Genomic DNA, 56589 nt, shown 5'->3' with positions numbered 1-56589 from the left:
GACCGGGTCGACGGCGCCCGGCTGGCCCCGCTCCAGGACCGCCTCGACGTCCCCGTCCTCGACGTGGCGCACCCCCGCGGTCCCCGGCTCGGCCGGATCCGCCGCGACGAGCTGCCGGTGCCGCTGCACCTGGCACGCAGCCTCGCCGGCTACCCCCACCTCTCGCTCGCCGAGCGGGCCTCCGTCGGCCGCGCCGCACTCGCCCTGCGCAAGCTCGACCCCGCCGACCCGGCACTCGACGGCATCGACTTCGCCACCTGGCTCGGCCGCCACGGGCAGTCCCCGCGCACCGTCGAGGCCCTCTGGGACCTGGTCGGCATCCCCACCCTCAACGCCCCCGCCCCGCAGGCCTCCATGGGCCTCGCCGCCATGGTCTTCAAGACGGGCCTCCTCTCCGAGCCGGGCGCCGCCGACATCGGCTGGGCCCACGTCCCGCTCGGCGAACTCCACGACACCCGGGCCGCCAAGGAACTCGACGCCCTCGGGGTGCGCACCGCGCTCCGCACCAAGGCCGAGCGGATCTCCCGCACGGACGACGGGCGTTGGGCCGTCGAGGTGCCCGGCGAGACCCTCCTCGCGGACGCCGTCGTCCTCGCCGTACCGCAGCAGGAGACCCACGGCCTGCTGCCCGAGGGCGCCCTCGACGACCCCGACCGGCTCCTCGACATCGCCACCGCCCCCATCCTCAACCTGCACGTGGTCTACGACCGCAGGGTGCTCAAGCGGCCGTTCTTCACCACGCTCGGCTCCCCGGTGCAGTGGGTCTTCGACCGGACGGACTCCTCGGGGCTGACCGGCGGGGGCCAGTACCTGGCCGTCTCCCAGTCCGCTGCCCAGGACGAGATCGACGAACCCGTCGCCGCCCTGCGCGCGAAGTACCTCCCCGAGCTGGAGCGGCTGCTGCCCGCCGCGCGCGGCGCCGGGATCCGCGACTTCTTCGTCACCAGGGAGCGGACGGCCACGTTCGCCCCCACCCCGGGCGTCGGCCGGCTCCGCCCCGGCGCCCGCACCCAGGCACCCGGGCTCTTCCTGGCCGGGGCCTGGACCGCCACCGGCTGGCCCGCGACCATGGAGGGTGCCGTCCGCAGCGGATTCAGCGCCGCGGGTGCCGCGCTCTCCGCCCTCGGCCGCCGCCATGACCATCCGCTGCAGGAGGCGGCATGAGTGTGAGTACCGGAACAAGAGGAGAGACCGTGCCGACTGTGCCGCCGGGTAATCCGGCCGTCGACACCGCGGACGTGTCCGCACTGCTGGAGCGGGGGCGGACCCTGTCCACCCCCGTACTGCGGGCGGCCGTCGACCGCCTCGCGCCGCCCATGGACACCGTGGCCGCCTACCACTTCGGCTGGATCGACGCGCAGGGCAACCCCGCGGAGGGGGACAGCGGCAAGGCCGTCCGCCCCGCGCTCGCCCTGCTGTCCGCAGAGGCCGCGGGCGTCGCCCCCGAGGTTGGGATCCCCGGCGCCGTCGCCGTGGAGCTCGTCCACAACTTCTCGCTGCTGCACGACGACCTCATGGACGGGGACGAGCAGCGCCGCCACCGCGACACCGTCTGGAAGGTGCACGGCCCCGCGCAGGCCATCCTGGTCGGCGACGCCCTGTTCGCCCTGGCCAACGAGATCCTGCTGGAGATCGGCACCGTGGAGGCCGGGCGGGCGACCCGCCGGCTCACCACCGCCAGCCGCAAGCTCATCGACGGCCAGGCCCAGGACATCTCCTACGAGCACCGCGAGCGGGTCACCGTCGAGGAGTGCCTGGAGATGGAGGGCAACAAGACCGGCGCCCTGCTCGCCTGCGCGGTCTCCATCGGCGCCGTCCTCGGCGGCGCCGACGACCGCACGGCCGACAAGCTGGAGGAGTACGGGTACCACCTCGGGCTCGCCTTCCAGGCCGTCGACGACCTGCTCGGCATCTGGGGCGACCCCGAGTCCACCGGCAAGCAGACCTGGAGCGACCTGCGCCAGCGCAAGAAGTCCCTGCCGGTCGTCGCTGCCCTGGCCGCCGGCGGCCCCGCCTCCGAGCGGCTCGGCGAACTGCTCGCCGCGGACGCCAAGTCCAACGACTTCGACAGCTTCTCCGAGGAGGAGTTCGCCACCCGCGCGGCCCTCATCGAGGAGGCCGGAGGACGCGAGTGGACCTCCCAGGAGGCCCGCCGCCAGCACACGATCGCGATCGACGCCCTCCACGAGGTGGACATGCCCGCCCGGGTACGGGCCCAGCTCACCGCGCTGGCCGACTTCGTGGTCGTACGGAAGAGATGATCACCATCACCCTGATATGAGCTCGCGGTCGCCGGCCGGCGCCCTCCGGCGCCGGCCGACGGCAGACCCGTAGAAGCAGAAGTCACCGACTGCGCAAAGGGGAAGCCATGACAGCGACGACCGACGGAAGCGCCGGGGCCGTGGGCCCCCGGGCGACCGCGGCCAGCACGACCGACGAGCTCCGACGCGACGGGACCGGCGCACCGGGACCCGGCGGGTCCGCCCCGCCCGACCCGGCCCGCCTCGACGCGGCCGCCGCGCGGGCCACGGCACGCGCCGCGGAGCACCTCCTCGCCCGGCAGGACGCCGAGGGCTGGTGGAAGGGCGACCTGGAGACCAACGTCACCATGGACGCCGAGGACCTCCTCCTCCGCCAGTTCCTGGGCATCCTCGACCCCGCGACCACCCGCGCCGCGGCCCTCCACATCCGCCGCGAGCAGCGCGAGGACGGCGCCTGGGCCACCTTCTTCGGCGGGCCCGGGGACCTCTCCGCCACCGTCGAGGCCTACGTGGCCCTGCGGCTGGCCGGGGACGCGCCCGACGCCCCGCACATGGCCCGCGCCTCCGCCTGGGTCCGCGAACGCGGCGGCATCGCCTCCGCCCGGGTCTTCACCCGGATCTGGCTCGCGCTCTTCGGCTGGTGGCGCTGGGAGGACCTGCCCGAGCTGCCCCCGGAGCTCCTCTTCCTGCCCACGTGGTTCCCGCTCAACATCTACGACTTCGGCTGCTGGGCCCGGCAGACCATCGTGCCGCTCACCGTGGTCTCGGCGAAGCGTCCGGTCAGACCCGCGCCCTTCCCGCTCGACGAGCTCCACACCGATCCGGCCCGCCCCGCCCCGCCGCGGCCGCTCGCCCCGGCCACCGGCTGGGACGGCCTCTTCCAGCGCCTCGACAAGGCGCTGCACCTCTACCACCGGGTGGCACCCCGCGCCCTGCGCAGGACCGCGATGAACCAGGCCGCGCGCTGGATCATCGAGCGGCAGGAGAACGACGGCTGCTGGGGCGGCATCCAGCCCCCGGCCGTCTACTCGATCATCGCCCTCCACCTCCTCGGCTACGACCTCCGGCACCCCGTCATGCGGGCCGGGCTCGAATCCCTCGACCGCTTCGCCGTCTGGCACGAGGACGGCTCGCGGATGGTCGAGGCCTGCCAGTCGCCGGTCTGGGACACCTGCCTCGCCACCATCGCGCTCGCCGACGCGGGGCTCGCCCCCGACCACCCGGCCCTGGTGAAGGCGGTCGACTGGATGCTCGACGAGGAGATCACCCGGACCGGGGACTGGGCCGTCCGGCGGCCCGGGCTGCCCCCGGGCGGCGGCTGGGCGTTCGAGTTCCACAACGACAACTACCCGGACATCGACGACACCGCGGAGGTCCTGCTCGCCTTCCGCCGCGTCCGGCACCCCGACCCCGCCCGGCTGGAGGCGGCCGTGGCCCGCGGCACGCGGTGGACGCTCGGCATGCAGTCCAAGGGCGGCGCCTGGGGCGCCTTCGACGCCGACAACACCAGCGCCCTCCCCAACAAGCTCCCCTTCTGCGACTTCGGCGAGGTCATCGACCCGCCCTCCGCCGACGTCACCGCCCACGTGGTGGAGATGCTCGCCTTCGAGGGACTGGCCGACGACCCGCGCACCCGCGGGGGCATCGACTGGCTGCTCGCCGCCCAGGAGCCGAACGGAGCCTGGTTCGGCCGCTGGGGCGTCAACCACGTGTACGGCACGGGATCGGTCCTGCCCGCCCTCACCGCGGCCGGGCTGCCCGCCTCCCACCCGGCGATCCGCCGGGCGGTCCACTGGCTCGGTTCCGTCCAGAACGAGGACGGCGGCTGGGGCGAGGACCTCCGCTCGTACCACGACGAGGCCTGGATCGGCCGGGGCGCCTCCACGGCCTCCCAGACCGCCTGGGCGCTGATCGCCCTCCTCGCGGCCGGCGAGCGGGACTCCGAACCCGTCCGGCGGGGCGTCGCCTGGCTGGCCGGCACCCAGCGCGAGGACGGCACCTGGGACGAGCCGTACTTCACCGGCACCGGCTTCCCCTGGGACTTCTCGATCAACTACCACCTCTACCGGCTGGTCTTCCCGCTCACGGCGCTCGGCCGCTACGTGCACGGCGAGCCCTCGCCCGCCAGGGCCCGCTGATGGGCCGCGAGCCGGGCCCCGGCGCCCCACCGCCCCTGCTGATCGCCTGCGCCCTCGGCATCGAGCAGCTCGCCCTGCGCACCGGGGACCGGACCGGCGCCCCCGGGCCCGTCACCGTGCTCCGCACCGGCATGGGGCCCGACCGGGCCCGGCGGGCCGTCTCCCGGGCCCTCGGCGACCACGGATGGCAGGACGCCGCCGTGATCGCCTCCGGCTTCTGCGCCGGCCTCGCCCCCGGGATGCACCCCGGGGACCTGGTCGTCGCCGACGAGGCCCGCGGGCCCGCCGGCACGATCTCCTGCACCGGGACCGAGCTCCTGGTGAAAGCCCTGGTCAGGGCCGTACCGGGGCGGGCCGTGCACACCGGGCCGCTGACCGGTTCCGACCACGTGGTGCGCGGTCCCGAGCGGGCCGCGCTGCGGGCCACCGGCGCGATCGCCGTCGACATGGAGTCCGCGGCGACCCTGGGGACCGCCCGCGGCGGGACCGGGCCGGACGTCCGTCCGGTTGCGGCCGTCCGGGTGGTCGTGGACGCTCCAGAACATGAACTGGTCCGGATCGGCACGGTACGCGGGGGAATATCGGCCTTCCGTGTCCTCCGTGCCGTCCTTCCCGCTTTCTTCGAATGGCACCGTTCTTTGCTGCTCCCCAGGAGGTGAGCGAGTTATGGCCATGCCGCTCCGTCAGTCCATCCGGGTCGGGACCTACCTCTTCGAACAGAAGCTCCGCAAGCGTGACAAGTTCCCGCTGATCGTCGAGCTGGAGCCGCTCTTCGCCTGCAACCTCAAGTGCGAGGGCTGCGGGAAGATCCAGCACCCGGCGGGTGTCCTCAAGCAGCGCATGCCGGTCGCCCAGGCGGTCGGCGCCGTCCTCGAGTCCGGCGCCCCCATGGTGTCCATCGCGGGCGGCGAGCCCCTGATGCACCCCCAGATCCACGAGATCGTGCGCCAGTTGGTGGCCAAGCGGAAGTACGTCTTCCTCTGCACCAACGCGATGCTGCTGCGCAAGAAGCTGGAGAACTTCACCCCGTCGCCGTACTTCGCCTTCGCCGTGCACATCGACGGCCTGCGCGAGCGACACGATGAATCCGTCGCCAAGGAGGGAGTGTTCGACGAGGCGGTGGCCGCCATCAAGGAGGCCAAGCGGCGCGGATTCCGCGTCACCACCAATTCGACCTTCTTCAACACCGACACCCCGCAGACCATCATCGAGGTGCTCAATTTCCTCAACGACGACCTCCAGGTCGACGAGATGATGATCTCGCCCGCCTACGCCTACGAGAAGGCCCCCGACCAGGAGCACTTCCTCGGCGTCGAGCAGACCCGGGAACTGTTCAAGAAGGCCTTCGCCGGCGGCAACAGGCGACGCTGGCGCCTCAACCACTCGCCGCTCTTCCTGGACTTCCTGGAAGGAAAGGCGGATTTCCCGTGCACCGCCTGGGCCATTCCCAACTACTCGCTCTTCGGCTGGCAGCGGCCCTGCTACCTGATGAGCGACGGCTACGTCCCCACGTACCGCGAACTCGTCGAGGACACCGACTGGGACAAGTACGGCCGGGGCAAGGACCCGCGCTGCGCCAACTGCATGGCGCACTGCGGCTACGAGCCCACCGCCGTCCTCGCCACCATGGGTTCCCTGAAGGAGTCCCTGCGCGCGGTCAGGGAGACGGTCTCCGGGAACAACGGGTGAGCGACCGTGACGGGTGAGTTCGACCTGCGGGAGCTGCTCGCCGAGCGCGGCGGCGAGCGCTACGAGCTGCACGCCCGCTACCTCAACCACCAGCTGCCGCGCATGCTCCACACCATCGGCTTCGACAAGGTGTACGAGCGGGCCGAGGGTGCCCACTTCTGGGACGCCGACGGGGTCGACCACCTCGACATGCTCGCCGGCTTCGGCGTGATGGGCCTCGGGCGGCACCACCCCGTCGTCCGCAAGGCCCTCCACGACGTGCTGGACGCCCAGCTCGCCGACCTCACCCGCTTCGACTGCCAGCCGCTGCCCGGCCTCCTCGCCGAGCGGCTGCTCGCCCACAGCCCGCACCTCGACCGCGTCTTCTTCGGCAACAGCGGCACGGAGGCCGTGGAGACCGCCCTGAAGTTCGCCCGGTACGCCACCGGGCGGCCCAGGATCCTCTACTGCGCCCACGCCTTCCACGGGCTCACCACCGGCTCCCTCTCCGTCAACGGGGAGAACGGCTTCCGGGACGGCTTCGCCCCGCTGCTGCCGGACACCGCGATCGGCCTCGGCGACCTCGACGCCCTGGAGCGGGAGCTGCGCCGGGGGGACGTGGCGGCCTTCGTCGTCGAGCCCATCCAGGGCAAGGGCGTCCACGAGTCCCCACCGGGCTTCCTGTACGCCGCCCAGGAGCTGCTGCACCGGCACGGGGCTCTCCTCATCGCCGACGAGGTGCAGACGGGCCTGGGCAGGACCGGCGACTTCTACGCCTACCAGCACGAGGAGGGCGTCGAACCCGACCTGGTCTGCGTCGCCAAGGCGCTCTCCGGCGGCTACGTGCCGGTCGGCGCCACCCTCGGCAAGGACTGGATCTTCAAGAAGGTCTACTCGTCCATGGACCGGGTCCTCGTCCACTCGGCGAGCTTCGGGTCCAACGCGCAGGCGATGGCGGCCGGGCTCGCGGTCCTCTCGGTCATGGAGACCGAGGGGACGGTCGCGCACGCCCGCCGGATCGGGGACCTGCTCTCCGGACGCCTGAAGGAGCTCGTGCCCCGGTACGAGCTGCTCCACGAGATCCGCGGCCGCGGGCTGATGATCGGCATCGAGTTCGGCCGGCCGTCCTCGCTGGGGCTGCGCGGGCGCTGGACCATGCTCCAGGCGGCCCGTAAGGGGCTCTTCGCCCAGATGGTCGTCGTCCCGCTGCTCCAGCGCCACCGGATCCTCACCCAGGTCTCCGGCGACCACCTGGAGGTGATCAAGCTGATCCCGCCGCTGGTCGTCGACGAGGCGGACGTGGACCGGTTCGTCACGGCGTTCACCGCGGTGATGGACGAGGCCCACGGCGGCGGCGGTCTGATGTGGGACTTCGGGAGGACCCTGGTCAAGCAGGCGGTCGCACAGCGCTGAGAGCGCGCTCCGGGCTTTTGCCTCTGAGGCAAGAAACTTGCCTCAGAGGCACGATCCTGGCGGAATGGACCCATGGACCACGTCCCCGGGGAGCCCTCCCCGGACCCCGCCGTCCCGGCCCCCGGCGCGCCGGGCACCGCCGGCCCCGACGTCCTGCCGGACGTCGCCCCGCAGCTGCGGGCCCTGCGCCGTCGCCGGGGCCTCACCCTGGAGGCCGCCGCCCAGCGGGCCGGACTCTCGCCCGCCCACCTCTCGCGGCTGGAGACGGGGAACCGGCAGCCCTCGCTCCCGATGCTGCTCGCCCTCGCCCGCATCTACGGTACGACGGTCTCCGAGCTCCTCGGCGAGACGCCCCCCGGGCGCGACCCCGTCGTCCGCGCCGGACGCTCCGAGCCCGTCGAGGCCGACGGCTGGATCTACCGGCAGGCGGGCGGCGCCGGGCGCGCCCTGCAGTGCCTGCGGGTGCACGTGCCGTACGCCACCCGGGGCGACATCGTGCGCGTCCACCCCGGTGAGGAGTGGATCCACGTCCTGGACGGCCGGGTGCGGCTCGCGCTCGGCGAGGCCGTCCACGTCCTCGATCCCGGGGACAGCGCGCACTTCGACTCGCTGACCCCGCACCGGATCGGGGCGGCCACCCCCGGCGGGGCCGAGCTGCTCTTCGTCCACACCCTCCTGCAGAGTCCCGTCGCCGAGCTGTGTCTCGGCGACGGAACCCCGCACCGGCGCTGATCCCGTACCTCCTCCGAGAGAAAAGGACCGAGATGTCCGAGAAGTCACGACCTGTCACCGGTGAAGAGCGCGGCGAGGGCCGGTTCCCCAAGGGGCTCGTCCTGCGCCTCTTCGCCTATCTGATCGCCGGGCACCTCTTCGCCGGCTTCCTCTATCTGCTGTTCGTGATGGGCGGGCAGAACCAGTAGGTCCCGGTCACGCCTCGGTGAGGAGCCGCAGGCGCAGCAGCTCGCGGGTCTCGGGGGACAGCTTCAGGCCCTCGGCGAGGTAGGCGTCCACCGAGCCCCAGGTCTCCTCGATCGTCTCGAAGGCGCCGCGCAGGTACTCGATCCGCGCGTCGAACAGCGGGCTCAGCAGCTCCATCACCGCGGGCGACATCGCGTCCGGGGCGGTGGAGCTGCGGCGCACCCTGTAGCGGCGGTGCGGGTCGTTCGACTTCACGTAGTCGGCCTCGATCGCCTCCCGCTCGACCCCGACCGCCAGCAGGGTGATCGCGATGGAGAGCCCGGCACGATCCTTGCCGGCCGCGCAGTGCATCAGGGCGGGCAGGCTGTCCTCGGCCAGCGCGTGCAGGATCCGGCTGTGCTCCGCGGTCCGCTCGACCACCATCTTCCGGTATGAGTCGGACATACGGGCCGCCGCCTTGCCGTCGCCGAGGATGGCGTGCAGCTGGGCGATGTCGCCCTCGCGGACCAGCTTCCAGAACTCCTTGCCCTCGGCCGGGTCGTTGAGGGGGATGTTCACGTTCCGCACGCCCGGCAGCTCGACGTCGGGACCCTCGACCTTCCGGTCGGCGAGGTTCCGGAAGTCGAAGACCGTGTGCAGCCCCAGCGAGTCCAGGAAGACGACGTCCTCCTCGGTGGCGTGGGCGAGGTGGCCGCTGCGGAAGAGACGGCCGGGGTGCACGGCACGCCCGTCCGTCGTCGGCAGGCCGCCCACGTCCCGGAAGTTGCGGACCTCGGCCAGCTCGGGCTCGTTCGCCTCGACGGGCGGGACCTGCGGCAGCTGCTGCGTCACGGATGCTCCTGATGGGTCGACGTTCGGATGTCCGAAGCGAGATCGGTTCCAGGGGCAATCATCCAGGTGGGACCGGTATGACGCACCCCCCTGGACGGGAATGGGTGAACTGTCCGAATTGAGCCCTTGTGTATAACGCGCCCTGTTTACAGGCGAGATGGGTTCCAGCGCGTGAGCAGGGTCATAGAAGTGACGGATCGTGGCCGACCGCCCGGAGCAATCACCGTGCTCGAAAAGGAAATCGAGGGTCCGTCATCCACGGAGGGTGACCGGAATTCCCGGTCGATTACGGGAACCGGAAAGCCGGGAGAAATCATCGGCTTGTTCGCGCCGACCCCGCTCGTCTAGCGTCACCGTCAATCCGGTCGGACCGCCGAATCCTGCCACCGTCCGGAATTCCACCCATCCCATGCGTGGCAGGAGCGGGGGACCCAGGAAGTACGCCGGTCCCGCGACGCAGGACGGCTCGGGGTGAAGCCGCGCGAGAGCGCGGCCGGGCATCTCCAGTCCGAACCCGACAGCTCACCTCGCAGGCGCCGGAGAGGAATTCGCCATGCCCGCGAAGGGTAAGCACCGCCGCATCAAGTCCAACCGCCTCACCCGCGGAATCGCCGCCGCCGGTACCGGAGGCGCCGTCGTCGCCCTCCCGCTCCTCGGTGCCACCGGCGCCCACGCCGCCGAGCAGGCCGCCCCCGCCGCCGCTCCCGGCCAGGCCGTCACCGCCGCCGCGCAGACGAAGGCCCCCGCCGCCGCCAAGACCGGCAAGGCCGCGCCGAAGACGTACGCCGTCGTCCGGGGCGACTACCTGTCGAAGATCGCCGCCGACCACGACCTCGCGGGCGGCTGGCAGCAGCTGTACAAGGACAACCGCCAGGTCGTCGGCGAGAACCCCTCGCTCATCCTGCCCGGCATGAAGCTCACCCTCGGCGGCAAGAGCACCGCCAAGGCCACCGCCCCCAAGAGCGCCGCGCCCAAGGCCGCCGAGAGCTCTTCGAAGAACGGCGACACCCCGCGCGCCTCCCGCGGCGGCGAGCGCTCCGCCGCCCCGGCCGCCAGCGCCCCCGCCGCGGAGACCTCGGCCGCGCCGAAGTCCTCGACCTCCTCCTCCGGCTGGGTCGCCCCGGTCAGTGGCGGCATGTCCACCCCGTACCGCGCCTCCGGCTCCATGTGGTCCTCCGGCTACCACACCGGTGTCGACTTCATGGCCTCCACCGGCACCACGGTCATGGCCGTCGGCCCCGGCACCGTCTACTCCGCCGGCGACGGCGGCGCGTACGGCAACCAGGTCGTCATCCAGCACGCCGACGGCACCTTCTCCCAGTACGCGCACCTCTCCTCCATCACCGTCTCCGCCGGCCAGACCGTGAACGGCGGAGACCAGATCGGCCTCTCCGGCGCGACCGGCAACGTCACCGGCCCGCACCTGCACTTCGAGATGCGCACCGGGCCGGAGTACGGCTCGGACATCGACCCGATCTCCACCCTGCGCCAGCACGGCGTGAACATCTGACGCACCGTCGTCCCACGGAGGCCCGGCACGCACGTGCCGGGCCTCCGGCCGCTTACTCCGTCTATTCCGGCTTGGCGAATTCTTTATCGGTGGCATATGTCACCCGGCGTCAACCCCTCCTTACGGTCGCGTAGGTCACATCCGAAAGGGAAGGATGTGCTCCCGTGGCAGACGATTCGAGATCAAGAGACCAGCACGCATTCGGGTCGTACGCGGCGATCGGTGACAGCTTCACCGAGGGCGTCGGCGACCCCGGGCCCCGCGGGACGTACGTCGGCTGGGCGGACCGCTTCGCGGTGCTGCTCGCCGACCAGCTGCCGGAGCACGACGCCTTCCGCTACGCCAACCTGGCGGTACGCGGGCGCCTCCTCGACCAGATCGTGGCGGAACAGGTCCCCCGGGCGAAGGAACTCGCCCCCGACCTGGTGACCTTCTGCGCCGGAGGCAACGACATCATCCGCCCCGGCACCGACCCCGACGAGGTCGCCGAGCGCTTCGAGCGCGCCGTCGCCGGACTCACCTCCGCCGTCGGCACCGTCATGGTGACCACCGGCTTCGACACCCGCGGCGTCACGCTCCTCAAGCACCTGCGCGGCAAGATCGCCACGTACAACGGGCACGTCCGTGCCATCGCCGACCGCTACGGCTGCCCCGTCCTCGACCTCTGGTCCCTGAGGTCGGTCCAGGACCGGCGCGCCTGGGACGCCGACCGGCTGCACCTCTCGCCCGACGGCCACACCCGGGTCGCCCTGCGCGCCGCCCAGGTCCTCGGCCTGCCCGTGCCCGCCGACCCGGACCAGATCTGGCCGCCGGTCCCCCCGCGCGGGCCGCTCGAAGTGCGCCGCGACGACATCCTCTGGGCCAGGGAGTACCTCGTGCCCTGGATCGGACGCCGACTGCGCGGCGAGAGCTCCGGCGACCACGTCGAGGCGAAGCGACCCGACCTCATGCCCCTGTAGCCCAGGGGGCCCGCGGCGGCGGCACGACGGCGGGGATCCGCTCCAGGACCCCGCCCGCGAAGACGTCGTACAGCGGCAGCGTCTCCAGATGGACGTACCCGATGTGGCAGTCGCAGACGGCGAGGGGGCAGGCGCGGGGGCGCAGGGCGGCGCGGTACGAGCCGTCGTACAGGTTCCCCAGCTCGGCCTTGACGAAATGGCAGCGCCGCACGGTCCCCTCGCCGTCCACCGAGACGACCGACTCGCCCGTCCGGCACGGGAGCCCCGCCGAGCGGTGCGGCTGCCTGCTGTACGGGAAGAGCGGATCGATCCGCGTCCACTCCGCGGCCTCCGCGTCCGCGTACGTACGCCCCTCCGCGGCGTTCACCCAGAGGTACACGTGCGCCGGAAGCGCGGCCCGCAGCCGCCGGGCGTCCTCCGCGTGCTCGGGGAGCCCGACCACGCCGACGCTGAAGCGGATGCCCCGCCCGGCCAGTTCCCCGCACTTGGCGAGGAACCGCTCGTACGGCGTCTGCCCCGGGTGGTACGTGCACCAGAGCGCCACGCCCTCCGGGTCCGCCTCCGCCAGCCAGTCCGTCCGGCAGCTCAGGTTCGTCTGGATCGCCACCCGCTCCACGTGCGGCAGCCGGGACAGCTCGACGAGCGCCCGCCGGTACCAGGAGCGCACCAGGCCCTCGCCCCACGGGGTGAAGAGGACGCGCAGCCGGTCCCCGGTCTGCCCGGCCGCCCACCCGGTGAACCGTTCGAGCGCCGCCCGGTCCGCGCGCAGCTGCTCCCGGCTGTCCCGGCGCTTGGCGAAGGGGCAGTACGGACAGTCGAAGTCGCAGGAGGACAGCGGCCCGCGGTAGAGCAGCGTCAGGTCCATCCCCCCGTCCGAGGGGAGCGGCGCCCCGGGGCCGGGGGACGGCTGCCGGAACACCGGCGGTGTCAGGTCCACGGCCACCCCTACTTCGGCTCGTACGCGGCCATCGCGGCCCGCACCGAGGGGGAGAACAGCTCCGGACCGAGACCGTCCGAGTGGGCCAGGCCCTCGGGGGAGAGCCGCAGCAGCCCGGCCGGCGCGTCCCCGTCCAGCCAGCCGAGCGCCTCGAACCGGTCCAGCTCCGCGGGGAAGTCCGCGAAGGGCGAGGAGCCGAACCGCTCCTCGTACCCGGTGACCGGCATGCCCTCGGCCTGGAGCAGGGACTGCAGAAGGTGACGGCGCCGGGCCTCCCCGGCGTCGACCCAGCGGCCGACCTCGGCCCGCGAGAAGTCCGCGGTCTCCGTGTAGGCGTCGATGATCGTGCGGATCTCCCGCATCTCGACGGCGTAGTCGAAGGAGTAGTGGAGCGCCGAGGTGTACGAGCGGGCCCCGCAGCCCAGGCCGATCATGCCGTCGGTCTGGCAGGCGTAGTCGTCGGGGCCGAGCGGCGCGGCGTCCGCCCGGCGGAACATCCGCATGGACACCTGCTCGTAGCCGTGCGCGCGGAGGTGGTCCCGGCCGCACCGGTAGAGCCGCAGCCGCTGCTCGTCCCACTCCCGGTCGGCGGCGGGGGAGATCCGGCCGAGCCCGGTGAGGGGCCGCACGTACAGGGGGTAGAGGTAGAGCTCCTCCGGGCGCCAGGCGAGGGCGGCGTCCAGCGAGGCGCGCCACGTCTCCTCCGTCTGCCCGTCGATCCCGTAGATCAGGTCGATGTTGAGCACCGGAACGCCGGTGTCCCTGATCCGGCCCAGGGCCGACTCGACGTCGGCGCGGCGCTGCGGCCGGACGGCCGCCCGCGCCTCGGCCTCCACGAAGCTCTGCACACCGATGCTGAGCCGGGTGGCGCCCCGCTCGGCGAGCAGGGCGAGGCGGTCGGCGGTCGCCGTGGACGGCGAGGTCTCCACGGACAGCGGCACGGCACGCAGATCCACGCCCATCCGCTTCTCGGCGATGTCGCAGAGCCGCTCCAGCTCGCCGGCGGTGAGGAAGGTGGGGGTGCCCCCGCCGAACGCCGCCGTGGCGAACCGCACCGGGTCCCGGTCCCCGAGCGCCTCGCGGACGGCCGCGGCCTGGCGGTCGAGCGCGTCGAGGTAGCGGGTGGTCAGCTCGTCGGGGGCGCCGATCCGGGTGAAGAGATTGCAGAAGCCGCAGCGGACCTCGCAGAACGGTATGTGCGCATAGAGGGAGAGCGCGTCCTTCGGCTCGTCCCGCCAGAGCGCGGCGAGCGGGGGAGCGGGCGCGGGCAGGGGCCGGTACGCCGTCTTGTGCGGGTAGGCGTAGACGTAGCTCCGGTACGGGCGCGGGGCGGCGGTGTCGCTCATGCCGAGGTCCCCCGCTCCGGCCCGGCGAGTTCGAACTGCGCGTACGGGACGGTCCAGACGACCTCGTGGCCGAGGCGGTGACCGGTGTACCCGTCGTCCCCGTAGGCGGTGCCGTGGTCGGAGGAGACGATCGCGAAGCACGGGCGGCGGCTGCTCATCGCGGCGAAGAGCCGCCCGATGTGCCGGTCGACGTACTCCAGGGCGGCCGCGTGGGTGGCCCGCGAGTCGCCCGCCTCGCGGGTGGCGCCCTGCAGGTGGAACCAGTTCGGCTGGTGCAGCGCGGCCACGTTGACGAAGAGGAACAGACGGCGCTCCCGCGGGAGCCCGGCGACGACCTCCTCGGCGCGGGCGACCTGCGCCTCGAAGGAGGTGGGGGAGGCCACGCCGAACGACGGGTCCCAGTGGCTCTCCTGGAAGAGGGCAGGGAGCACCGTGCCGAGCGGCGGCTGCTTGTTGAAGAAGCCGACTCCGCCCACGCAGACCGTCCGGTAGCCCGCGCCCGCGAGGGCGGACACGAAGTCCGGGGTGTCGTGGACCCAGGTGCCGTCGGCGGTCGTCTCGCTGCCCGCGAAGCGTGCGGCGAACAGGCGCGGGTGCGGCCCGGGGGAGGCCGGGGTCGGCAGGAACCCGGCGAAGATCGCCTGATGGGAGGCGTAGGTGAAGCTGCCGGGCGCGTGCCGCCGCTCCCAGGCGCCGCCGGGCAGATGGCGGGCCAGATTCGGGATGCGGCCCTCGGCGGCGAGCTCGGCCGCCACGTCGTACCGCAGGGTGTCGAGGGTGACCAGGAGCAGGTCGTGGCTCCCGACGATCCTGTTCATGTCGGGCTGGTTCACGCGGTGCTCGTTCCTGTGGTGCTGGTGCTGGCGGCGGTGGCGGTGGCATGGGCGGCGGGGGTGGTGCGACGGGCGCGCGGGAACAGGGCGGCGACCTGGGCGCCGTACGTGTCGAGGCCCTCGGCGCCGCTGCCCGGCAGCCCCGTGAGGCCCGGCAGCAGATCGCCGAAGGCGTTGACCTCGCCCACGGCGAAGCGGCGCCAGCCGGCGGTCGGCAGCAGGTCGACGCCCACACAACGGGTGCCGGGGAACGCCAAGGCGGCCCGCTCGCACACGCCGAGCGCGTCCGTCCACCGCGCGCCCGCCGCGGCGATCGAGGCCCGGGCGGCGGAAAGGTCGCCCCGGGCCCCGCCCAGATGGAGATTGGTCATGGGGGAGCGGCTGGTGCGCAGCACGGCGTGGGTCGCCCGGCCGTCGACCACCACCACCCGCAGATCGGCCGCCCGGCCGCCCTGCGCGGCCTTCGGCAGCCAGCGCTCGACGTGCAGCCCGTCGGGGGCGAGGGCGTCCACGATCGCTCCGACCTCGCGCTCGCTCGTGTAGCGCCGCACCTTCAGGGAGTTGAAGAGGAGGCCGCCGGGACCGCGCTCCACCGAGGTGGTGGCGTGGACCCGTCCCGCCCCGTTCGTCTCGACCGCGAGCACCCCCGACGCGGAGGAGCCGTGGGCGAGCTTCACGAAGACCCGGCGCATCCCGGGCTCCGAGGTCAGGGCCCGGACGTCCGCCCAGCCGCGTACGGGAGACGCCGAGGGCCCGGACGTCGGCGATCCGGGCACCGGTACCCCGGCGGTGCGGAGGAGCCCGTGGCTCAGCCGCTTGTCGAACAGACCGGCCAGCTCGGCGGGGTCGTCGACGAGCGCGGCGCCCGCCGCGGCCGCGGACCGGGCGAGCTCCGCGGTGGCCGCGAGGAACCGCGCGTACCAGCGGCCGGTGCCCTCGACCCGGGCCGGATCGTCGACCTCCCGGAGCAGCCGGTCGGCCTCCGGGTCCTCGCCGGGCGAGTCCAGGCGCACGGTCTCGCCCCCGGCGAACCGCGCCGTCCCGCGCAGCACCTCGGGCCAGGACACCACCCGCGCCTCGGGCAGCCCGGCGGACCGCAGCGCGCCCTGGAGGAGCGCGACGCGGCGGCCCGCCGGGACGCCGACGACCACGAGGCGCGGGTGGCCGGTCATTCGGCGACCGCGACGTAGCGCCAGACCCGGCCGTCCTCCTCCTCGTCGCCCTCCTGCGCGTCGTCGAGGTCGACGTCCACGCCGTGCGGGGCGAGCGCGGCGAGCACCCGCTTCTGCACGGCGTCCGACAGGTAGTGGTGGGAGAGGTCGAGGCGGGCGAGGTGGGTCAGCGGCTGGCCGTCCAGGAGCGCCGCCGCGCCCTCGTCCGTCAGCACGCCCATGGACAGGTCGAGGCGCTCGAGCCGGGCGACGACCGGGGCGCCCGCCACGGCCGCGGCGACGGCGTCCTGGATCACGCTGTTGCGCAGGCCGAGCGAGCGGAGGGCGGGGAACGCCGCGCCGGAGAGCAGCGGCGCGAGGTCGTCGGCGGTGCTGTCGCCGCCGTACTCGTCGGTCCCGAGCCAGAGTTCCAGGTTCTCCAGGGCGGGCAGGTCGCTGCCCACGATCCCGCGCACGACCTCGGCCCCCAGGCCGCCGGTCTCCACGACCAGCGTCTCCAGGGCGGTGTGCTCGACCGGCGGGAACGCCAGCTCGGAGCCTCCGCGGACGCCGAACTCCCGCAGGGCCGGGTAGGCGGCGAGCAGCGGGGTCACGTCCGACTGGATGATCCAGGAGATCTCGCAGTCCTCGCCCGTCATGTCGCCGAGGAAGACGGCCTCCAGGGAGGTCAGCCGGTCGTTGGCGGCGATGAGGGCCGTGACGATGTCCGCCGAGGAGTTCTCGTAGGCCTCGTCCCAGCCGCCGACGACGAGCGCCCGCACCCGGCCGGTGTCGACCGTCTTCAGGAACCGCTCGAAGCGCGCGCCCCACTGCTCGTCGTCGCTCTCGCAGTACGTCGGCGAGGAGAGCCGCCAGGCCACCGCGGCGGCGTCGGGCAGCGCGACCCGGCCGTCCGCGTCGGTGTCCGGGAAGGGGAACACGGGCAGCCCGTGGAATTCCTCGAGGTAGTGGCCAACGGTCATGACTGGGGCTCCCGGCGACGGACGGCGTGGTGCGGCTGATGCAGAGAGTTCTACCAAGCGGCACCGACAACACCCTCCGGCGGGTCTCCGTCCCGACGGCGCGGTCCGGAGCCGGAGCGGGGAGCCGCGGGCGGCCGGTGATCGCGGGGCGTTGTCAGACCCGCCCTCTAGCGTCGTTCCCGTGTTCGGCCGCATCGGGCCGGACGGGAGGGGAGAGGCATGTACCGGCAGGGAGACGTACTGATCGCGCCCGTCGCGGAGACGGCCGTACCGGAGCGGGCGAAGGCGGCGGCGGGGGAGCCGAGGGACGGCAGGGGGCGGTTGGTCCTGGCCCTCGGCGAGGTCACCGGGCACGCCCACGCCGTCCCCGGACCCGGCCGGCTCGTCCGGGAGCCCGGGCCCTTCGGCCCCCTGCTGCTCGAACTGCCCGAGGGCGGCCGGGTGGTGCACGAGGAGCACGCCCCGATACCGCTGCCCAAGGGCTGGTACCGGGTGGTGCGCCAGCGGGAGTACGTGCCCGGGGCGTACCGGATCGTCGCGGACTGACCGAGAGAGACCTGGGGGCTTCCACATGAACCACGCCGACATCACCGACACCGGCCCGCACCGCACCACCGCACTGGACCGGTGGCGGTCCGTCGCGGCGGCCACCGGGCCGGCCGACCGCGCCGCCGCGGAGGCCGGGGTCCGGCTCGCCTACCGCACGGCGGGGCTCGCCGAGCCGGCCCGCGTGCTCTGGGCGGACTCGCCGCTCGCGGCCGTCGCGCTCGCGCGGGGCCTGAGCGGCCAGGGCCGCTCGGTCCGGGACGAGGTGCGCACCCGGCCCTGGGCCGAGGAGCGGCGCCGTCTCCACGACGCGCTCGGCCCGGCCGGCTGGGCCGCCCACTGGCAGGCGACCGGGGCCCCGCTGTGGGACCTCACGCGCGGTCTGGCCGACCGGATACGGGCCGGCGTCACGGAGGCGGCGACCGGCACCGGACCGGCGGCGCCCGCCGGTCCCGCCGGCGCGTCCGTCCGTCCGGAGCCTTCCGCGCGGGAGGCGACCGCCGTGCGGCTCGTGCTGCTCGACGCGGTGCTCGGCCAGCACGACGCGGCCTGGCTCGCCGCCTTCGACGGCCACGGCGACCGCCTCGCCGGCCTCGCCGCCGTCGCCGTGAACGCGGGCTGGTGGTGGCCGTTCGAGAACGTCGCCGTGCTCTGCGAGCGGCCCGTCGAGCTGCACCGCGACGAGGCCGGACGGCTCGACCGGGGCGACGGACCCGCGCTGGCCTTCGCCGACGGGTTCGCCCTGTACGCCTGGCGCGGGATGACCGTGCCCGCCGACTTCCTGGCCGGGCTCGCCGGCCTCACGCCCGAGCGGATACGGGCGGAGGAGAACGCCGAACTGCGGCGCGTGATGCTGGAGTACTACGGCTACGACCGCTACCTCGCCGTCTCCGGAGCCCGGCACCAGCACCGCGACGAGACCGGGGTGCTGTGGCGGATCGAGCTCGACGACGACGAGGACGTCGTGATGGTCGAGGTGGTCAACTCCACGCCCGAGCCGGACGGCAGCCACCGCACCTACTGGCTGCGGGTCCCGCCCGCGACCAGGACCGCGCGGGAGGGCGTCGCCTGGACCTTCGGGCTGCACCCCGACGCGTACGAGCCCCTCGTCCAGACCTGAGCGCGGCCCGGCCGCGGGGAACCGGGAGCGGTGGGACGGCGGTGCGCGACGCGACTGGTACGGAGAGGTGAAGGGCGCCCGCGGCCGGGAGTGGCGTGCGGGAGGGCGCGGTGGCGGGTGCTGGGATGTGCCCGCCGGAGCCCCCGGCAGCCAGCCTCGAAGGGACCGCCCGTGACGATCCGTCGGCCAAGCGCCGCCCGTACCGCCCGTCTGCTCGCCGCCACCGCCGTGCTCGGCGGCCTGCTCGCCGGCACCGCGGCGCCCGCCTTGGCCGCGGGGCCCGGGCGGACGGTTCCGCGTACCGCCCGGGTGGAGGCGCCGGCCACCGTCACCGTCTCGGGCCACGGCCGTGCGTCCGCCGCGCCCGACCTGGCGATCCTCTCCATCGGGGTCGAGGCGAGCCGGCCGACCGCCAAGGAGGCGATGGCCGCGCAGCACACGGCGGCCGAGACCCTGCTCGCCGTGCTGGACAGGCAGGGGATCGCCGAGCGGGACATCCGTACGGACAGCCTCTCGCTCTCCCCGGTCTACACGCAGAACGCCCAGGGGGAGAGCAAGGTGACCGGCTATCAGGCCGGGCAGGCCTTCTCGGTGAAGGTCCGCGAGCTGGACCGGACGGGGCAGGTCATCGGCGCCGTCAACGACGCCACGGGGGACTCGGGCCGGATCAACGGCGTCGTCTTCGACGTCGCCGATCCGTCGGCCCTGCGCGCGAAGGCACGCGAGGCGGCCTACCGGGACGCCTACGACAAGGCGGCGCAGCACGCCCGGCTCAGCGGCCACGAGCTGGGCCGGCTGGTCTCGCTCAGCGAGGGCGAGTCCGTGCGCCCGGGCCCCGGCGCCGCCCCCGGCGTCGCCCATGACGAGACGGGCGTGCCGCTGGCTCCCGGCGAGATCGAGGAGCAGGTCACGGTGTCGGCGGTCTACGAACTGGTGTGAACCGGCGGCCCGCGCCGGCGTCCGCCGGGCCGGCCGCACGAGGTCCGCTCGCCGACGCGCCCGGACCTGACGGACGCGGCCGGCCCGGACCTGCCGGACGCCGACGCCCCCGGACCCGCCGGAGGCTGCCGGACCCGCCTGACGCCGACACGGCCGGACCCGCCTGAGGCTGCCGGACCCGCCTGACGCCGCCGCGGCCGGACCCGACGGCCGACGCGCCCCGATCCGCCTGAGGCTGCCGGACCGCCTCACACGCCCGGACCCCCGCCTGGCGCGGCGGGCTCCGGCGCGGGGGCGGTCCTCCGGTCGCGGGGCTCAGGTGCCGGGGGACGCGGGGGGATCGTCATGGGGCGGCTCCTCGGGCTCCTCGGTGCCGGATCCCGCGTCGGGGAGGCCCAGCTCGCGGGTGAGGGCGGCGTCGGCCCAGCGGAGCATGGCACTGCGGGAGAGCGAGCCCGCGTACGCCGTCGTCTGGACGGCGAGGCCGTCGAGGAACGCGGTGAGCCGCCAGGCGGCGGCCGCCGGGTCCGCGCAGCGGAACTCCCCGGTCTCGGCCCCCTCCGCGATCACCCGGGTCAGCGCCGTCTTCCACTCCTTGTCGAGGGAGGCGGCGACCCGGCGGAGCTCGGGGTCGCGCAGGGAGGCCGCCCACCCCTCGATCCACAGCCGCCAGCCCTTGGCCTGGCCGGTCGGCGCGTACCAGCGGACGGCGGCGCGGAGGCGGCGCACGGCGCTGGAGCGGCGCCCGAGCAGTCGCCGCAGATGCGCGAGGTCGGCCTCGGCGGCGTGCGCGAAGGCCGCGGCGACCAGCTTCTCCTTGGAGGAGAAGTGATACAGCACCAGCGCGTTGCTCACTCCGAGTGCCGAGGCCACGTCGGCGATCCGGACGGCCGCGACCCCGCGCGCCTCGATCTGCTCGACGGCGGCCCTCAGCAGCTCCTCCCGCCGCTCGGCCACGCTCAACCGCACTCTTGCCACGTCACGCACCTTACACAGCACGTGACGCGGGCATGATCGACCCGGCGGACGGGGAGGCCGGGGTTCAGTACCAGCCGTAGCGTTCGGCGATCCGCGGCAGTCGCTCCTCCACCAGCGCGTGCGCCGCGGCGCGCGGTCCGGTGCCGGCCGCCTCCGCCCGGTCGAGGACGTCGCCGACGAGCCGCCGCATCGCGCCGCGCACCCGCGCGAACGCCTGGCCGGCGTCGGCCTCGATGTCGCCGAAGAGCGTCCACCACCACCAGGCGTTGGTGCACGAGTTCACGACCACGTCGGGCAGCACCGTGATCCCGCGGGCGGCGAGGGCCTCCTCGGCCTCGGGCAGGACCGGCATGTTCGCCGCCTCGGCGATCCAGCGGGCCGTGATCCGCCCCTGGTTCCCGGCGTCGATCGCGTACGAGACGGCCGCCGGGACCAGCACCTCCGCCTCGGCCGCGAGCCAGGCGTCCCCGGCCTCCTCCCGGTCGCCCGGCCGCAGCGCGACGCGGTCGACGGCGCCGTGGCCGTCCCGGGCGGCCAGCAGCGCCTCGACGTCCAGCCCGGCCGGGTTCACGATCGTGCCGCGGACGTCGGCCACGGCCACCACGCGCAGTCCGGCGCGGGCCAGGAAACGGGCGGTCGCCCCGCCCATCGTGCCGAGCCCCTGCACCGACACCCGGGTCCCGGCGTGGTCCCGGCCGGCCCGGTCGAGGGCGGTGAGGACCGACTCGGCGACCCCGAGACCGCCGACCAGCTCGTCGAGGCCGATGCCGTCGACCTCGATCGCGAAGGCGTCCGCGAGCCGCGCGCGGGCCGCCTCCTCGTCGTCCAGGAGCGGATACACGGCCTGCACGGAGGAGACCAGGCCCACCTCGGCCACGGCCCGGTCCACCAGGTCCTGGGTGAGGCCCAGGTCCTCCCCGGTGGTCCAGAACCGCTCGACGTAGGGCCGCATCGCCCGCAGGTAGCGCACGAGGACGCCGTACGCCTCGGGGGAGCGGGGGTCGCAGTCGATGCCGCCCTTGGCGCCGCCCAGCGGCACGTACCGGCCCTCCGGGTCGTAGTGCAGCGCCTCCTTCATGGTCATCCCCCGGGCGAGCCCGGCGACCTCCCCGGCGGTGCAGCCCTCCCGCATCCGCAGGCCGCCGCTGGCCACCCCGCGCACCAGCCGGTCGATCACCAGATGGCCCCGACGGCCGGTCACGTGGTCGGTCCAGCCGATGGAGAGCAGCGGGTCGGAACTCATCGGACATCTCCTCGTGAGGGGGGTGGGTACGCTCGTACCGACCGGTACGACCAAGCGATACTACTGAACGGCGGTTCAGTACAGTCGCCCGCCCCGACCGTTCGCCGCCCGGTCCGCCCATAATGGAACGACCCCCAGAGATCAGGAGGTCCTGTGACCGGTACCGGTTCCGACCGTTCGCCGCGGGCCCGGCTGCGCGCGCTGCGCCCCGAGTCCTTCGGCGCGGACCCCACGGGCGAGCGCCTCGCCCGTATCCACCGTTCGCCGAACTTCGCGGACGGGATCTTCCAGAACCCCGAGCCCGCCCGCCGGGGCCCCTCGGGCTCCGGCGTCGAGTTCGCCAAGATCTACTTCGACAAGGAAGCCCGCTCGCGCCGCGCCCCCACCGGCACGATCCCGGTCCACCCCACCACGGTCGCCGACCTGGCCGGCCCCCCGGCCACCGGGCTCCGCCTGACCTGGATGGGGCACTCCGGCGTCCTCGCGGAGATCGACGGCCACCGGGTGCTCTTCGACCCGGTCTGGGGCGACCGCTGCTCCCCCTTCCCCTTCGCCGGCCCCAAGCGGCTCCACCCGGTGCCCGCGCCGCTCGCCGCGCTCGGCCCGGTCGACGTCGTCGTGATCTCGCACGACCACTACGACCACCTCGACCTGCCGACGATCAAGGCGCTCGCCGCCACCGACACCGTCTTCGCCGTGCCGCTCGGCGTCGGCGCCCACCTGGAGCGCTGGGGCGTGGCGCCCTCCCGGCTGCGCGAGCTGGACTGGAACGAGTCCACCGGGATCGGCGACCTGCGGCTGACGGCCACCCCGGCCCGGCACTTCTGCGGCCGCGGCCTGCGCAACCGGCAGATGACGCTCTGGGCCTCCTGGGTCGTGGCCGGCCCCGCCCACCGGATCTTCCACAGCGGGGACACCGGGTACTTCTCCGGGTTCAAGGACATCGGCGCGGCCCACGGCCCCTTCGACGCCACCATGATCCAGATCGGTGCGTACTCGGAGTTCTGGACCGACATCCACATGACCCCCGCCGAGGGCATGCGGGCCCACCTCGACCTCCAGGGCGGAGCGCCCGCCGGGGTCATGCTGCCGATCCACTGGGGCACCTTCAACCTCGCCCCGCACCCGTGGGCCGAGCCGGGGGAGGGCACCGTCGAGGCCGCCGCCGGAGCCGCCCAGCGGATCGCCCTGCCGATCCCGGGCGAGCCCTTCGAGCCGGGCTCCGAACGGCTGCCCGACCACCCCTGGTGGCGCTCCGTCGCCCGGATCCCCTCCGGCGGCTGGGCGGCCCCGGCCCCCGCCGACGACGCCGGCACCGTCGCCGCGCCGGACGCGGACGCGGGTCCGTCCGCGGGCGGACCCGGCACGGACACCGGCCGGGGCGCGCCGGAGGCGGCGCGGACCCCCTGAGACCACGAGCGGGCCGGACGGGTCCGCACCCCGCCCGGGATTCCCGCCGGGCGGCATGTCCGCGGAGGGCGGAGGCGTGAGGACGCCTCCGCCCTCGCGCGTTCCCGCCCGTCGCCGTGACCCCCGCCCGCCCCCACGGATCTCGGCCGAATCCTCCCGGCCCGCGGGTGGGCCGGCGGTGGCGAGCCCGCCACCCACGGGTGGTTTTGCCAACTGTGCACCCCGCGTGAACGGTTGACGACTACAGTGTGTGGCCGGTGATTATCGCAGGGTGACGCGCCTGTCCCGTCGCGCACCCCTCGGACCATCTCCGCGCAGTCCCCCCGTCGTCCACCCCCGCAGCTCACCCGCAGTACAGCGATTCCTGGGCACGTACGCACCAAGGACCCCCATGTCTCAACTTCGCGCACCCGCCCCGCGGTCCGAACGACGCGAGAGCGGGCGGCACGGCCGGTCAGGCACCCGCCCCGCCCCCGGCCCCGGCGGCGGAACCTCCCCCCGGACCCCCGCCCCGCAGCCGGTGGAAACGCGGATACGCCCCTCACTCCTTCGTACATCCGTCCTGCCCGCCGTCGCGGTCGCCCTGGGCTGGGCCGCGGCCGTGCTCTTCACCCTCCGCTCCACCGGCGCCACCCCGACCCCCGGGCTCTGGGCCGCGCTCACCGGCGCCGCGGCGATCACCGTGGCCTCTGTGACGGCCGCCGCCCTGGGCGCGGACCGGGTGGCCAGGACGGTCCTCGACCGGTGCCACGCCCTGCGCCGCGCCGGCGCCCGCCACCAGGCCGAACTGCAGACCGTCGTCGACCAGCTGCGCAGGGGCGAGGAGCCGGCGCCCCGGCCGGCCCCCACGACCGGCGCCGCCTCCGGAGACGCGTTCGACCTGCTCTCCCACGAGCTGGCCCGCTCCCACGAGGTCGCCGTGGCCGCCGTCGTCCAGGCCTCCAGGCTCTCCAGCAGCGCCGGCGACGAACAGAAGGTCGAGGTCTTCGTCAACCTCGCCCGACGACTCCAGTCCCTGGTGCACCGCGAGATCCAGCTCCTCGACGAGCTGGAGAACGAGGCCGAGGACCCGAAGCTGCTCAAGGGCCTGTTCCACGTCGACCACCTCGCCACCCGCATCCGCCGGCACGCCGAGAACCTCGCCGTGCTCGGCGGCGCCGTCTCCCGCCGCCAGTGGTCCCACCCCGTCACCCTGTCCGAGGTGCTGCGCTCCTCCATCGCCGAGGTCGAGCAGTACCCGCGAGTGAAGCTCGTCCCCCCGGTCGAGGGCACACTCCGCGGCCACGCCGTGGCCGACGTCATCCACCTCCTCGCCGAACTCGTCGAGAACGCCACCCTGTTCTCCGCGCCCCACACCACCGTGCTGCTGCGCGCCCAGTACGTCACGGCCGGTCTGGCCGTCGAGGTCGAGGACCGCGGTCTCGGCATGCCCCTCACCGAGCAGAACAGGATGAACGCGCTGCTCGCCGCCCCCGACCAGGTCAGCGTCGCCCACCTGCTCCAGGACGGCCGCATCGGACTCTTCGTCGTCGCCGCCCTCGCCCGCCGCCACGGCATCGCCGTACGGCTCCAGTCCAACATCTACGGCGGCGTCCAGGCCGTGCTCGTGCTCCCGCAGGGCCTCCTCGGACCCGACCCCGACGGGCTCCCCCCGCGCGAGGGCCAGGGCGTCACGACCACCGGGCCCGCGGCGGTCCCCCCGCAGGGACGCACGGCGGAGTCCGCCCCCACGGCCGCGGAGCCCGCACCCGCGACGACCGCCCAGACCCGCACGCCGGACCCCACGACCGCCCCGGCCTCCGAGGCCGTCCCCGTGACCGCACCGGCACCGGACCCCCGCCCGGCGCCCGCGGCCCCGGACACCACGGCCTCCGCCGGAGCCGTACCCGACCCCGTGCCCTTCCCGGAGTGGACCGCCGTCCACCACGACCCGGCCACCGCCCGCGCACCGCTCACCCACCCCCGGGCCGACGAGCCGCCCCGCGGCCCGGCGGACCCGGGCCCGACGCCGGACGACCCGGCCGCGGCGGCGCACCCACCGGGCCCGCCCGCCGACCTCCTGGCACCGCTCCCGGCGTTCCCACCGGCCGCCGAGGCGGGCGGACGGCCCCTCCTCCCCAAGCGGCGCGCCCAGGAGCACCTCGTCCCGCAGCTGCGCGACGAGCCCGCCGACCGCGGCACCGAGGAGCACACCCTGCACGACCCCGGCCTGATGGCCGCCTTCCAGCGCGGCATCGGCCTCGCCGAATCCCGACCCGCCCCCCACGAGCCGCCCCCTCCGGGCGACGCGCACAAGGAGTAGACACCATGGCGAGCCACGCGCCCACCGGCCATTCCTCCGACCTCGACTGGCTGCTGGGCGGACTGGTCCAGCGCGTCCCCTACACCCGCAACGCCGTGCTGCTCTCCTCCGACGGCCTCGTGAAGTCCGTCCACGGCCTCGACCCCGACGCCGCCGACCACATGGCGGCCCTCGCCTCAGGCCTGTACTCCCTCGGCCGCAGCGCCGGCGCCCGCTTCGGCGACGGCGGCGAGGTCCGGCAGGTCGTCGTCGAACTCGACTCCACCCTGCTGTTCGTGTCCACGGCCGGCTCCGGCACCTGCCTCGCGGTCCTCGCCGGCCGCGAGGCGGACGCCGCCGTCCTCGGCTACGAGATGGCGATGCTCGTCAAGAGCGTCCGGCCCTACCTGGTCACCCCCGCCCGGCAGGCGGCCGACGCCTCGGGCGGCACCGGCCGGTGAACACGACCTCCCCCGCGGAAGGTCCCTGGCTCGACGACGCGGCCGGCCGGCTCATCCGCCCGTACACCGTCAGCGGCGGCCGGACCGAGCCGACCGCCGCACTGGACCTGCTGTCGCTGGTGATGGCGACCGGCGCGTCACCCCAGGCACACCTGGGTCCGGAGCACGGCCTGGCCCTCGGGCTCTGCTCCGGACCCACCTCGGTGGCCGAGGTCGCCGCGCACCTGCGGCTGCCCGCGGGCGTCACCAAGGTGCTGCTCGCCGACCTCGTGGCCTGCGGGGCGCTCACGGCCCGCGCCCCCCGCTTCCACACCCACCCGACCGACCGATCCCTGCTGGAGGCAGTGCTCCATGGCCTACGACAGCGGCTCTGACCGCCCCCTCCCGACCGACTCCTTCCCCACCGCGCTCAAGATCCTGGTGGCGGGCGGCTTCGGCGTGGGCAAGACCACGTTCGTGGGCGCGGTCAGCGAGATCGCGCCGCTGAGCACCGAGGAACTGCTGACCTCGGTCAGCGTCGGCACCGACAGCCTGGAGGGCGTGGAGTCCAAGACCACGACCACCGTGGCCATGGACTTCGGCCGCATCACGCTCGACGACCGCCACGTCCTGTACCTCTTCGGCAGCCCCGGCCAGGAACGCTTCTGGTTCATGTGGGACCAGCTCTCCGAGGGCGCGCTCGGCGCGGTCGTCCTGGCCGACACCCGCCGGCTCCAGGAGTGCTTCTCCGCCGTGGACTTCTTCGAGCGGCGCGGCATCCGGTTCGTCGTAGCCGTCAACGAGTTCGACGGCGCCTTCCGCTACGAGGCGGACGAGGTGAGGACCGCTCTCGACCTCGCGCCGGAGGTGCCGGTCGTCCTCTGCGACGCCCGCATGGCCAGCTCCGGCATCCAGACCCTGCTCACCCTCGTCCAGTACCTCCTCACCGCGGTCCCGGCCGCTGCGCCCCGCCACGGAGGCACGCCATGACGTACGACCCCACCGGCCACCACCCTCCTCCGCGCCCGCTCCGGGGCACCGGGAAAGGGTTCGTGACCACCAGGGAAAGTGCGGTATTGTTCTCATGCGCGTCCAGCCGGGGGAAACCCCAGGTCAGACGGGCATCGGGACGTGGCGCAGCTTGGTAGCGCACTTGACTGGGGGTCAAGGGGTCGCAGGTTCAAATCCTGTCGTCCCGACTCGAAAGAGTCGCAGATCGTAGGCCGCTTCAGAGCAATCTGAAGCGGCCTACGATGCTTTTCGGCGTCTGCGACGGGCGGCGACTCCCGCAACGGCGCTCGGGCGGCACACCGAACTGGACGGCTGTCCGATGCGCGTCTCCCGGCCGCTACGGCGGTCGGCCCGACGACCGCGCTCTAGGGGAGCACACCGTCGGCCGCCGGCAGGGCCTGCTCGGCCCAGATCGCCTTGCCTTCCGGGGTGTACCGGGTGCCCCAGTGCTCACTGAGCTGGGCCACCAGGAACAGTCCGCGGCCTCCCTCGTCCGTGGTGGTGGCGTACCGCAGGTGCGGGGCGGTACTGCTGCCGTCCCACACCTCGCAGGTCAGGGTGCGATCGTGCAACAGGCGCACGCGAACCGGCGCGGCGGCGTACCGGATGGCGTTGGTGATGAGCTCGCTGAGGATCAGCTCCGTGGTGAACGCCAGTTCCTCCAGGCCCCACTTCTCCAGTTGCCCGGCTGCGAGGCCGCGTATCGCGCCGACCTCGCTCGGATCGAACGGCACGTCCCACTCCGCGACGCGGTCGGGGCCCAGGGTTCGTGTCCGGGCGATCAGCAGCGCGATGTCGTCCGCCGGCTGGACGGGGAGCAGGGCGTCGAGCACCGCGCGGAGGCTGGCCTGCGGGTCCCGGTCGGGGTGGCTCAGGGCCGTGCGCAGCCTCTCCAGGCCCTCGGAGATGTCCCGGCTCCGCTCCTCGACGAGCCCGTCGGTGTACAGGACGAGCTGGCTGCCCTCCGCCAGCCGCAGTTCCATCGTCTCGAACGGCATGCCTCCCAGCCCGAGCGGGGGACCGGCCGGCAGTTCCGAGATCGTCGTCGTGCCGTCCGGGGCGACCACGAGCGGTGGCACGTGTCCTGCCCGTGCCATGGTGCAGTTCCGGGAGACCGGGTCGTATACGGCGTACAGACAGGTCGCGCCGAGGACGCCGCCGTCCGAGGACGTGCCGTCGCCTTCCTGGTCCATGCGCTGGACGAGGTTGTCGAGACGGGCGAGGAGTTCGTCGGGCGGCAGGTCCAGGGAGGAGAAGTTGTGCACGGCCGTGCGCAGCCGCCCCATGGTGGCCGCGGCATGCAGGCCGTGCCCGACGACGTCTCCGACGACGAGCCCGACGCGGCTGCCCGACAGCGGGATCACGTCGAACCAGTCCCCGCCCACTCCGGACTGGGCGGGCTGGTAGAAGTGAGCGGCGTCCACCGCGCTCTGCTCGGGCAGGTCCCGCGGCAGCAGGCTGCGCTGGAGCGTCACGGCGAGATTGTGCTCGCGGGTGTAGCGGCGCGCGTTGTCCATGGTGACGGCGGCTCGGCCGACGAGCTCCTCGGCCAGGGACAGGTCGTCCTCGTCGAACGGCTCCGGCTTCTGGGACCGCCAGAAGTTGACGATCCCGAGCACGACACCTCTGGCCTTCAGCGGCGCCGCGATGAGCGAGTGGATGCCGTAGTCGACGATCTGGGACGTCCGCAGGGGGTCCTGGGCGTGCCAGCCCGGCGCGTCGTGCAGATCGGGTACGAGCTCGGTCGTACCCGTGTCGTAGCCGCGGGCCTGCGGCGTGGACGGCAGGAAGTCGATCAGTGCGCCGAGCGGGTACAACGGGTGGTCGGCCCGGATGCCGCTGACGGCGGTGCGCCGCATGTCGGCGCCCGGGCCGGGCTCGTCGCCCTTCAGCACCGGGTCGGCGAGGTCGACCGTGACGAAGTCCGCGAACTGGGGAACGGCGACGTCCGCCAGCTCCTCGGCGGTGCGGACCACGTCGAGGGTGGTGCCGATGTCACCCCCGGCGTCGTACAGCAGCTTGAGGCGCTTGCGGGCCGTCTCCGCCCGGCTGCTCAGCAGCTGTATCTCGGTGGAGTCGCGGATGGTGACCGCCGAGCCCTTGGGGAGCGTGGGCCGCTGATTGACGACGAGCAGCCGGTCCCCGGCCTCCAGCACCTCGTCGGTGGCCACCCGGCCGGAGAGCAGCAGTTCCGCCATGCGGCGATCCATGCCGACCTCGTCGACAGGGCGTCCTTCGGCGTCGTCCGGCAGGCCGAGCAGCCGTCCGGCCTCGTCGTTCGCCAGGAGTAGTCGTCCTTCGCCGTCCGTGATCAGCACCCCTTCGCGGACGGAGTGGAGCACCGCGTCATGGTGCTCGTACATACGGGTCATCTCCTGCGTGCCGAGCCCGTGGGTCTGGCGGCGCAGTCTCCGGCTGATCAGCGCCGTGCCGACGGTGGCCAGAGCCAGCCCGACGGCGATGGCGAGGAGGATGACCGGAAGCTGACGGTCGGCGATGCCGGTCACGCTGTCCACGGTCAGACCCGCCGAGACCAGGGCGACGACCTCGCCCTCGGGCGAGGTGACCGGGACGATCGCCTGGATCTCCTTGCCCAGTGGCCCCTTCACGCTCTCGGTGTACACCTCGCCGGCGAGGGAGGGCCCGATCGTGCCGACGAACTGCTCGCCGATGCGGTCAGGCTGGGGGTGGCTGTAGCGGATGCCGTTCGTGTCCATCACGACGATGAAGTCCACCCCGGCGTCCTTGCGCGTCTCCTCGGCGAGGGGCTGCAGCTCCGCGGACGGGTCCGGCGAGTCGAGCGCTTCCTGCAGGCCCAGGGAGTTCGCGAAGGTCTGCGCCACGGAGACCGACCTGTTGCGGGCCTCACGGTCGATGTCGTAGCGCGACTGCAGCAGGAGGGCCAGGAGCGCCCCGGCGGCGAGCAGCACCACGATCGCCACCTGAAGGACGAAGACCTGTCCGGCGACGCTTCCGAATCTTCTGCCTAGGTTCGACCGCACGGGTACGCCGGGCACGGGAGACGAGACGGGCTCACAACCCCAGTTGTAGCACCTCCCTCGGGCCAGGGCTCCCGGTGCGCACCGTGAGCATCCGGACCGCGACAGTAGGTTCCGGGGGCGGTGGGGGGTCCGGACGCCCGAGGAGTTCGACATGGCCTTCGCCGCCGTCATGCCCTTCGTGACCCGCGCACGCGTCCGCCGCCTGCTCGACGCCGTCCACGCCCACTTCGCCGAGCAGCACTGACACACCACTCCCTCGCCCCGTCGGGAGCCGTCGCCATGCCGGTAGGGGAGTGCCCGGTGGTGGTCAGGTGTCCGCTGCCGCCCGGCGGATCGCCGTGAGGGTGCGGGTCACGTCCTCTTCGGTGGTCGACCAGTTGCTCACCGAGATCCGCATCACGCGTCTGCCCTGCCAGGTGGAGCCGCTGATCCACGCCGTGCCGTCGTCGAGCAGGCGGGCGAGGATCCGGTCGGTGCGTTCGTCGGTGCCGAACGAGGCGCAGACCTGGGTGAACGCGACCTCGTTGAGGACGGTCGCGCCCTCGATGCCGGCGATACCGGCGGCGAACGCCGAGGCATGGTGGCACAGGCGCTCGACGAGGTCGGACACGCCCGAGCGGCCGAGCGACCTGAGGGCCGCCCAGACCGTGAACGCCCTTCCGCGCCGGGACAGTTCGGGCACCTTGTCGACGGGGTCGCCGTGCTCGTGCTGAATGAGGTAGTCCCCGCGCTGGCCCATCGCCGCCCGCACCGCTGACGCGTCGCGCACGATCGCGAGGCCGCAGTCGTAGGGGACGTTCAACGTCTTGTGGGCGTCCGTCGCCCAGGAGTCCGCGTCCGCGCAGCCCGCCGTCAGGCCTGCCCGGCGCGGTGCGGCGGCCGCCCACAGGCCGAAGGCCCCGTCCACGTGGACCCAGGCGTCCGCCTCGCGCGCCGCGCGGACGCACGGCGCGAAGGGGTCGAAGGCACCGGAGTGGATGTCCCCGGCCTGAAGGACGACGATCGTGGGACTCCGGCCTCCCGCCGCCAGTACCGTCCGCAGGGCCTCGGGCTCCATCCGCCCCTGAGCGTCCGCCGCCACCGACTCGGGCCGCCCGAGACCGAGATGGCGCAGGGCCAGGTCGACGGCCATGTGCCGGGACTCCCCGGCGACGACCCGCACCCGCGGGCCGCCCGCGAGGCCGTCGCGGGCGACGTTCCGGCCGGCGGCCCTCAGCACCGTGTCCCGCGCGGCGGCGAGGCACGTGAAGTTGGCCATCGTCGCGCCCGTCGTGAAGCCGACGGCGCTCTCCGCGGGAAGGCCGAGCAGATCGAGCAGCCAGTCTCCGGCGATCTCCTCCGCCGCCGCGTACGCGGGCGACACGGTACGCATCACGGCGTTCTGGTCCCATGCGCTGACCAGCCAGTCGGCGGCGAGCGCGGCCGGTTCGGTGCCGCCGACCACGAAGCCGAAGAAGCGGCCGGCGGGGAAGGCGGTGAGACCCGGCTCACAGGCCGTGGCCAGCAGGTCGACGACCTCGGCGGGCGGGCTGGGACCGGCGGGCAGTTCGGCGCCGAGCGCGCCCACGATCTCGTCGACCGACGCGCGGGCCGGCACATCGCGGTCCGGCAGGCTCGCCAGCCACCGGACCGCATGCGCGTACGCCTGTCGGAGCGCCGCCTCGCGCGCGTCCATACCTCGGACTATGCGACCGTCGACCCCGCCCCGCAAGCCGACCGCGCGCGGACCCGCACGGGACGGGGCGCCTCCCGGCCGCGATGTCCCCGTGCGGGCTGCTGACCCGCGCCCGGGAGCTGCCCGCCCGTCGGCGGGATCAGCCGTCGCGCCCGTCGAGTTCCCAGACGTGGAGGACGTCGCGTGCCTCCGACGGCGTCGACCAGACCCCGCCCCCCAGGGCCGTCGGCTCACCGGTGACCCGCGAGGGGTACGTGATCGGGACGACGGCGCGCGCGTCCGTCGCGGCGACCAGCCAGTGACGGCCCCGCCCCCACTCCGCGTCGCACTCGACGGTCGAGGCGACCAGCGTCGTCTCGTCGAGGAAGCCGCCGGCCCAGTCCCAGCAGCGCTCCACCTCGTCCTCGTCGGCCTCCTCACCGGCGTCCGGGTGCCGGGGGATCACCTTCTCGGCGTTCCAGTCCAGGGCTTCCACGACCGCGCCCGCTGAGTCCCGTACGGCGAGGGAGTCCTGGTCGTGGGAGACGGTCATGAGCCGGTCGCCGGAGGGACTGAGGCCCAGCAGGCACTGGCCCTCGTCCAGGCGGTCCACCGTCAGTCCGCTCCCGTCCCAGCGGCCCCAGCGCAGCGGGGCGCCGTCCTGGCCCTCGCCGATGCTCAGCCCCATCTGGGCGGGATCGGTCGGGTGGGGGACGTGGATGCTGCCGGCCGCGGCCGCCCCGGCGTCCGCGCGCCCGAGCACACGGCCGCTCCCGGCGTCGACGACGAGCCACTCGTCGACCGTGTCGGGACTCGACTCGCCCCCGGGCAGCGGACCGCGGACGTGCGCCCAGACGAGCCGGCCGTCCGCGGAGAACCCGGCCGAACCGCTGTCGGGGTAGCGGTGGTCCGGCCGCTCGGCGTACGCCTCGTACGAGGCGTGCGACTCCCGGCAGGCGCCGTACCAGCAGCCGTGGCGAACCTCCCAGCGGGTCGCCCCCGACGGATCCACCGCACGCACGGCGTGCACCCCGGCGAACACGGCCAGGCCGGCGTCCGGCGCCACCTCCCAGGTCCCGCGGTGGCGGGGCCACGGTGCGGGGAAGCGGACGGACGCCCCGCGCGGGGCGAAGGAGTCGTCCAGCGGCTGGACCACGATCTCTCCGTCGTCGCGCTGGACGAGCATCCGCCGCCCCGGCGGCCCGGTGATCTCCGGCGGCCCGGCCTCCGCGGCGGGCAGGAGAGCGGGGACGGTGGCACGGAGCCGAGCACGGACGGACAAGCTGATCTCCCAGGGGCAGTCGGACTCGGGGCAGCGTACGACGCGCCTCCGACAGCGGCCGCGGCGCGGTCCGCGGTCGGGCCCCGAGCGCCGCTCGCCCGTCAGGGGGCGGGCGGGCAGGACGCGGCCGGAGCCAGCTGCGTGACCCGGCGCAGGTCCACCGCGAGAGGGCCCTCCGGGGCCTTCAGCTCCAGGACGCCGCCGCGGACCGCGCCCGGAGTGCCGCACACCGACTGCGTGTCCGTACGGATCCGGAGCACCGGGTCCTCGCGGGCCGGCCCGTACCAGGTGGTCCCCACGGCGGCGGCCAGCAGCACGGTGTGCAGCAGGACGAGGAGCCGTCCGGCGCGCAGGTCCCGCAGGGCGTCCAGGGCCTCCTCGTGGTCGAGGGCCACCGGGTCGACGGGCCCGGTCGCGGGCAGGACCCGCGGCACCCCGTGGGCGGCCCGGAGGAGCAGCCAGGCACCGGCGCCGCCCGCGGTCAGCGAAGCGGCCAGCAGGAGCCCCGCGGCGATGCCGGCCGGGCGGGCCAGCTGTCCGACGTCCGACCGCCCGGTGATCAGGGTGAAGCCGGTGAGAGCGAGCAGCAGACCGGCGAGGCCGTTCCGCCAGGCGGTGGCGGCCATCCGGACCCTGCGCAACTCGCCGTTGGGGCCGAGCTGTTCGGCGAGGAACTCGGCCCGCCGGAGGTCCGCCGCCGTGGCCGCGTGTCCCGGCCGCAGCCGTGCCCCCGGGATCGGTGGTGTGCTGCTGCCCGCGCCCGGTGGAGGTCGGCTGCCCGGGCCGCCGGGTGGCGAGGTCATCGGTGTACCTCCTCGATCATCAGGTTCCAATAGGCCCCGCATCCCGTGCGGTTGGCCGGGCGCTGCGGATGCGGCTCCTCGCAGTCGCACACCACAGTGACCAGGCCGGGCCCGGTGGTGTCCCGGCTGCGTACGGTCTCCGCGACGGCGGGCGGCGAGATCCACGCCCCGCACCGGGGGCAGGGCCCGGTGAGGCGTACGACCCCGCCGGGTCCCCGGTCCACGGCGAACGTGCGGGCCGCGGTGTCCGCGTAACCGGCCTCCGTGACGCGGAGGAACGGCAGGGACGGTCCCGCCTGGGGATGCTGTGACGGCATGGTGCTCCTCTCGTCGGCGCCACCGGCCGCGGTGGCGGCTCAGGGGCCGATGTGGACGAAGTGGGCCCAGGGGCGCGGGTCGACGGGCAGGATGTCCCGCCAGCGCAGGACCGCCTCGTGCAGGGCCTCGTGCACCGGCCGGCCGGCCACCAGCCCCGCGTAGACGGCGTGGACGATCTGGCCGGAGACGGCGTCGTCCGCCTGGTACACGGCCGCCACCACGTCGTGCCAGCCGGCCGTCCGCAGCCCGGTCGCGAGGGTCAGGGACTCGTCGGCGACGCGCCCGCCCCCGCGGAACGTGTCGCAGGCGGACAGGAACGCCAGCCGCGCGGGGGTCCGCCTGGCCCGGCTGAGGTCGGCGAGGGAGACCTCCTCCCCGTGCAGGACCAGGCCCGCCGCCGAGGGGTCGTCCACCGTCTGGGCGCCGTGGCAGGCGAAGTGCGCCCAGGAGCAGGCGTCCAGGCCACGCAGGACGGAGTCGCGGTCGGCCCGGACGCCCGACAGGCGCAGGGCCTCCGGGAAGAGGTCCTCCAGCAGGTCCGCCTCCGCCTTCGCGCCCGGCAGGTCGCGCGGGTGGGGAAGGTCGCCGACGTCGACCACGAGCAGCCCGCGCCCGGACGGAGGCAGCACCGAACGGACCCCGGGAGCCGCGCCGTCGTCCCTGACCGAGTCCAGGGAGGGGCTGTACGAGGACACCGCACGGTCCATCACCGTCCGCGGCGCGGCGTGGTGCCGGGTGGTGTGGAGCCCCGCGGCGTGCAGCGGCAGGAACGTCAGGGGCCCGGTGGGGCTCCAGACGATCCGCGGCGCGTCCCGGCCGTCGGGTGCCCGGTCCGGTACGCCGAAGGCGTCGAGGACGGGCCCCGCGACCTTCTCGTACAGCCAGGCGAGGGCGTCGGCGGCCACGTCGGCGGGCAGTTCGCCGCCCGTGGGGGAGCCGAGCGGCTCGGGGGCGGCGGCGCCGGTCTCGGGAGAGTCCACCGCGTCGAGGAACCGCTGCGTGTGTCCGGAGACCTCGTCCAGCGTCGTCGCGAGGGGCAGCGCGGTGACCGCGCCGCCCCGTACCAGCAGGGCGTGACAGCCGTAGACGCTGACGTTGAGCACGGCCAGGTCCGGCCCGTGCTCGGGGACACCCGCGAACGGCGGGACCCGCAGGAACTGCTCCTGCCCCGGCAGCGCGCGCACCCGGGCCACCAGGTCGTCCCAGCGGCGGGCGAGCGCCATGTGGCGGTCCACCTCCGGGCCGCGCATCCGCGTGTCCGGTGCGTCGCCGTCCCGGGGCGCGGGCAGGAAGCGGCCGGACCCGCCGCCGCGCCGCATGGCCTCCCGGGTCTCCTCCAGGTCCCGGACCAGGTCCGGATGCTCCTCCCGCAGGGCCGTCAGATCGGCCCGGAAGTGCAGGACCTGCCGCCACAGCACGCTGCGGCCCCGTTCGAGGAGCGTGAGGGCCTCCCGCGGCCGGTCCGCGCGGGTCGCGCAGGCGGCCGCGTCGGAGGCCAGCCCGGCCAGCCCTTCGAGGACGTTCTCCCGGCTGGACCAGCCCGTCCCGTGCCACGCGAGCTGGGGCAGGAGGGCGACCGCCCCCGTCAACGCGTCGGTCGCCTCGGACCACTCCTCCAAGGAGGCGGCACCCGCCGCCCTCCGCCTGGCGTCCTGGACCCGGGACTCCGGGGTCAGCAGGGGGCTCGTCGCGGTGATCTTCCAGAGCTCCATCGCCTGCCGCAGGTCGGCGAGGTCCCCGTCCCGTTCGGCCCTGTCCCAGAGGAGTTCTGCGTACAGGCGCAGGGCGGCCAGCCGGTCGTACTCCCCGGCCCGTTCGTTCAGGGCGGCGGCCGCGCTCAGGGCCAGGGCGTCCGTCAGGTCCTGCGGGGCGCCGGTCAGTCGGTACCGCTTGCCGAGTGCGTCGCAGAGGCCCACCGCGCGCGCCACGGCGTCGAAGGCGTCGGAGCCGGTCAGCGACACGAGCCGCCGGTGCACGGAGACCGCCGCGTCGAGTTCGGCCAGCCGGGCCCGAGCCGAGTCGGGGGTGCCGGGGGCGTGCCGGGCGGCCGCCCGCATCCGGAAGCGGGCCAGCTGTATCAGGCACTGCACCTCGTCGGTGCTGTAGATGTGGGGGAGCGAGAGCATCCGCTGCGCCGTCGCGGTCGCCGCTTCGAGGTCCGCCGGGTCGCCGAAGGCGTCGTAGCGGGCGAAGTGCGCGTCCGCCAGGAGCTGCAGCAGGTCGGGCAGTTCCGGGTCACCCTCCGCCGGTACGGCGGCGGCACGCAGCAGGACGTCCACGGCCTCCGTGAAGTCCGCCGCCTCGTGGAGGAGGTCGCCGCGCCGGACGAGGGCCGCCCCGAGCGCGCCCGCGGAGTAGACGTCGGTGTGCGCCGAGAGGTGGCCGCCCGACCAGTCGCCCGGGATGACGGCCTGCCGGGCGAGTGCGACCGCTTCGTGCAACGGCTCGTGGCTCCCGGTGTAGTCGTGGGCCATCAGCAGGGCGAGCACCAGGTTCGAGCGGCGCTGCGGCAGCCGGCTGTCTGCCGAATCGGTCGCCACGAGGACCTTCCGGAACTGGTCCACGGCGGCGACGAGAAGGTCTTCATCACCCTGGGCGTGGTACGCGGCCTGGAGGATCCCGCCCAGGTTGGTGAGCGCGATGGCCAGGGCCGGGTGGGACACCGGCAGTTCGGCGAGCGCACGGGTCAGGGCGTCGAACGCGTCCGTCAGATCGCTCTCGGCACCGGTCTGGTGGTACCGGTACCGCAGCGTCTCACCGAGGTTGACCCGGAGTACCGCCCGGGCCGGCCCCGGATCAAGGGGGAGGTCGCTCGCTTCGGGGAAGGTCTCGACGGCCCTGCGCGCGTGCCTGACGGCCCCTTCCAGGAGGCCTCCCTCGCCGGTATGACGGAAGAGGGCGAGCTCGGCCAGCCCACGGAGACTGCACGCCTGCGCGTCGAACAGCTGCTGGTGGCCCGCGTCCAGGGCGGTCGGCGGCCGCGGTTCGTCCAGGACCCGGAGCACCTGCCCCAGGGCCGCGGTGTCTCCGCGCGTGTTGCCCAGCATGTACCACGCCTGTGCGCGGACGTTCAGGATGTACGGCGCCAGCCGGAGCTCACCGGGCGGGGCCTCCGGGATCAGGCCGGCCATCTCGCACGCGACCTCCAGGTCCTGCGGGGACCGGCCGGCCCACTCGAAGCGGAGGACCAGAAGTTCGGCCCCCATGGCGAGCCTCAGCCGGCGCCGCTCGTGCCCGGCCGGCGTGTGGCCCACCAGCGTCACCGCGAGCTCGGTCGCCCGGTCCAGCACGGCGACGTCGCCGAGGGCCTCGGCGCGCTGCCGGATCTGCCAGACCAGCATCTCCTGGGACATGGCCTTGTCCTCACTCCAACGGCTCTCGCCCACCGGCGTCCTCCGTCCCTTCGCGCCGGGGGATCCGGCTCATCGCAGACCGCCGTGGCAGAGCATCTCGACGACCTTGAAGGTGCCGTAGAAGCGCATCATCCGGGCGCGGGCCTGGAGGTCGAAGTGGGTGGTCGCGTGGGTGATGAGGGCCTCCTCCAGACGGGCCCGCTCGTCGGCCGGGCCGGCCTCCGCGTACCGGGCGACCATCGCGTGGGCCGTGTCGTCGTCGGCGCGCAGCCTCGACCAGCGCCGCGTAGGTGGCGTGCTGGACGAACTCCCCTGTCGTCCTGAGCAGTTTCTGCCAGTTCATGTTCTTCTCCTCATCGTGCGGGCGGTGCCTGCGGTGCGGACTGTGCGGGCAGATGTGCGGTCGCCTCCGCGGCGAGTGCGGCCTGGATCTCCGGCAGGGCCTCCTGGAGCAGGGCCAGCGGGCCCGGTTCGGCGACGAGGACCCGGGTCGCCTTGCCGAGGAGGACCGGCACCGCGTCGGTGGTGAGCAGGACGGCCCAGGTCGTGTACGCGCCGCCGTCGCGGTGCAGGGCGACCAGCCACCGCGGGCCCGAGGTGCTGGCCGCACGGCCTCGTGCGCGCGCGTGCTCCCGGGCGCGGTCCCGGTCCACCCAGCGGGCCGCCGCCACGGTCGCGGACCGTACGGCCTGGGGCACGGCACCGAGTTCGGCGAGCATCAGGGCGTGGACGAACCACAGGTTCCGCACGTCCGGATCACGGTCCCCGAGGGTGCGGTCGCCCCGCGCGAGCAGGCCCTGGCTCCGCCGTACGGCTTCGACCCGGTCCCCGCGCAGCCACAGGGAGTGGACCCGCCGGGCGGCGGCGAGGAAGTCGCTGAGCGGGTCGCGCCGGGCCGTCAGGGAGGCCACGGCCACCAGGGCCGCGCCCGCCGCCGTCAGAAGGCCGCCGGGGCCGAGAGACACGTCGAGCGGCACGCCCTCCCAGGTGGCGGGGTCGGGGTCGGAGACCAGGGCCGTCACGGTCCACAGGAGGGCGGCGAGGCCGGCGGCCGCCCCGCTGATCCGCTGGCGGACGCCGCACCAGCCGAGGTACCAGGCGAGCACCGCCGGGAGGGCGAGGAGCAGCAGCAGGAGGGAGACGCGGGCGTCGCCGCCCGCCCAGCCCAGGGTCGTGCCCAGGCCGACGACGCCGACGGTGGGATGGGCGCCCGAGGGGACGAGGTCGGCGTCCGGGCCGGCGGTCCACGGCAGCAGGCAGCCCCCGGCGCCGAGCAGCACACCGGCCAGGGCGAGGGTCGCGACGGCCCTGTCCCCGGGGCGCTTCCAGGCCCGCCGCCGGCGCGGCTTCGGGCTCGTCGGCGGCGGGGCTTCCGTGGTCCCGGCGGCTCCCGCCGCTGCGCTCAACGGGTCGACGGGCCCGGACAGGCGGGAGTCGCTCATGCCGCCCACCGCCCCAGCGGCTCGATCAGGGTGAGGATGCCGAGGAGCACCACGCCGGGCACCGCGAACACGGCCGCGGTGCAGGCCAGGGCCGAGGCCGGCGCCCGCCCGGCCGACCGCAGGTGCCCGGCGAGCCGGAACAGCTGCCAGGGCACGAGAGCCATCAGCAGTGCCGCCACCGCCACGTCGCGCACCGGGGCGCCGCCGACCACGTACAGCGGGGGCAGCGGGAAGTGCTCGACCAGCGAGTACGAGCCGTAGCCCGTGGTCGTTCCCAGGGCCACGCCGATCAGCGCGGCCAGCGCCGCCGCCGACGGCAGCAGGACCGTCAGGGCCGGCCGGACCGGCGCCCCGGCACCGGAGCCGAACAGACGCCGCCGGCCGTTCCGCCGGCGGCTCCAGGTCACCCCGGCCAGCACCACGGCGGCCACCGCGCAGCCGCCCGCCAGCGAGCCGCCGAAGGCGGCCGCCCCGATCCACCGGCTCGGCCGCGAGGCGATCACCAGCTCGGTGCCCGGCCGCTGCCCCGTGCCGATCCGCAGGGCGTACCGGCCGGCCTCGATCCGCTTGCCGTTCTCCACGATCCGGCCCTGCCGCAGCCGCCCCGCCCCGTCCCGGACGGCGTACGCGATGCCGTTCGCGACGTCGTACCGGTAGAGGAGGCGGGGCGGCTTCGCGCCCTTCCTCTCCGGGATCAGCGCGATGCGCGGCCCGACGAGCTCGGGCAGGGCGGACCCGGCCGGTCCGTCCGCGTACAGGGCGTACTCCCCGGTCCTCGGCACGGTCAGCACCTGGCCCGGGACCGCCGGGACACGGTCGGCGCGGTGCAGCTCGTCCTCCCAGGCCCCCATGAAGCGGGTCTCCGCGCCGATCAGGACGACCCCGGCCAGGCACCACAGGGCCATCGCGAGGGCGTATCCGGCGCGGGTCGGGCCCAGGGAGACGGAGGTGCCGCCCAGCAGGCGCTCCTGGAGCCGCGCCGCGAGCCGGCGCACCACCCCGCCCGTGGACGGACGCCCGTCCCCCGATGGGCGGAGATCTGCGGAATCCCCGGTGCGGAGCGCCCAACTTGGTAGTCTTTCAACCAAGTTGAGCGGCGGCAGGCCGATGCTGCCTGTCCCGGCAGCGCCCCTGTCGTGTGCAGTCATGCGTTCGTCCCCACCCCTTCACGTCGGCGCAGCCCCGTCCGTGCGCCGATCCCCCGGTCGGCAAGGAGACCCCAGGCAGTGCTTCCGGTGAAATCCCCGTCGTGCTTCCGATCCGCTTCCGGTCCGCTTCCGATCCCGGGGAGGGCGTCATGAGTGCCGGGGTGGACGTCGACGTGCTGGGCCGGACCCGGCTGCGGGTGGATGGCGCGGAGGTGGCCGTACCGCCGACGGCGCTGGCGGTGCTCGCCCGGCTGCTGCTCGCCGACGGCGAGGCCGTGACCGTCGACGAGCTCTACCGGGACGTGTGGGAGGCCGGCCCCGGGCCGGTCGGCCGGGCCGACCGGGTCAGCGTGCAGAAGCGGATCGTGCAGCTACGCCAGGCCCTGTCCCGGGGCACCGGCGGCGGGGCCCACCGGGCGGTCGTCAGCACGGAACCCGGCCCGGTGTCGGCGTACCGGCTGGACCTGCCGAGGGAACGCGTCGACGCCCACCACTTCCGCGACCTGGTGGCGCTGGCCCAGCGGGCGGACGCGGTGACCGAGGCCTCCCTGCTGGAGAGCGCGCTCGCCCTGTGGCGGGGGAGACCCCTCATGGCCGTGGAGCGGCTGCCGTTCGCCCGGCAGGGCATCGCGGACCTGTGCCGCGTCCGGCTGGAGGCCCGCCGCGCACTCCTCCGCGTCAACCTCGAACTCGGCCGCGTACCCGAGGCGTTGCGCACGGCCGAGGGCCTGGCGGCCGACCTGCCGGGGGACGGGGAGGTCGCCGCCACGGTCGCCGAACTCCGCTCCCGCGCCCGCTCCCGCCACCGCGGCCTGCTGCGCCGGGAGTTCGACGATCCCGCGGTCTCCGTCGTCATCACCCGCGGCGACCTGCTCGCCCAGCGGGACACGCATCTGGTGGTCGGATTCACCGACACCTTCGACACCGCCACCGACCTCGACATCGTCATCAACCAGTCCAGTGTGCAGGGCCAGTTGGTCAGCCGTCTCTACGGCGGGGACCGGGCCAGGCTGGACCGTGACCTGCGCGTCGCGCTGCGGGGCGTGCAGCCGGTCGCCAAGGAGTCGCGCACCGACAAGCGGCGCGGCAAGCTCGTCCGCTACCCGCTCGGCACGGTCGCGGTGCTCCGGCTCCCGGGTGTCCGGGTCTTCGGCGTCGCCTACAGCCGGATGGGCAACGATCTGGTGGCCCGTTCCTCGGTGCCCGAACTCGCCCACGGCCTCGACCGGTTGTGGGAGGCGCTGCGGGACCACGGGCAGCTGATGCCGGTGGCCCTGCCGCTGGTCGGCTCCGGACTGGCCCGGCTGGACGGCACCCGCCACGAGGACCTGCTGCGGATGATCGTCGAGTCCTTCGTGGCGGCCTCCCGCAGGGGCCGCTTCTGCCCCGCCCTGACCATCGTCCTTCCCCAGCCCGTGCTCGACCGCATCGGCATCCCGCAGATCGCCGCCGCACTGGCCGCCCCGTGAGCCCGACGGAAACCGGAGACACCGTGCCGAACGACCAGCATCCCGAGCGGATCCCGCAGCGGGGCCCCCGCCCGACACCGGGCCACCGCCCGCCCGCGGACCCGGACCGGGTCCCGTCCCCGCGCCGGGTCCCGAGCCCCGTGGCCGCCGTCCTGTCCGGCACCCTGGGCTGGCGGCTCTCGCCGGAGGGCTGGGAGGCGGTCGGCCGGGCCCTGGACGACCTCGCGGCAGCCGGCGGCAGTCCCGACACGCCCGCCGGGCAGCGGGCGTTCGCGGCCCTGCTGGCGGCCGGACCGGGCCGCGTCCTGCGGGCCGGTGCCGGCGCCGCCGCCCCCGGGCTCCCGGCGCCGCCCCGGATCCGCGAACGCGTCAACCACCTGGTCCACCAGCTCACCACCCCCGCCCCCGACTCCGCCGCGCCGGGCGCCGAGGCCCGGCCGGCGGCCGGCGGGCGCCCCGAGGGGGGTACGGACGGATGAGCCCCGCACCCGGGGCACGGACCGGAGCAGGAGCCGTCGGGGAACCGCGGCTGATCGTCCACCTGTACGCGCCCTGCGAGGGACCGGACGCCGCGGCGGCCTACGCGGGCCTCCGGGACATCTGGTCGGCGGCCCGCTCGTTGTTCCGGATGGACCGGCCGATCCCCGGGGCCGGCCTGCCGCACGACCTGCCCGCGGAGCCGCCCGGTCCGGCGCCCCGGTCGGCCGGCGGGCCGGCCGAGGAAGCCCTGGCCGCCCAGGAGTGCCCCGGCGAGGGCTTCCAGGCCGTCCTGCGCCGCCACCACGACGTGCTGGTCCTGTCGGCCGCCCTCGCCCCGGGGGCCATGCGCGCCCCGGGCGGAGCATCCGCTGACCCGTCGGGCCGGCCCGCCCCGCCCGACCCCGTCGGACTTCCCTGGGCGCCGGGACCGGCCCGGCTCGATGCCCTCTGGGACGCCGTCAGCGGCGGCCGGACCGGCGCCCTGCTCGGCGGCGCCCGGCTCCACCTCTGCCGGGCCGCACCCGGCCGGGCCCCCGTCCCGCCGGGCGCCGACGCGGTCGCCCTCGACCGGGGCGTGACCCTCTGGGAGCCCGGTCCCGGCGACGACGCGCGGGCCGAACGCCGCCTGTACCTCGCCGCGGACACCGCCGACGACGACCTGCTGAGCGCGTGGACCTGGTCCCGCGGCGACCTCGCCCTGCCGCGGCTGGCCCGCTACCTGCTCCACGCCGCCAAACTCCGCTACGAACTGCGGGTCTTCGCACGCGACACCGGTGACGCGCGACTGCCGGACGTCGAGCCCGGGCCGCCGGACGGCGGGCCCGGAGCCCTCGACCGCCGCGCGGGCCAGCTCGCCCGGCGGCGCGCCGCGGCCGCCGCCCTCGCGCTCTCCCTCAGGGAACTGCACCGCACCGGGGCGATCGCCGCCGCGAACATGGCCGAGACCCTGCGCGACCGGGACCCCGCGGTCCTCGCCGGGGCGGGGCCGTTCGCCGACGACCGGCAGCTGTCCGCATGGTTCCTCGCCCGCGTCGACGACGAGGCCCACTACCTCGAACTGGCCGCGTCCCAGGCGGAACAGGCCCTCGCCCTGCTGCCTCCGCCGGCCGCCCCGCCACCCGAGCCGGCTCCCGCCGCGCCCGGCCCGGCCCGCCCTGCATCCGCCCCACACCCGACCCGATCCGGGCCGTCCCCCTCCCCGTCCGACCCGCACCCGAACCGATCCGGGCCGTCCAGTTCCCCGTCCGACCCGCACCCCGATCCGTCCGACCCGGCCCGCACCGCCTCCGCCCCGCACCCGAGCCGACACCGGTCCGAGCCGTCCGGTGCCGTGCCCGACCCGGCCGACGGGGACGTCACCCGTACGGTCTTCGTGGTCCACGGCCGCGACGACCAGGCGCGGGACGCCGTGTTCACCTTCCTCCGCGCCCTTGACCTGCGGCCGCTGGAGTGGGAGACCCTGGTCGCCGGGACCGGCAGCGCGGCCCCCTACCTCGGTGAGGTCATCGGCCAGGCGGTCCGTCGCGCCCAGGCCACCCTGGTCCTGATGACCCCCGACGACGTGGTGCACCTGCACCCGGGCCTGGGCGGGGACGGCGGGGACGGAACCGGCGCCGGTCTGCAGGCCCGCCCCAACGTGCTCCTCGAACTGGGCATGGCGCTGGCCGCGTACCCGGACCGCACCGTCATCGTGAAGGCCGGGGACCAGCGCGAGGTCACCGACCTGGGCGGCCGCAACTTCATCCGGCTGGACGCCGGTCCGGCCTGCCGCCGGAAGATCGCGGACCGGCTGCGGTCGGCCGGCTGCCGGGTCGACGACAGCGGCCAGGACTGGCTGGCCCCCGGCCTGTTCGCGGCCCTGGACGCCTACGGCCGCACCCTCCCGGTCCCCGACCCGCCGACCACGGTGCGCCGAGCCCCGGTGAGCGGCCGCAGTGCGGGCGGCTGATGACGGCGTACCACCGGTGAAGGAGGGCCGAGGGCCGGTGTCCGCACACGGCGACGCCCCGCGCCGTCCGTGGCGCGGGGCGTCGTACGACCGGCCCGACGGGCCGGGGGAGCGGCCGTCAGCGGTGGCCGCGCAGCTTGCGGAGGAGGCGCTGCGCCTGGCTGCGCCTGCGGGGGTCGGCCGCGGCCCGGCGGACGGACGCCGCCGCGCTACGACCCTGGGGGCTGTGGGCGAATCGCTTGATGCGGGCCAGCAGTGCGGTCATGGGAGACTCCTCGGATCGTCGCGGTACGGCGTCCCTGCGGGCGCCGCCTATCGGAAGAACGCCAGGTAGCGGTCGAAGAGCTTCATCCGGTGCGGCTGCTCGGCCCCGACCCCGTCCCCTGCCGGGGCCGGGCGCTCCTCGGGGGCCGCGGTCACGTACGTCCAGATCCTGTGCACGATGTCCGCCTTCCTTCCGTCGAGGGCGAGAGCTGCGGTCTTCGCGTTCTGTCACTCCGTGTTGCCCGTCGACGACGCTTCACACCTCCGGGACGGCTCCGGTTCGGCCCGGATGCCCACGGGGCCCTGCGTGCGGGCGTTCTGGTGATCCGTCAGGAGGCGCGGGCGTGGTGACGGCGGTCCGGAGGAGCGGAATGATCCACCCGTACCCGGGTACCCGGACGCTGACCAACCCGCATGGGAGGAAGCAGTCATGGGCCTGGGAATATTCATCATCATGATCGGCGTCGGCGCCGTTCTCACCTTCGCGACCGACTGGGAGCTGGAGGCGGTGAACCTCGACCTGGTCGGCCTGATCCTGATGGCGGTCGGCTTCCTCGGAACCGCCGTCTACGTCAGCGTCCTTCGCCGCCGTCGGATGGTCGTCCCGTCCGTCGCGCCGACGGTCGTCGAGGACGACCGCCGCGACCTGCTCTGAGGCGGCGAGGAAGCCGGGTGGGTGAGCGGCGTGCGGAGACGCTCACCCTGAGGTCCCCTGCCCCCGCGGGGCGGCACTTCCGCACGGGCGGCTCCAGGAGGGCCCTGTCCGTGAGACATCTCCGCGTGCCGTCCGAGGCGGTGTCTCCGTGGGGACGCTCGATCCCGGCGAGGGGCTACTTCACCTCGATCTCGACGAAGGCGAGCGGCGCGGTGCCGGCGTTGACGACCTCGTGTTCGCCGCCGGCCGGCCGTGCGTACGACTCGCCGGCCCTGAGCTCCGAGACGGTGCTGCTCCCGTCCGGGGTGATCACACGCGTCCGCCCGTCGGTGACGGGGACGACGACGTAGTCGTAGACGTGCACATGGTTGCCGGTCGACTGGCCGGGTTCGAAGTCCCAGCGGGTGACGCGGACCCGGTCGTCCTCGTGCTGCGTGGTCGCGTGTGCCGTCGTGGTCATGGTCGCTCTTTTCGCCGTGGTCGGTTCGGGCGCCGCGGCCGGGCCGCACCGCCCCGACCAGCAGGTTAACCGCAGGCGTCGGCCGCGGTGCGGGAGGGCCGTCCCGGGAGCGCGGCGCGGGGTCCCGTACCGCGGACGCGGGGCGGGCGGCCCGGGCGGAGGAAGGGCCGACCGTGCGGCGGCCTCCCGTGTCCGCGGGTGCCGGGGGCCGGGGGAGGCGGTGTGCGCCGCGGCGCCGTCGACCGGCACCGGACGCAGCGCGTCACCGGGTCCCCCTGCGCACACCGGCGCGGACGGGCGTGACGCTCCACCACGCCATCGCCACGCCCACACCGAACACCATCATCAGCACGACCGGCACGAGGGATTCCTTCCGAGTCCAGAGGTCGGGCCCGCGGGGGCGCCGTTCACGAGTAGACGACCGTGACCTGCTCGAAGCCGAGGCCGCGCAGGAGCTTCTCCAGCATCTCGGTCGTGTTCTTCTCCGCCCGGGCCGTCAGCCCGGACTCGCGGGCGGCGTCGCCGATCCGCTCCGAGGCGAGGACGTTGACGGCCTGCTCGCTCGACGGGTTGTCCGAGAAGAGGTCGCCGAGGCGGTCGAGCAGTCCGCGCTGCTTGGAGACGGCGTACGAACGCTTCGGGTCGAGCGCCGGCGCGCCCAGCCGGGCGTGCGGCAGGCGCAGGGTGGCCTGGTTCCGTTCGGCGTCGACGGTCACGGCGTCGTCCCCGAGGCCGCCCAGTTCGACGTAGGCGCCGACGCTGCCGTTCGCCACGTAGAGGGTCCGGGTGCCGCGGATCGCGTCCGGCAGGAACCGGGCGTCGCGCTCCAGGTCGACCACCACCTGGTAGGTCCCCGCCGCGCCCTCGTACCGGCTCAGGTCCTGCACGGACTTCAGGACGGCCGGGCCGGTCCGGTCCTGCACCCGGGTCCCGAAGACGTCCAGGCCGGGGAGCCGGAAGAACTGGCCGATCAGCATGAGGGCGACGGCGACCACGACCAGGGCGACGATGACGATCCGCCATCTGCCCCGGGTGCGCTTCTCGGTCCGGTCGTCGGTGGGCGAAGGTCTGATCTCGGTGTCGTGTCCCATGCTCGCCTCGTGCCCGCGTCGGGCCCTCCCATTCCCAACTCTCGCCACGCCGAGCGGGGTTGGGGCGGGTGGGGAATGTGTGCCGCGGTCACCGTCCGACGGCGCCCGCCGGGGCATACAGCCGGGGGGTCGCGGGTACGCGGGCTCCGTCCGAAGGCGGTCGTACGGAGGAGGGGCAGGAACATGATCGGGTGGACCGAGGTGCGCAGACGAGTCGGCGGGGCGGGAAGCGGCGGGAGGGGCGTCGCGGTGAAGCCGGCCGGAGCCGGGCCCGGTGGAGACGCCAAGGACGGCACCGCGCCGGTCCGCGCCGTGCCGAGCGTGAAGGAGCCCGCCGCACCCCCGAAGGGGAAGGAGGCGGCGGCGCCGGTCCGGCGCGGGCCCGGGCGGTTCGTGCGGGTGCTCGTCACCCTGCTCGCCCTCGCCGCCATGGTGGCCTTCGCGGTGGTCCTCGCCGGCCTCACCCTGGAGGCCTCGCCGGCGTCCGTGCCCCTCACCCACAACAACCTGACACCGGGCAGCTCGATCGAGAACTACCTCAACCAGCCCGGGTTCGTGGACACCGTCAAGCAGCTCGGGGGGAACATCGCCCTCGGCGTGCCCTTCGGAATCCTGCTGCCGCTCCTGTCCCGCAGGACCCGCGGATTCCTCCGGGTCGCGTTCGTCACCGCGACCACCATGCTGCTGGTGGAGCTGGTCCAGGGCGCCCTCATCACGGGACGCGCCTTCGACATCGACGACGTCCTCCTGAACACGTCGGGGGCGCTCATCGGCTACCTGCTCCTCGGCCGACGGCTGGGGCGTGCGGTGCGCCCCCGTACCCAGCCCCGGTGGTGGCAGCGGAGGCGCACCGCCGTCCCGTCCGACTGAGGCGCGCGGGGCCGCCACCGCCTTCGAGGACGCATCTGTTCGAGAAGAGGGGTTTGGCGGCGCCGGATCGGTACATGCGGAGTCCAGGAGATTCTCGGGCCACGAACTGGAGGCACATCATGGGCATCGTCGCGTGGATTCTCATAGGCCTGCTGGCCGGACTGATCGCGAAGGCCCTCATGCCGGGCAAGGACCCCGGCGGCATCATCGTCACCATCCTGATCGGCATCGTCGGCGGTCTGCTCGGCGGCTGGCTCGGCAAGGTCATCTTCGGGGTCGACGCCATCGACGGGTTCTTCGACCTCTCCACCTGGATCGCCGCCATCGTCGGCTCGATGATCCTGCTCCTCCTCTACCGTGTTCTCACGGGCAACCGAAGCCGTCGCGCCTGATCCGGTCGAGGCGCGGGGGACTTCCCCCCACCCCCGCGACACGACGGAACGGCCCCACCACCGCACGGTGGTGGGGCCGTTCCGTCGTATCGGTGCGAACACTCAGCCGTGCGAACCGGCCGAGTCCGGGCCGGCCGGGCCCGCCGGGCGCTCCCGGCCGGCCCGGTCCCGCGGCCGGCGGACCGCCGTCACCTGCCGAGCCACGCGTTGTGGACGGTCAGCGTCGACGTGTTGCCCTGCTTGTCCGCGACCACGGCGGAGAGCGAGATGCCGCTGTCCTTCGCCGGGCTCTTCACGGTGATCGACCCGTTCCGAACCTGTACCCGCTGCCAGGTCTTCCCCGCGTCGTAACTCACCGACAACACGAGGGACTTGAGGTTCCTTCCGGCCGCGGAGCCCTGCACGGTCACCGGGACCGCGACCGTGGCGCGCGCCGGGGCCCGCGAGGCGAGGTCGACGGGGGCGGCGAAGCGGACCGTCGAGACCGGGAGCGCGGTGGTGGCCGCGACCTGCCGGGAGCGGAACGTGAAGCCGGTCTCGACCCGGGTGGCCGCGCCCGCGAGTCCCGCGGGGCGCTCCACCGAGGTCACCAGCCGGTACTCGGCGTCGGAGCCGTCGACCGTGAACGGCTTCCCGCCGGTCAGCGGGTCGTCGTTCTCGGCGACCTCGACGCCGTCGCGGTACAGCGTCGACCTGGCCGAGGCGTACGGGGAGAACCCGGGGTGCCCGGCGCCGTCGGCGAACAGCGGCAGCGAGCCGACGAGCAGCTGCTCTCCCGTCGCCGGGTCGGGGGCGGTGCGGAACACTCCGGCGCCCTCGCTCAGAAGGGGCCCGAAGACACCGGTGTTGAACGTCTCCCGGTACGTCCGACCCGCCTCGTAGCGCTTGGGCAGGGCGGTCTCCCAGCTGCCCTCGTAGGCCGGGTAACCCCACTGGTCGGGCGCGCCCGCCTGGTCGAACTTGGTGCGCCACTCGACGCCGTCGGCGGTGGAGACGTAGAAGGTGCGGGTGCCCGGTGCGGGCTGCAGGTCGGAGAAGCCGTTGCCCTCCGGCGCGCCGGGGATGCGCGCGAAGGGGGAGACGAGGGCGGACTTGCCCGGGGCGGAGGCGCCGAGGCCCACCGTGAGCGTGGCGAGCTCGTTCGCCTTCACGTGCCTGGTGTAGCCGGTCGAGACGGTGTCCGTCCGGCCGCCGAAGGCGACCGAGTACTGGCTGGTGGCGTCCTTGAGGAAGTGCGCGTCCCAGGTCTGCAGCAGCGAGCCGTCGGTGACGGCCGGGCCCAGGTGGGCGGTGCGGAAGCCGGTGAAGCCCCGGAGGACCCAGCCGTTGCCGACCCGGCCGATGTCGGTGCCGCCGAGCTCGTAGTACGTGCCGCCGTAGTCGACCGCGTCGATGCCGGGCACGGTGAGGTCGACGGGCTTCGTGGTGCGCGCGTCGGCCGTGACCACGGTGTCGCCGGAGATCTCCAGCTTGGGCTGGGCGATCCAGTCGGTGCCCTTCGCGAAGTCCGAGGGGTCCTCGTAGACGGCCGTGTTGAAGGTGTACGTGCCCTTGGGGACCCGGATGGTGTGGCTGCCCGGCTCGTCGACGACGCGGGTCTCGAAGCCTGCCGCGGCGCCGGAGATCCCGATCAGCGTGCTCTGGAAGGTCCGGGCGTCCGCGCCGTCGCGTCCGACGGCCCGGAGGGTCACGTCGTACGACTCCGCCTCCCGCTCAGCCACGGCGGCCGTGCGGACGGACTGGCCCGCCGCGGTGGCGGTGACGTAGCCCGAGTAGCCGCCGTCGGCGTCGCCGATCCGGGTGTCGGCGGTCAGGTCGACCTCGGCCCTGCCACCCGCGGGGACGGTGACCCGGTCGGCGCCGAGCGTGAAGAACCCCGCGGGGGCCGGCGCGCCCTCGGGGTCGAGGCCGGCGACCGACAGGTCGAGGGTGACGTCGGTGGTGCCGAGGTTGCGGTAGGCGACCGTGCGGGTGAGGGGCCGGTCGTCGGCGTGCGGCCACGAGGCCGTGCCGAAGTTCAGCGCGACCGGATCGGCGACGACGGTCTGCGCGAGCGCCTTGTCGACCTGGACGCGGCCGGTGCCCTGCTGGAAGGGGGTGTGGTCGCCGCCCTTGGCGGACGCGGTTAGCGCGCCCTTGAGCTCGGCGGACTTCCAGGCCGGATGCCGCTGCTTGAGGATGGCCGCGGCGCCCGCGACGTGCGGGGTGGCCATGGACGTGCCGTCGAGCTGCAGGTAGCCCGGGGCGGGGTGGGGCGTGCCCGGGCGTGTGTCGATCGCGCTGCCGGCCGCGGCGGCCGCGGTGATGGCGACGCCGGGCGCGGTCACGTCCGGCTTGACGGCGCCGTCACCGACGCGGGGGCCGGTGCTGGAGAAGGGGGCGAGGCGGTCGTCGCGGTCGACGGCGCCGACGGTCAGCGCGGCGTCCGCGCTGCCCGGGGAGCCCACGGTCGACGCGCCGCCCTCGCCCTCGTTGCCCGCGGCCACCGTGAACAGGGTGCCCGTCTCGGCGGACAGCCGGTCGACCGCCTCTTCCAGGGGGTCGACGCCGGGGCTGTCGGGGGCGCCGAGGCTGAGGTTGACGACGTCGGCGCCCTCGGCGACGGCCCACTCCATCCCGGCGAGGACGGCGGAGTCGTCGCCGAAGCCGTCGTCGTCGAGGACCTTGCCGCTGATCAGCTTGGCTCCGGGGGCGACGCCCTTGAAGCGGCCGCCGGACGCGGCTCCCGTGCCGGCGGCGATCGACGCGACGTGGGTGCCGTGCCCGACGCGGTCCTCGGCATCGACGGAGGCGGAGAAGTTCTTCTCGCCCACCACCTGGGAGGCGAGGTCGGGATGGGTGCGGTCGACGCCCGTGTCGAGGACGGCGATCGTGACGCCCGTGCCGTCGTAGCCGGACTCCCATGCCTTGTCGGCGCCGATCTGCCGGACGCTGCGGTCCAGGCTCGCGGTCCGCACGCCGTCCAGCCACACCGAGGCGATGCCGGACGCCGTGGCGCGCAGGCCGTCGCCCCGCCGGTCGGTCAGCGCCTCCCAGACCTCGGCGACGTCGTCCGGGGTGGTGCTGACGGCGTCGGCGTCGAGGGTGGGGAAGGTGCGCCGCAGCCGGGTGTCCCCGGCGGCGCGCACTCCGGCCCGTGCGGCACCGGCGCCCGCCCCGCCGTCGTACCGCACGATGAGCCGGAGCCCGTCCCGGTGGCTGCCGCGCAGACGCGCGTCGGTGAGCACACCGAGGTCGAAGAGCCGCTGGTCCAGCCGGCCCGCGGTGAGCAGGCGCTGTGCGTCGGCGGGCACGACGAGCGTGCGGTCCCCGACGCGCTGGACCTGGACGGGTATGTGCTCGCGGCCGGCGGCGGCTTCGAAGCCCACCATCCGGCCTTGGGCGTTCACGACCACGCGATCGCCGGTGACGAGCGGGATCCGCTGGCCGCCGCCGGGGCGCGGAACGTCGGGTGCGGCCGTCGCGGGGCCGGTCGTGCCTGCCAGCAGGGCCACCGACGTGGCCGCTGCGACGGTGAGGGCGCGTGCTCTCTTCACATGTGCGCGCAAGTCTCCCCCAGGGAGCTCGGGATGAGGTCGAATGATCGGTTCCGGCGGGGACGCGACGGCGTCCGCCCACCGGTCAGCGCAGTATGTGAGGTGATCGACTCCGGGGTCCGCGAGAGGGATCCGGCCCGACGCTTTCCGGCCATCCGGCGGGCTCCGCGTGCGATGGGGCCACGACGGCTCCATGACGGTTGCGTGACACCCGCACGATCCTTGTGCGACAGCGACCCCGCCGGACCCTCCGGATCCCGCTCCCCGCCGCCTTCCCGGGGCCGGCGCGGCTCTCCTCGGAGGGGTGGCTTCCTCTTGGCCGTATCCGCACCCCGGGGCAGGGCCCCGGCCTGCCTGTCCGCTGCCGGGCCTCCTGGTCCGGGGAGGGGGCGCAGCAGTCGGCCGGGCCTCGACGAGGCCCGGCCGACTGCTGTACGCGGACGTCTAGTTGAACGGGTCGAGCGTCACGTACGCCTGCTGCGGGTTGCCGTCGTGCACCAGCGACTCGTGGGCACCGACGTCGTCGAAGGCGAAGCCGTAGGCCTTCCCGTCGGCCATCTGGGCGTGGATCTTGCGCGAGTAGTGGTTGGTCACCGCGTCCTGGTAGAAGCCGGCGGACGAGGTGTCGGGCTGGTTGGGGTTCGTCAGCAGGGTGGAGCGGTTGAAACCGGCGCAGAGCGTCCGGGAGATGGGGCCGCGCACCTGGTCGTTGGGGGCGTCGAGGAGCTTGTAGCAGCCGAAGACGCTGTCGGAGTCGGGCTTCTGGAACGAGGTGACGACCGCGCCCGAGGAGTTGGTGAAGTTCATGACGTTGCCCGAGACCCGGCCGAAGTACTTCACGGAGGGCTGGTTCGCGAACGGCGTCACGGTCAGCGTCGACGAGGAGTACTTGCTCCAGACGCGGTTGATGTAGTCGTTCATCACCCCTGACGGCAGCGCGCCGGCCTCGATGCCGTGCCCGGGGGCGAGGGCGCGCAGCACCGTGCCGTCCGAACGGGTCTGGACGAGGTTGGCCCAGCCGCCGGGCTGGCCGCGCAGCGCGTCGTAGAAGCCCCGGTAGCCCCCGGGCTTGAGCCGGCCCGTGGTGGCGACGGAGCCGTCGGGCCGCTTCACGCCGACGGCGTAGGGCGCCGACACCATGTCGACCTGGGTGCTGTTGATCCAGAGACCAGCGTCGTTCAGCGTGTACTCGGACCAGTTGAAGAGGATGTTCCTGTTGGGGTCGCTCGGGTTCTGGACCGCCGGCTGGACCAGGCCGCCGGTCGCCACCTTGAAGACCAGCTTCTGGCCGTAGCTGAAGTAGATCCGGCCCGAGAACTTCGGCAGCCGGATGGTCATCGAACGGCCGTTGGCGGGGCCCGCGATGGAGGCGTCCGGCGCGGGCGTGGGGACGGAACCCCCGGCCGGCCAGGGGTGGAAGGTGCCGTTGGCGTCGGCCCAGCCCTGACGGCCCGTGGAGAGCTCGGTGCCGAGGTTGTAGACGTACACCTGGTCCCCGCGGCCGGAGTTGTTCGCGAAGGTGAGCGGGATGGTGGCGGGGACGGCGGCCTCGACGCTGTCGGAGGGGCCGACGACGGCGACGGCGGTGCCGATCAGCGCGGCGGCGACCAGCGGGACGAGGACGGCGCGGCCGCGCCGGTGCCTGCGGTGTGCGGACATGTGGGGCTCCTCGGAGGTGGGGACTCCGTGTGGGGGGAATCCGTGAGTGGGTGAGTGGGTGAGTGGGTGAGTGGGTGAGTGGGTGAGTGGGTGAGTGGGTGGGCGCGTGGGCGCGTGGGTGGGCGGCTGAGGGGTGCCGAGCCGGTGACGACCGGGTGGGGTCGCGGAGCGGACGGGCGCGCCCTCAGGATCTGAGAGCGCTCTCAAGGATGGTGAGGGTGAGATGGACCTGTCAATGGTTGCGGGATGTCCCGGGGCGAACGAGGGGAGGGGGCACGGGCGTTCGGAGGCCGCTCCCGGCCGCCGCCGGGTGCTCGATCGGCTCAGACGCGGCGCGCCTCGGCCGCGGCGGCCGCGCGCCGTGCAGGATCGACGACAAGGTGGCCGCGGCGCCGGTGACCCGTACGCCGGTGACGGTCGCCCGCCGCCCGCCACCGCCCCGCAGACTGGAGAGATCCGGCCATGAGACCCTTCGCAGGCCCGCTGTCCCCGCGCCCCGCCGACCGTCCGGTCACGGCGTGAACGCCGCCCCGCGCGGAAGCGCGCCGGAGGAAGGCGGCTACGGCGAGGCCGTGTTCCCTCCCGGACGGCAGGGCGAGGACGAGCGCATCGACCTCGGCGCCCTCGCCTACGACGACCTCACCATGGCGCGCTTCCGCGCCCTCGGGGTCGGCCCGGGGTGGCGCTGCCTCGACGTGGGCGCCGGCACGGGCACCGTCTCCCGCCGGCTGCTCGAAGAGGCCGGGGCGACGGGCGTGCTCGCCGTCGACCGCGACGTGCGCTTCCTCGTCGAGCGCCCCGTGACCGGCCTCGACGTCATCGAGGCCGACGTCACGGACCCGGACTTCGACCCCGGCCGGTTCCGGCTCGTCCACGCGCGATTCGTCCTGATGCACCTGCCGGAACGCGAGCGCGTCATCGCCCGGCTGGCCCGCCTCGTCGAGCCGGGCGGGGTGCTGGTGATCAGCGACGCGGTCGACCTGACCGGCGACCGGACGCCCGCCACCCCGTACACCGAGGTGATGCGGGCGATGTGGCGGGCCCTGCGGGAGACCATCGGCACCGACGTCACCGGAGTGCCCGCCTATCCGCAGCTGCTCAGGGAGGCGGGCCTCGTCCCCGTCGCCGCCGAGATCCATGTGCCGCCGCTGCTCGCGGGGAGCCCGATCAGCCGCTTCTGGGCGGACACGTGGGAGCGGAGCCGGGCGCCGATGCGCGCGACGGGCCTCGTCGACGACGCGGCCGTCGACGAGGCGATCCGGTACCTGGAGTCCGACGCCTGCGCGGCGCTCTCCGCGGGGATGCTCACGGCCTGGGGCCGCAGACCGCTCGACGTCCCCTGAGGGACGGGGGCGCGGGGGCGCCCTCGGCCCGCCCCGTCACCAGTAGTGCGCGAACCCCATGGCCGAGACCAGGTAGCCGCCGCCGACGCCCGCCAGGGCCGTTCCGGCGACCCAGCCGACCGGAGCTCCCGCGCCGCCGCCGGGCCCGGGGACGAGCGCGCCGGCCGTCCTGGTCTGCCGCCACAGGAACGCCGCCACCAGGACGCCGGTGGCCACGGGAAGCACCACCTCCCGGCTCGTGAAGTACGGGACGGCTCCGCCGACCGCCGCGATCGCGCCGAAGCCGAGCAGCACGCCGAGTCCGTCGAAGCCCGCGCCGAGGCGGCCCGGCCGGTCCTGCACCCGGCTCGACGCACCGACCGCGGCGATCGCGGCGAGCGGGACCATGAGGAGCACGTACCAGCGCCAGGCCACCCCTTCGAGGATCCACCAGCTGACCAGCAGGCCGAGTGCCGGGCCGCTGCCCGCGACGGCCACCTGGATCCCGAAGGCTCTGCGCCGCTCCTCCCGGCCCGTCAGGGACGAGGACACGAGGAGCGGGGCGGACGCGCAGACCAGGGCCGCGAAGACGCCCTGGAGGATCCGCCCCGTGACGAGCACACCGGAGGCAGGCGCCGTGGTGAGCAGCACGGCGATGAGCGCGAAGCCCATGAGGCCGGTGAGCAGGGCTCTCTTGCGGCCCATGAGATCGGCCAGGCGTGCGCCGAACACCAGCGTCACCACGAAGGCCAGCACGTAGAGAGTCGGCACCAGTTGCAGGTAGAGCGTGGACGTCAGTCGGATGATGCCCCCGCCGTACCCCAGGTCCGCGTAGCCGCCCCGCCACATCGCCGCAAGGAAGGAGGCCGCGTCGAACAGTACGACCGCCTGGGCCAGGGCCACCATCGCCAGGCCCCGCCCGCTCCCGGTGAGCGCGGCGGGCGGGTCCGCGGGCCGGGCCGGGGCCGTGGGCGCGCCCCAGCCGCCGGCCGGCGGCCCGACGGGCCGGGCGCGGGCGCGCCCGGCTCCGGAGTACGCCGGGGCCGTCGGGGTGTAGGCGGGCTGCGGGGGGACCCGCTGGGCGAGCCGGTCCCGTGGATCCGGCACGGCGGCGGGCGGGGCGGGCGCGTAGTCCAGGAGATGGGCGGCGCGGCGGCCGAGTTGGGCCAGTACGGCCCCCGGCAGCCACTCGCCGGCCCCCTCGGCAGCCGTCCGGTCGGCGACCTCCTGGGGGGTGGGCCGCTTGGCCGGGTCCTTCTCCAGGCAGGCGCGGACGAGGTCGACGAGCTCGTCCGGTACGCCCGTCAGGTCCGGCTCCTCCTCGGCGATCCGGAACAGATGGGCGTTCAGGCCCGTCTCCGTCGCGCCGAACAGCAGCCGTCCGGTGGCGGCGTAGACGAGGAGGGCCCCCAGGCAGAACACGTCGGAGGCCGGGGTGAGTTCGAGGCCGCGCACCTGCTCGGGCGACATGAAGCCGGGCGATCCGATGAGCATGCCGGTGCGGGTGTGCAGACTGTCCCCGGCGAGACTGTCCATCGCCCGCGCGATGCCGAAGTCGATGACGCGCGGACCGTCCACGGTGACCAGGACGTTCGACGGTTTGAGGTCGCGGTGGATCAGGCCCGCCTCGTGCACGGCGCGCAGGGCGAGCGCGAGACGGTTGGCGAGCGTGGTGACCGACCGCTCCGGCAGCGGACCGAAGTCCCGCGCCACGACGGTGGTCAGGTCGGGGCCGGGGATGTACTGGGTCGCCACCCACGGCACGGCGGCCTCGGTGTCGGCGTCCAGGACGTCGGCCGTCCAGGCCCCGCCCACCCGCCGGGCCGCGGCGACCTCGCGGGCGAACCGCCGCCGGAACTCGGGGTGCTGGGCGTGCTCTGCCTGGACGACCTTGACGGCGACCGTGCGTCCCACGTCGGAGCGGCCCAGGTAGACGAGGCCCATGCCGCCCGCGCCGAGGCGGGCGATCAGACGGTACGGGCCGATGTGTGCGGGGTCCTCCCCCGTCAGCTGTTCCACGGTGGAGAGGTCAGCCCTTCGCGTGCACGGGCCGGCCGTCGAGCGGCGGGACGGCGGTCTGCGGAGAAGCGGACGGTGCGGTGTGGCCCATGCGGTGATCCCCCTGGATGGTCGCGGAAGACCCAAGGTAGAGCACGGGTCCGAGGCCCGGCAGGGAAGTCGCGGCATCCCGCCGCGGGCCCCCTAGTCTGGAGTCATGACAGTCGTGCGGGTCGGCGGCGTCGACGTCGCCTATACGAGGAAGGGGCGGGGGCCGGTCCTGGTCCTCGCCCACATGGCCGGGAGCGACGGGCGGATGTGGCAGCCGCAAGTCGAGGCGCTGGCGGACGAGTTCACGGTGGTGGCCTGGGACGAGCCGGGGGCCGGGCGGTCCGGTGCGCTGCCGCCGGGCTTCGGCGTCGAGGACTACGCGCGCGCCCTGGCCGCGGTCGTGGAGGACGTGGACCTCGGGCCCGCGCAGGTGGCGGGACTGTCCTGGGGCGGGACGGTGGCCCTGGAGCTGTACC

50 protein-coding genes, 1 tRNA gene and 1 riboswitch (2 of these 52 only partly in view) are annotated in these 56589 nt (G+C 74.5%); of the genes, 27 read left to right on the top strand and 24 right to left on the bottom strand.

Going from position 1 to position 56589, the window contains the following annotated elements; all coding sequences use genetic code 11:
- The 8 genes from hpnE to ACF09E_RS10265 form a co-directional block, all read left to right on the top strand.
- Nucleotides 1-1164 carry the 3' portion of a hydroxysqualene dehydroxylase HpnE gene (hpnE, locus tag ACF09E_RS10300; protein WP_392204748.1) on the top strand. 237 nt of this gene lie to the left of the window's left edge, so the window shows 1164 of its 1401 coding nt (coding positions 238-1401); the start codon falls outside the window, past its left edge; the stop codon is at nt 1162-1164.
- On the top strand, nt 1161-2261 hold the full coding sequence (locus ACF09E_RS10295; protein ID WP_361854657.1) for a polyprenyl synthetase family protein: 1101 nt from the start codon (nt 1161-1163) through the stop codon (nt 2259-2261). The genes hpnE and ACF09E_RS10295 overlap by 4 nt, the downstream gene beginning before the upstream one ends.
- Before the next feature lie 107 nt (nt 2262-2368).
- Entirely contained in the window at nt 2369-4399 is a 2031-nt protein-coding gene (shc, locus tag ACF09E_RS10290; protein WP_392204747.1) for a squalene--hopene cyclase, read from the top strand.
- The gene (locus tag ACF09E_RS10285; RefSeq protein ID WP_388795696.1) at nt 4399-5058 is read left to right on the top strand and encodes a 1-hydroxy-2-methyl-2-butenyl 4-diphosphate reductase; all 660 of its coding nucleotides are present in this window, start codon (nt 4399-4401) and stop codon (nt 5056-5058) included. The genes shc and ACF09E_RS10285 overlap by 1 nt, the downstream gene beginning before the upstream one ends.
- Before the next feature lie 7 nt (nt 5059-5065).
- On the top strand, nt 5066-6088 hold the full coding sequence (gene hpnH / locus ACF09E_RS10280) for an adenosyl-hopene transferase HpnH (RefSeq protein WP_388795693.1): 1023 nt from the start codon (nt 5066-5068) through the stop codon (nt 6086-6088).
- 6 nt (nt 6089-6094) lie between these two features.
- A complete protein-coding gene (locus ACF09E_RS10275; protein WP_392204746.1) occupies nt 6095-7480 on the top strand; it encodes an aspartate aminotransferase family protein in 1386 nt (461 codons plus the stop codon).
- Nucleotides 7481-7552: 72 nt separating this feature from the next.
- Nucleotides 7553-8212, top strand: coding sequence for a helix-turn-helix domain-containing protein (locus ACF09E_RS10270; protein ID WP_388795687.1), 660 nt, complete (start codon nt 7553-7555; stop codon nt 8210-8212).
- 32 nt (nt 8213-8244) lie between these two features.
- Entirely contained in the window at nt 8245-8400 is a 156-nt protein-coding gene (locus ACF09E_RS10265) for a DUF6126 family protein (protein ID WP_392204745.1), read from the top strand.
- 7 nt (nt 8401-8407) lie between these two features.
- On the opposite strand, the gene ACF09E_RS10260 is transcribed toward ACF09E_RS10265, so the two are convergent.
- Nucleotides 8408-9229, bottom strand: coding sequence for a tyrosine-protein phosphatase (locus ACF09E_RS10260; protein WP_392204744.1), 822 nt, complete (start codon nt 9227-9229; stop codon nt 8408-8410).
- 389 nt (nt 9230-9618) lie between these two features.
- A riboswitch (cyclic di-AMP (ydaO/yuaA leader) is annotated at nt 9619-9778 on the top strand.
- Nucleotides 9779-9782: 4 nt separating this feature from the next.
- Between ACF09E_RS10260 and ACF09E_RS10255 the strand changes: the two genes are divergently transcribed.
- Together ACF09E_RS10255 and ACF09E_RS10250 are read left to right on the top strand one after the other, a co-directional pair.
- A complete protein-coding gene (locus ACF09E_RS10255; RefSeq protein WP_392204743.1) occupies nt 9783-10739 on the top strand; it encodes a peptidoglycan DD-metalloendopeptidase family protein in 957 nt (318 codons plus the stop codon).
- Between the two features lie 164 nt (nt 10740-10903).
- Nucleotides 10904-11698, top strand: a complete 795-nt coding sequence (locus tag ACF09E_RS10250; RefSeq protein WP_392204742.1) for an SGNH/GDSL hydrolase family protein — start codon at nt 10904-10906, stop codon at nt 11696-11698.
- On the opposite strand, the gene ACF09E_RS10245 is transcribed toward ACF09E_RS10250, so the two are convergent.
- From ACF09E_RS10245 to ACF09E_RS10225, 5 genes are all read right to left on the bottom strand, one after another.
- Nucleotides 11685-12563 (bottom strand): STM4011 family radical SAM protein, encoded by an 879-nt coding sequence (locus ACF09E_RS10245; protein ID WP_392205011.1) that lies wholly within the window; start codon nt 12561-12563, stop codon nt 11685-11687. The genes ACF09E_RS10250 and ACF09E_RS10245 overlap by 14 nt on opposite strands.
- Nucleotides 12564-12643: 80 nt before the next feature.
- Nucleotides 12644-13981, bottom strand: coding sequence for an STM4012 family radical SAM protein (locus ACF09E_RS10240; protein ID WP_392204741.1), 1338 nt, complete (start codon nt 13979-13981; stop codon nt 12644-12646).
- Nucleotides 13978-14799, bottom strand: coding sequence for an STM4013/SEN3800 family hydrolase (locus ACF09E_RS10235; protein ID WP_392205010.1), 822 nt, complete (start codon nt 14797-14799; stop codon nt 13978-13980). Before ACF09E_RS10235 ends, ACF09E_RS10240 begins: the two co-directional genes overlap by 4 nt.
- An 11-nt stretch (nt 14800-14810) precedes the next feature.
- Complete coding sequence (locus ACF09E_RS10230) at nt 14811-15986, bottom strand: STM4014 family protein (protein ID WP_392204740.1); 1176 nt, start codon at nt 15984-15986, stop codon at nt 14811-14813.
- A complete protein-coding gene (locus ACF09E_RS10225; protein WP_392204739.1) occupies nt 15983-16948 on the bottom strand; it encodes an STM4015 family protein in 966 nt (321 codons plus the stop codon). Before ACF09E_RS10225 ends, ACF09E_RS10230 begins: the two co-directional genes overlap by 4 nt.
- 219 nt (nt 16949-17167) lie before the next feature.
- On the opposite strand from ACF09E_RS10225, the gene ACF09E_RS10220 reads away from it, so the two are divergent.
- From ACF09E_RS10220 to ACF09E_RS10210, 3 genes are all read left to right on the top strand, one after another.
- Complete coding sequence (locus tag ACF09E_RS10220) at nt 17168-17494, top strand: hypothetical protein (RefSeq protein ID WP_388795666.1); 327 nt, start codon at nt 17168-17170, stop codon at nt 17492-17494.
- Nucleotides 17495-17519: 25 nt separating this feature from the next.
- A complete protein-coding gene (locus ACF09E_RS10215; RefSeq protein ID WP_392204738.1) occupies nt 17520-18614 on the top strand; it encodes a DUF6745 domain-containing protein in 1095 nt (364 codons plus the stop codon).
- Nucleotides 18615-18785: 171 nt separating this feature from the next.
- A complete protein-coding gene (locus ACF09E_RS10210) occupies nt 18786-19553 on the top strand; it encodes an SIMPL domain-containing protein (protein ID WP_392204737.1) in 768 nt (255 codons plus the stop codon).
- A 315-nt stretch (nt 19554-19868) separates the two neighbouring features.
- Here the strand turns inward: ACF09E_RS10210 and ACF09E_RS10205 are convergent, their stop codons facing one another.
- The gene (locus ACF09E_RS10205) at nt 19869-20531 is read right to left on the bottom strand and encodes a TetR/AcrR family transcriptional regulator (RefSeq protein ID WP_392204736.1); all 663 of its coding nucleotides are present in this window, start codon (nt 20529-20531) and stop codon (nt 19869-19871) included.
- A gap of 64 nt (nt 20532-20595) precedes the next feature.
- Nucleotides 20596-21774, bottom strand: a complete 1179-nt coding sequence (locus ACF09E_RS10200) for a Glu/Leu/Phe/Val dehydrogenase dimerization domain-containing protein (RefSeq protein ID WP_392204735.1) — start codon at nt 21772-21774, stop codon at nt 20596-20598.
- 153 nt (nt 21775-21927) lie between these two features.
- Here ACF09E_RS10200 and ACF09E_RS10195 point away from each other — a divergent pair, with 153 nt between their 5' ends.
- From ACF09E_RS10195 to ACF09E_RS10170, 6 genes are all read left to right on the top strand, one after another.
- The gene (locus tag ACF09E_RS10195) at nt 21928-23184 is read left to right on the top strand and encodes an MBL fold metallo-hydrolase (protein ID WP_392204734.1); all 1257 of its coding nucleotides are present in this window, start codon (nt 21928-21930) and stop codon (nt 23182-23184) included.
- Nucleotides 23185-23704: 520 nt separating this feature from the next.
- Complete coding sequence (locus ACF09E_RS10190) at nt 23705-25486, top strand: ATP-binding protein (protein ID WP_392204733.1); 1782 nt, start codon at nt 23705-23707, stop codon at nt 25484-25486.
- Nucleotides 25487-25491: 5 nt separating this feature from the next.
- Nucleotides 25492-25926 carry a roadblock/LC7 domain-containing protein gene (locus tag ACF09E_RS10185; protein WP_392204732.1) on the top strand — a complete coding sequence of 145 codons (435 nt, stop codon included), beginning with the start codon at nt 25492-25494 and terminating at the stop codon, nt 25924-25926.
- Complete coding sequence (locus tag ACF09E_RS10180) at nt 25923-26300, top strand: DUF742 domain-containing protein (RefSeq protein WP_392204731.1); 378 nt, start codon at nt 25923-25925, stop codon at nt 26298-26300. The genes ACF09E_RS10185 and ACF09E_RS10180 overlap by 4 nt, the downstream gene beginning before the upstream one ends.
- Entirely contained in the window at nt 26278-26895 is a 618-nt protein-coding gene (locus tag ACF09E_RS10175) for an ATP/GTP-binding protein (RefSeq protein WP_361856911.1), read from the top strand. Before ACF09E_RS10180 ends, ACF09E_RS10175 begins: the two co-directional genes overlap by 23 nt.
- A 135-nt stretch (nt 26896-27030) precedes the next feature.
- Nucleotides 27031-27104: transfer RNA gene (locus tag ACF09E_RS10170), tRNA-Pro, on the top strand.
- Nucleotides 27105-27281: 177 nt separating this feature from the next.
- Here the strand turns inward: ACF09E_RS10170 and ACF09E_RS10165 are convergent.
- The 9 genes from ACF09E_RS10165 to ACF09E_RS10125 all read right to left on the bottom strand — a co-directional run bounded on the left by ACF09E_RS10165 (nt 27282) and on the right by ACF09E_RS10125 (nt 39768).
- Nucleotides 27282-29858 carry a SpoIIE family protein phosphatase gene (locus ACF09E_RS10165; protein ID WP_392204730.1) on the bottom strand — a complete coding sequence of 859 codons (2577 nt, stop codon included), beginning with the start codon at nt 29856-29858 and terminating at the stop codon, nt 27282-27284.
- Nucleotides 29859-30225: 367 nt separating this feature from the next.
- Nucleotides 30226-31593: a pyridoxal phosphate-dependent decarboxylase family protein gene (locus tag ACF09E_RS10160; protein WP_392204729.1), complete on the bottom strand. Its 1368-nt coding sequence runs from the start codon at nt 31591-31593 to the stop codon at nt 30226-30228.
- A gap of 139 nt (nt 31594-31732) precedes the next feature.
- Nucleotides 31733-32854 carry a hypothetical protein gene (locus ACF09E_RS10155; protein WP_392204728.1) on the bottom strand — a complete coding sequence of 374 codons (1122 nt, stop codon included), beginning with the start codon at nt 32852-32854 and terminating at the stop codon, nt 31733-31735.
- Between the two features lie 101 nt (nt 32855-32955).
- On the bottom strand, nt 32956-33657 hold the full coding sequence (locus ACF09E_RS10150; protein WP_392204727.1) for a hypothetical protein: 702 nt from the start codon (nt 33655-33657) through the stop codon (nt 32956-32958).
- Nucleotides 33654-33974, bottom strand: coding sequence for a hypothetical protein (locus ACF09E_RS10145; RefSeq protein ID WP_392204726.1), 321 nt, complete (start codon nt 33972-33974; stop codon nt 33654-33656). The genes ACF09E_RS10150 and ACF09E_RS10145 overlap by 4 nt, the downstream gene beginning before the upstream one ends.
- 39 nt (nt 33975-34013) lie before the next feature.
- Entirely contained in the window at nt 34014-37328 is a 3315-nt protein-coding gene (locus ACF09E_RS10140; protein WP_392204725.1) for a CHAT domain-containing protein, read from the bottom strand.
- Between the two features lie 69 nt (nt 37329-37397).
- Entirely contained in the window at nt 37398-37568 is a 171-nt protein-coding gene (locus ACF09E_RS10135) for a hypothetical protein (protein ID WP_392204724.1), read from the bottom strand.
- 113 nt (nt 37569-37681) lie between these two features.
- Nucleotides 37682-38770, bottom strand: coding sequence for a hypothetical protein (locus tag ACF09E_RS10130; RefSeq protein WP_392204723.1), 1089 nt, complete (start codon nt 38768-38770; stop codon nt 37682-37684).
- Nucleotides 38767-39768: a hypothetical protein gene (locus tag ACF09E_RS10125; RefSeq protein WP_392204722.1), complete on the bottom strand. Its 1002-nt coding sequence runs from the start codon at nt 39766-39768 to the stop codon at nt 38767-38769. Before ACF09E_RS10125 ends, ACF09E_RS10130 begins: the two co-directional genes overlap by 4 nt.
- A gap of 299 nt (nt 39769-40067) precedes the next feature.
- On the opposite strand from ACF09E_RS10125, the gene ACF09E_RS10120 reads away from it, so the two are divergent.
- Genes ACF09E_RS10120 through ACF09E_RS10110 form a run of 3 tightly spaced genes read left to right on the top strand, consistent with a single transcriptional unit; the run spans nt 40068 to nt 43815 of the window.
- Nucleotides 40068-41387 carry a macro domain-containing protein gene (locus ACF09E_RS10120; RefSeq protein ID WP_392204721.1) on the top strand — a complete coding sequence of 440 codons (1320 nt, stop codon included), beginning with the start codon at nt 40068-40070 and terminating at the stop codon, nt 41385-41387.
- 23 nt (nt 41388-41410) lie between these two features.
- Nucleotides 41411-41866, top strand: coding sequence for a CATRA system-associated protein (locus ACF09E_RS10115; RefSeq protein WP_392204720.1), 456 nt, complete (start codon nt 41411-41413; stop codon nt 41864-41866).
- The gene (locus ACF09E_RS10110; protein WP_392204719.1) at nt 41863-43815 is read left to right on the top strand and encodes a CATRA conflict system CASPASE/TPR repeat-associated protein; all 1953 of its coding nucleotides are present in this window, start codon (nt 41863-41865) and stop codon (nt 43813-43815) included. The genes ACF09E_RS10115 and ACF09E_RS10110 overlap by 4 nt, the downstream gene beginning before the upstream one ends.
- A 118-nt stretch (nt 43816-43933) precedes the next feature.
- Here ACF09E_RS10110 and ACF09E_RS10105 read toward each other — a convergent pair whose 3' ends face one another.
- Both ACF09E_RS10105 and ACF09E_RS10100 read right to left on the bottom strand, forming a co-directional pair.
- Nucleotides 43934-44080, bottom strand: a complete 147-nt coding sequence (locus tag ACF09E_RS10105; RefSeq protein ID WP_361858468.1) for a hypothetical protein — start codon at nt 44078-44080, stop codon at nt 43934-43936.
- Between the two features lie 47 nt (nt 44081-44127).
- Nucleotides 44128-44256 (bottom strand): hypothetical protein, encoded by a 129-nt coding sequence (locus ACF09E_RS10100; protein WP_392204718.1) that lies wholly within the window; start codon nt 44254-44256, stop codon nt 44128-44130.
- Nucleotides 44257-44509: 253 nt separating this feature from the next.
- Here ACF09E_RS10100 and ACF09E_RS10095 point away from each other — a divergent pair, with 253 nt between their 5' ends.
- On the top strand, nt 44510-44734 hold the full coding sequence (locus tag ACF09E_RS10095) for a DUF6458 family protein (RefSeq protein WP_361858463.1): 225 nt from the start codon (nt 44510-44512) through the stop codon (nt 44732-44734).
- 175 nt (nt 44735-44909) lie between these two features.
- Here the strand turns inward: ACF09E_RS10095 and ACF09E_RS10090 are convergent, their stop codons facing one another.
- Entirely contained in the window at nt 44910-45194 is a 285-nt protein-coding gene (locus tag ACF09E_RS10090) for a cupin domain-containing protein (RefSeq protein WP_392204717.1), read from the bottom strand.
- 407 nt (nt 45195-45601) lie between these two features.
- Nucleotides 45602-46285 (bottom strand): DUF4230 domain-containing protein, encoded by a 684-nt coding sequence (locus ACF09E_RS10085; RefSeq protein ID WP_392204716.1) that lies wholly within the window; start codon nt 46283-46285, stop codon nt 45602-45604.
- A 183-nt stretch (nt 46286-46468) separates the two neighbouring features.
- Between ACF09E_RS10085 and ACF09E_RS10080 the strand changes: the two genes are divergently transcribed.
- Nucleotides 46469-47155: a VanZ family protein gene (locus tag ACF09E_RS10080; protein WP_392204715.1), complete on the top strand. Its 687-nt coding sequence runs from the start codon at nt 46469-46471 to the stop codon at nt 47153-47155.
- 119 nt (nt 47156-47274) lie between these two features.
- Nucleotides 47275-47547, top strand: coding sequence for a GlsB/YeaQ/YmgE family stress response membrane protein (locus ACF09E_RS10075; RefSeq protein WP_392204714.1), 273 nt, complete (start codon nt 47275-47277; stop codon nt 47545-47547).
- A 188-nt stretch (nt 47548-47735) separates the two neighbouring features.
- On the opposite strand, the gene ACF09E_RS10070 is transcribed toward ACF09E_RS10075, so the two are convergent.
- Nucleotides 47736-51083 carry a S8 family serine peptidase gene (locus ACF09E_RS10070; RefSeq protein ID WP_392204713.1) on the bottom strand — a complete coding sequence of 1116 codons (3348 nt, stop codon included), beginning with the start codon at nt 51081-51083 and terminating at the stop codon, nt 47736-47738.
- A gap of 444 nt (nt 51084-51527) precedes the next feature.
- Nucleotides 51528-52742 carry a glycoside hydrolase family 64 protein gene (locus tag ACF09E_RS10065; protein ID WP_392204712.1) on the bottom strand — a complete coding sequence of 405 codons (1215 nt, stop codon included), beginning with the start codon at nt 52740-52742 and terminating at the stop codon, nt 51528-51530.
- Nucleotides 52743-53260: 518 nt separating this feature from the next.
- On the opposite strand from ACF09E_RS10065, the gene ACF09E_RS10060 reads away from it, so the two are divergent.
- Nucleotides 53261-54085 carry a class I SAM-dependent methyltransferase gene (locus ACF09E_RS10060; protein ID WP_392204711.1) on the top strand — a complete coding sequence of 275 codons (825 nt, stop codon included), beginning with the start codon at nt 53261-53263 and terminating at the stop codon, nt 54083-54085.
- A 36-nt stretch (nt 54086-54121) separates the two neighbouring features.
- Here the strand turns inward: ACF09E_RS10060 and ACF09E_RS10055 are convergent, their stop codons facing one another.
- Nucleotides 54122-56083: an MFS transporter gene (locus ACF09E_RS10055; RefSeq protein ID WP_392204710.1), complete on the bottom strand. Its 1962-nt coding sequence runs from the start codon at nt 56081-56083 to the stop codon at nt 54122-54124.
- A 196-nt stretch (nt 56084-56279) separates the two neighbouring features.
- Between ACF09E_RS10055 and ACF09E_RS10050 the strand changes: the two genes are divergently transcribed.
- Nucleotides 56280-56589: the 5' end (the start) of an alpha/beta fold hydrolase gene (locus ACF09E_RS10050; protein WP_392204709.1), read on the top strand. It continues 479 nt past the right edge of the window; only the first 310 of its 789 coding nucleotides appear in the window; the start codon lies at nt 56280-56282; its stop codon lies beyond the right edge, outside the window.

The organism is Streptomyces sp. NPDC014891 (genome assembly GCF_043081085.1).
Classification (GTDB): Bacteria; Actinomycetota; Actinomycetes; order Streptomycetales; family Streptomycetaceae; genus Streptomyces.
The sequence above is the reverse complement of the archived record's forward strand: the minus strand, read 5'-3'. Positions and strand labels throughout refer to the sequence as shown.

What these genes read in the sequence shown, in the direction of transcription:
- ACF09E_RS10295 (WP_361854657.1), top strand. Translation starts at nt 1,161, where the DNA reads ATGAGTGTGAGTACCGGAACAAGAGGAGAGACCGTGCCGACTGTGCCG.
- shc (WP_392204747.1), top strand. Translation starts at nt 2,369, where the DNA reads ATGACAGCGACGACCGACGGAAGCGCCGGGGCCGTGGGCCCCCGGGCG.
- ACF09E_RS10285 (WP_388795696.1), top strand. Translation starts at nt 4,399, where the DNA reads ATGGGCCGCGAGCCGGGCCCCGGCGCCCCACCGCCCCTGCTGATCGCC.
- hpnH (WP_388795693.1), top strand. Translation starts at nt 5,066, where the DNA reads ATGGCCATGCCGCTCCGTCAGTCCATCCGGGTCGGGACCTACCTCTTC.
- ACF09E_RS10270 (WP_388795687.1), top strand. Translation starts at nt 7,553, where the DNA reads ATGGACCACGTCCCCGGGGAGCCCTCCCCGGACCCCGCCGTCCCGGCC.
- ACF09E_RS10265 (WP_392204745.1), top strand. Translation starts at nt 8,245, where the DNA reads ATGTCCGAGAAGTCACGACCTGTCACCGGTGAAGAGCGCGGCGAGGGC.
- ACF09E_RS10255 (WP_392204743.1), top strand. Translation starts at nt 9,783, where the DNA reads ATGCCCGCGAAGGGTAAGCACCGCCGCATCAAGTCCAACCGCCTCACC.
- ACF09E_RS10245 (WP_392205011.1), bottom strand. Translation starts at nt 12,563, where the DNA reads ATGGACCTGACGCTGCTCTACCGCGGGCCGCTGTCCTCCTGCGACTTC.
- ACF09E_RS10240 (WP_392204741.1), bottom strand. Translation starts at nt 13,981, where the DNA reads ATGAGCGACACCGCCGCCCCGCGCCCGTACCGGAGCTACGTCTACGCC.
- ACF09E_RS10235 (WP_392205010.1), bottom strand. Translation starts at nt 14,799, where the DNA reads ATGAACAGGATCGTCGGGAGCCACGACCTGCTCCTGGTCACCCTCGAC.
- ACF09E_RS10230 (WP_392204740.1), bottom strand. Translation starts at nt 15,986, where the DNA reads ATGACCGGCCACCCGCGCCTCGTGGTCGTCGGCGTCCCGGCGGGCCGC.
- ACF09E_RS10225 (WP_392204739.1), bottom strand. Translation starts at nt 16,948, where the DNA reads ATGACCGTTGGCCACTACCTCGAGGAATTCCACGGGCTGCCCGTGTTC.
- ACF09E_RS10220 (WP_388795666.1), top strand. Translation starts at nt 17,168, where the DNA reads ATGTACCGGCAGGGAGACGTACTGATCGCGCCCGTCGCGGAGACGGCC.
- ACF09E_RS10215 (WP_392204738.1), top strand. Translation starts at nt 17,520, where the DNA reads ATGAACCACGCCGACATCACCGACACCGGCCCGCACCGCACCACCGCA.
- ACF09E_RS10200 (WP_392204735.1), bottom strand. Translation starts at nt 21,774, where the DNA reads ATGAGTTCCGACCCGCTGCTCTCCATCGGCTGGACCGACCACGTGACC.
- ACF09E_RS10185 (WP_392204732.1), top strand. Translation starts at nt 25,492, where the DNA reads ATGGCGAGCCACGCGCCCACCGGCCATTCCTCCGACCTCGACTGGCTG.
- ACF09E_RS10175 (WP_361856911.1), top strand. Translation starts at nt 26,278, where the DNA reads ATGGCCTACGACAGCGGCTCTGACCGCCCCCTCCCGACCGACTCCTTC.
- ACF09E_RS10160 (WP_392204729.1), bottom strand. Translation starts at nt 31,593, where the DNA reads ATGGACGCGCGCGAGGCGGCGCTCCGACAGGCGTACGCGCATGCGGTC.
- ACF09E_RS10150 (WP_392204727.1), bottom strand. Translation starts at nt 33,657, where the DNA reads ATGACCTCGCCACCCGGCGGCCCGGGCAGCCGACCTCCACCGGGCGCG.
- ACF09E_RS10145 (WP_392204726.1), bottom strand. Translation starts at nt 33,974, where the DNA reads ATGCCGTCACAGCATCCCCAGGCGGGACCGTCCCTGCCGTTCCTCCGC.
- ACF09E_RS10140 (WP_392204725.1), bottom strand. Translation starts at nt 37,328, where the DNA reads ATGTCCCAGGAGATGCTGGTCTGGCAGATCCGGCAGCGCGCCGAGGCC.
- ACF09E_RS10135 (WP_392204724.1), bottom strand. Translation starts at nt 37,568, where the DNA reads ATGGTCGCCCGGTACGCGGAGGCCGGCCCGGCCGACGAGCGGGCCCGT.
- ACF09E_RS10130 (WP_392204723.1), bottom strand. Translation starts at nt 38,770, where the DNA reads ATGAGCGACTCCCGCCTGTCCGGGCCCGTCGACCCGTTGAGCGCAGCG.
- ACF09E_RS10120 (WP_392204721.1), top strand. Translation starts at nt 40,068, where the DNA reads ATGAGTGCCGGGGTGGACGTCGACGTGCTGGGCCGGACCCGGCTGCGG.
- ACF09E_RS10110 (WP_392204719.1), top strand. Translation starts at nt 41,863, where the DNA reads ATGAGCCCCGCACCCGGGGCACGGACCGGAGCAGGAGCCGTCGGGGAA.
- ACF09E_RS10105 (WP_361858468.1), bottom strand. Translation starts at nt 44,080, where the DNA reads ATGACCGCACTGCTGGCCCGCATCAAGCGATTCGCCCACAGCCCCCAG.
- ACF09E_RS10095 (WP_361858463.1), top strand. Translation starts at nt 44,510, where the DNA reads ATGGGCCTGGGAATATTCATCATCATGATCGGCGTCGGCGCCGTTCTC.
- ACF09E_RS10090 (WP_392204717.1), bottom strand. Translation starts at nt 45,194, where the DNA reads ATGACCACGACGGCACACGCGACCACGCAGCACGAGGACGACCGGGTC.
- ACF09E_RS10085 (WP_392204716.1), bottom strand. Translation starts at nt 46,285, where the DNA reads ATGGGACACGACACCGAGATCAGACCTTCGCCCACCGACGACCGGACC.
- ACF09E_RS10080 (WP_392204715.1), top strand. Translation starts at nt 46,469, where the DNA reads ATGATCGGGTGGACCGAGGTGCGCAGACGAGTCGGCGGGGCGGGAAGC.
- ACF09E_RS10075 (WP_392204714.1), top strand. Translation starts at nt 47,275, where the DNA reads ATGGGCATCGTCGCGTGGATTCTCATAGGCCTGCTGGCCGGACTGATC.
- ACF09E_RS10065 (WP_392204712.1), bottom strand. Translation starts at nt 52,742, where the DNA reads ATGTCCGCACACCGCAGGCACCGGCGCGGCCGCGCCGTCCTCGTCCCG.